This is a genomic window from Cellulomonas fimi (assembly GCF_012952065.1).
Classification (GTDB): Bacteria; Actinomycetota; Actinomycetes; order Actinomycetales; family Cellulomonadaceae; genus Pengzhenrongella; species Pengzhenrongella fimi_A.
In genome coordinates this window covers 1-57671 of record NZ_JABCJJ010000019.1, presented here as the reverse complement: position 1 = coordinate 57671, position 57671 = coordinate 1, and the positions used below count along the sequence as shown (strand labels likewise).

The following is a 57671-nucleotide window of genomic DNA, read 5'->3' as shown; positions in this document are numbered from 1 at the left end:
GCGCCGCGACGAGCGCCGTCCGGCCGCCGTCGTCGTCGACCGGGATCTGCCCCGCGCGGTGCAGCACCCAGCCCAGCGGGCCGACGAACATCGACTCCTTGACGAGGAAGTGGACCGGCCGGGGCGCCACGCCCAGCACCACGGGACCGTCCATGAGCCCGATGTGGTTGGCGGCGAGCAGGACCGGCCCCGTCGCGGGCACGTTCGCCGCACCGGTCACCTCCGTCGCCCAGACACCGCGCGCGAGGAAGCGGCCGACCCACCGGGACCACGCCGGCCCCGCCGGCGACGGAGCGGTGCTCCCCGGGCGAGGGGCTCGCGCCGCGTCGGGCACCCCGCTCGGGTCCGACGCCGGCCCGCCGCTCACACCGTCCGTCCTGCGACCTGCCCGATCACGTCGAGCACCGCCCGGACCGTCTGGTCGAGGTCGAGCTCCGACGAGTCCACGGTGACGACGCCGTCGGCCGCCACCTGGAACTCGACCACCGTCGAGTCGTCGGCGTCCCGTCGCAGCACCTCGTCGCGGGTCGCGTGGACGGCCGCGGCGTCGTCCGTGCCGTGGACGTCCCGTGCGCGGCGGGCCAGCCGGGCGTCCTCGCTCGCCGTGAGCAGCAGGCGTACGTCGGCGTCGGGCGCCACGACCGTGGTGATGTCCCGACCCTCGGCGACGATCCCCCGTCCACCGGAGAAGGAACCCGCGTCCGCCTCTGCAGCGATCGCCGCACGCTGCAGGCGCCCCAGCTCGGCCCGGACGGCCAGGTTCGTGGCGACCGCACTGACGGCCGCCGAGATCTCACTGCGACGGATCGCCTCGCCGACGTCCACCCCGCCCACGTGCACCGACGGCGAGACCGGGTCGACGCCCATGACGAGCGGCAGCGCCGCGACCTCCGCCGCGACCGCGGGCCCGGCCGTCAGAGGCACGCCCCGCTCGAGGCACCACCAGGTGGCAGCGCGGTACATCGCGCCCGTGTCGAGGTACGCGAGCCCGAGTGCCGCAGCGACCCGTCGGGACACGGTCGACTTGCCGGAGCCCGAAGGGCCGTCGATCGCGACGACGAAGGCCGTCCTGGGGGCGTTGCTCACTGTCTCCTCCATCAGCTCGCGAGCCGCCAACCACGGTCCGTGAGCGCTCGTTCCAGGACGTCCACGCGGTCGGGGAGGACCGAGATCGCGGCCATTCCCACCGGCTGCCGCGGCGCGTGCTCGAGGCGCAGGTCCTCGAGGTTCACGCCGGCGGCGCCGACGTCCGCCAGCAGTCGCGCCAGCTCGCCGGGCGCGTCCGGCACCAGCACCGTGACGACGCGGTAGTCGCGGGGGGCGCCGCCGTGCTTGCCGGGGATCCGCGCGACGCCGTGGTTGCCGCTCGTGATGGCACCGGCGATCGCGCCGAGCGCGCCGCGGGCGACACCCTCGGGTCCGAGCGCGTCGTGTGCCCGTCCGAGCGCCTCGATGACGCCGTCGAGGTCCGCCCGCAGTGCCACGAGCACGTCCCGTACCGGCCCGGCGTTGGCCGCGAGGATCGACGTCCACAGGCGCGGGTCGCTGCTCGCGATGCGCGTGACGTCACGCAGCCCCTGGCCGGCCAGTGCGAGCGCAGCGTCGGGCGCCTCGACGAGCCGCGCGGCGACGAGGCTCGCGGCCAGCTGGGGAAGGTGCGACACGACGGCGACCGCGGCGTCGTGCCCCGCGGCGTCCATGGTCACGGGGACCCCCCCCACGTCGGCCGCCAGCGAGCGGACAGCCAGCAGCGCCTCGCCCGAGGACGCCCCGGAGTCCGTGATCACCCACGGTCGACCGACGAACAGGTCCGGCACGGCGGAGGCGGGGCCCGAGGTCTCGCGTCCCGCCATCGGGTGGGAGCCGACGTACCGGGTGAGGTCCGCCCCGGCGGCGAGCACCTCGGCGAGCACGTGGTGCTTGATGCTCGCGACGTCGGTGACGACGGCCTCCGGGTTCGCCTCGAGCTCGCGGAGCACGACGTCGGCCGTCACGTCGGGCGGCGCCGCGACGACGACCAGCCGGACCGGCGCGTCGTCGGGCCGGGGCAGGCGACCGGCGCCGACGTCGCGCGCGAGCGCGAGAGCCGTGCGCGACGGGTCGTGCAGCACCACGTCGACGCCGCGCGTGCTCAGCGCGAGGCCGACGCTCGCGCCGAGCAGGCCCGTGCCGACCACCCGGACCGGGCCACGCGTCGCGACCGGTGCGGGTGCGTCGAGGCTCACGCGGCGCTCACATCCCCACCAGGCCCATCAGGCTGCCGACCTCGGCCTGGCTCAGCACGCGGGTCGTGCCCGTCCGCAGGGCACCGAGCCTGATCGGGCCGATCTGCGTGCGGACGAGGCGCGTGACGGGGTGTCCGATCTCCTCGAACATGCGGCGCACGATCCGGTTGCGCCCCTCGTGGAGCGTGACCTCGATGAGCGCGGCCTGCGGCGTCGAGTCGACGATGCGGTAGCTGTCGACCTTCGCCCGACCGTCCTCGAGCTCGATGCCGTGCAGCATCGTGTTGGCGACGTTGCCCGCGACCCGGCCCTCGACGTGCGCGAGGTACGTCTTGGGGACCTCGTACCTCGGGTGCGCGAGCCGGTTGGCGAGCTCGCCGTCGTTGGTCAGCAGCAGCAGGCCCTCGGTCTCGGCGTCGAGCCGGCCGACGTGGAACAGGCGCTCGTCGCGGTGCTGCACCAGCTGCGCGAGCGACGGCCGGCCCTCGGGGTCGTGCATCGTGGAGACGACGCCGAGCGGCTTGTTGAGCGCGATCGTCACCAACGAGGTGTCGAGCTGGATCCGCAGCCCGTCGACGTGCACGACGGCGCTCGCCGGGTCCACACGGACGCCCAGCTCGCGCACCACGACGCCGTCCACGCTCACGCGCCCGGACGCGATCAGGTCCTCGCAGGCCCGCCGGGACCCGAGGCCGGCGGTCGCCAGCACCTTCTGCAGCCGTACGCCACCCTCGACGTGCACGTCGCGCGTCTGGTCGACCACGGGCCGATGGGGACGCCCGAGGCTCGGCCGGGCGGGACCGCCCGCTCGTCCTGCCGTTCGGCCCGCTCCTCGCTGCCCGCGCTCGGGGCGCGGGGCGCCACGTCGTGTGCTCACGTCTGCTGCTCTCCTGCTGCGTCGTCCACGCCGTCGAAGGCGTCGAGGTCCGGAAGGTACGGGGCCAGGGGCGGCATCTCGTCGAGCGACCCGAGCCCCATCCGTTCCAGGAAGTATCCCGTGGTCCCGTACAGCACGGCACCGCTCGACGGGTCGGTGCCGACCTCGGCCACCAGCCCCCGCGAGGTCAGCGTGCGCACGACACCGTCGACGTTGACGCCGCGCACCGCGGAGACCTGGCCGCGGGTGACCGGCTGTCGGTAGGCGATCACGGCGAGGGTCTCGAGCGCGGCCTGCGTGAGCCGCGCCGTCTGGCCGTCGAGCACGAACCGGCCCACGACGTCGGCGTACGCCGGCGCCGAGTAGATGCGCCAGCCGTCACCGGCGCGCCGCAGGTCGAACCCGCGAGGGCGACCCCCTCGGGCCCCTCGGTACTCGGCCGCCAGCTCCTCGAGGAGGCCCAGGACGTTCTCGGTGGGGAGCGCCAGGACCGAGGCGAGCTGGACCACGGGGATCGGCTCGTCCGCGACCATGAGCACCGCCTCGAGCGCCGAGAGAGCACCGCCCGGGAGGTCCGCGACGTCGAACGCGAGCTCGCCCACGTCGGCGGGCTGCGCCGCGGAGGCGTTCGGAACCCCGGCGTCGTCCGGCACCGCTCCGACGTCGGGCGTCGGCACGGGGTCCGACGACGCAGCCACCTCGGTCTCGCTCACGCCTGCTCCTCCACCTGCTGGTCCCCCGCTGTCGTCGCCTCGGCGTCGTCGTCGAAGTCGTCGGAGACCACCACGTCTCCCGCGTCCGACCCCGTCCACCGTACGGTGAGCTCGCCGAGCGGAGTCACCTGGTCGAAGCCCACGGCGCCCTCACGGAACAGCTCGAGGAGCGCCAGGAACCGGACGACCACGACCAGGGGCGACCCGGCGTCGGCCACGAGCGTGCGGAACGAGCTGGCACCGCCGTGGCGCAGGCGGTCGACGAGGACGGCCGCCTGCTCGCGCACGGTGACCATGGGCGCGTGCAGGTGGCTGAGGTCGACCCCCGGCGGTGCAGCGCGCGGGGCCAGCGCCTTGGCCGCGAGGGCAGCCAGCTCGTCGGGGCCGACCTGCCACACCAGCTCGGGCAGCAGGGCCGCGAGCTGCGGTTCGAGCGAGACCGTGCGCGGGAACCGGCGTCCCTCCGAGGCGAGCCGGTCGGCGATCGCCGTGGCGACCTGCTTGTACGCGCGGTACTGGAGGAGGCGCGCGAACAGCAGGTCGCGGGCCTCGAGCAGCTCGAGGTCCTCCGCGTCCTCGACGTCGCCGGCGGGGAGCAGGCGCGCGGCCTTGAGGTCGAGGAGCGTCGCTGCCACGACCAGGAACTCGCTCGCCTGGCCGAGGTCCCACGAGGCGCCGCCCGCGGTGTCGGCCGCGCGCAGATAGGCGATGAACTCGTCGGTCACCTGCGCGAGCGCGACCTCGGTGATGTCGAGCTTGTGCCTCGAGATCAGCCCGAGCAGCAGGTCGAAGGGCCCCGAGAAGTTGGTGAGGTGGACCTCGAACCCCGTGGTCCCCGCCGGCCCCGCCTGTGGCAGCGCGCTCTCGGGCGGAGCCTCAGGCTGCGTCGCCACGGGCGACGAGCTCTCGCGCAAGCTGGCGGTACGCCGCCGCACCGGAGTGCGTCGGCGCGTACGTGGTGATGGGCTCGGCCGCGATCGACGAGTCGGGGAACTTCACGGTCCGCCCGATCACGGTGTGCAGCAGCGTGTCCCCGAACGCCTCGTGGACGCGGGTGATGACCTCGCGCGAGTGCAGGGTGCGGGGGTCGTACATCGTGGCGAGGATGCCGTCGACCTCGAGGCGCGGGTTGAGGCGGTCCCGGACCTTCTCGATCGTCTCGACCAGCAGCGCGACCCCGCGCAGCGCGAAGAACTCGCAGGCGAGCGGGATCATGACGCCGTGCGCCGCCGTGAGGGCGTTGACCGTGAGCAGCCCGAGCGACGGCTGGCAGTCGACGAGGATCACGTCGTAGTCGTCGACGACCGGGCGCAGCACGCGGCTGAGCACCGACTCCCGCGCGACCTCGCCCACGAGCTGCACCTCGGCCGCGGACAGGTCGATGTTCGCGGGCAGGAGGTCGAGGTTCTCGACGCGCGTCTTGCACAGCACGTCGGTCACGGACGCCGAACGCTCCATGAGCAGGTTGTAGACCGTGACGTCGAGCTCATGCGGGCTGACGCCGAGACCGACGGAGGCAGCGCCCTGGGGGTCGAAGTCGACGACGAGCACCTTGCGGCCGTACTCCGCCAGCGCGGCGCCCAGGTTGATCGTGGTGGTCGTCTTGCCGACTCCGCCCTTCTGGTTGCACATCGCGATGATGCGCCCGGGTCCGTGCGAGGTGAGCGGAGCGGGGACCGGGAAGTCCGGGATCGAGCGGCCGACCGGGTCCTGCGAGCCGACGCCCGACGTGCTGGACGGTTCGGTGGGGGCCTGGCTGCTCACGCCGTCAACCTACCGCAGGGCCGATCGCGAACCTGGCAGGAAACCCCGACCGTCGACGCGCCGGGCACTCGCCGGAACCTCCCCCGCGGCCGCCGCCACCACCGTCCCGTTAGCCCAGCGCGCGCGGGTGCGACGCCGCGTAGACCTCGCGGAGCGTGTCGGGCGTGACGAGCGTGTAGACCTGCGTGGTCGTGACCGACGCGTGGCCCAGGAGCTCCTGCACCACGCGGACGTCGGCGCCGCCGGCCAGGAGGTGCGTCGCGAACGAGTGCCGCAGCGTGTGCGGCGAGATGTGCTCGGCACCGGGGAGCTGCGCCCGCTCGGCGGCGGCGCGCAGGACGGACCACGCGCTCTGCCTGCTGAGCCGCGCACCGCGCAGGTTGAGGAAGAGCGCCGGCGTGCCGAGACCGCTCGCGGCGAGCGCGGGCCGGGCGCGGACCAGGTACGCGTCGACGGCTGCGACCGCGTACGAGCCCATCGGGACGACCCGCTCCTTGCGCCCCTTGCCGAGGAGCCGGACCGACGCGTGCCCCGGCGTGAGGTCCAGGTCGTCGACGTCGAGCCCCACGGCCTCGGAGATGCGGGCGCCGGTCGAGTACACGAGCTCGAGCAGCGCCCGGTCGCGCAGCGGTCCGGCTCCGTCACCGGCCCCGGCCGCCTCGAGCAGGCGCTCGACGTCGGCCGTCGAGATGGCCTTCGGCAGCCGCTTGGGCTGGGCCGGAGGTCGGACGGCGCTCGCGGCGTCGGCCCCGACGAGACCCTCCAGCGCGCAGAACCGGTGCCAGCCCCGGACGGCGGCCACAGCGCGCGCCGCCGACGACGCCGAGAGCGCGGCGCCGCCGTCGGACCCCGTGCGCAGGGCCGTGACGAAGTCCTCGACGTCCTCCGGGGTGATCTGCGCCGGCGTGCCGCGTCCCTGTGCGGCGAGGTGGCCGACATACCGCTCGAGGTCGCGCCGGTAGGCGGCCAGGGTGTTCGGTGACAGCCCGCGCTCCACGGTGAGGTGCGCGAGGTACCCCTGGACGACGCCGGCGAGCGCGTCCTGCCCGGCGGGCGCCGGTGCGGCGGGCGCCGGTGCGGCGGGCTGCGTCATCGGGTCGCGGTCGCGGTCGCGGGCTGTCGGCGGCTCAGACCGGCAGGAACGGGTCGACCGCGACGGCGAGGAACAGCAGCGTGAGGTACGTGATCGACAGGTGGAACAGCCGCATCTCGCGCAGCTTGGGCCCGCTCGGGTCCGTCGCACGCCGGTAGAGCGCGATGCACGCGGCCAGGAACCAGCCACCCAGCCCCAGCGCCGCGACCGTGTAGACCCAGGTCATGTCGGCCAGCGGGACCAGTGCGAGCGAGGAGGCCACCATGGCGACCGAGTAGCCGATCACCTCGGTCGCGACCTTCTTGTCACCCGCCACGACGGGCAGCATCGGCACCCCGGCGGCGGCGTAGTCCCGACGGAACTTCATCGACAGCGGCCAGTAGTGCGGCGGCGTCCAGAAGAAGATCACCCCGAACAGCGCGAGCGGGGCCCAGCCGAGCGAGCCGGTCACCGCGGACCAGCCGATCAGGACCGGCATGCACCCCGCGATGCCGCCCCACACGATGTTCTGCGGCGTCCGGCGCTTGAGGATCATCGTGTAGCCGACGACGTAGATCAGGATCGCCGCGGCCGTCAATACCGAGGAGACCGGGTTCACGACCGCCCACAGCCAGAGCAGCGAGACGACGCCGAGGACGAGCCCGAACACCAGCGCCGCCCGCGGCGTGACCTCGCCCGTCACGAGCGGACGCCGCTTGGTCCGGTTCATCACCTTGTCGATGTCCCGGTCGAGGTAGCAGTTGAGGACGTTCGCCGACCCGGCGGCGAGCGTGCCACCGACCAGGGTCGCGAGCACGAGGCCGAGCGCCGGGAACCCGCGGTCCGCGAGGATCATCGTCGGCAGCGTCGTCACCAGCAGGAGCTCGATGATGCGGGGCTTGGTCAGGGCGACGTACGCACCGACGCGGTCGCGGACCCGCGCCGCCACCGACGCCGGGGCGGCGGACGCCAGGCCCGCGACAGGGGCGGAGGCGGCGGAGGTCTCGTCGAGCGGGACCTGGCTCGTGGTGCGCACGCGCAAGGGCCTTCCGTTTCTTCAGGAGCTGAGCCGGTTCTTCACGAGTGAGCCGGGGCGGCGGGGCGTTCTCGGCCATGGTACGGCCCATGCGGTGCCCGGGGTGTCCACCCTGCGGGGCCGGACTGCCCGTGGCCGCCCGGGTCGGTAGTCTCGAACCAACGACCGCTCCCCGGCGCCGGTACCTCGCCACGGCGTCGCACCGCCCCGGGAGCTCGATCCTGGCGATGTCCGTCGGCCACCGCGCCCCGGACGGAGATGAGGCCCCTGTGAACGTGTCCGCACCGATCGACCAGCACGTCCGGTGGTCCGAGCTCGACCGCAAGGCCGTCGACACCGTGCGGGTGCTCGCGGCGGACGCGGTCGAGAAGGTCGGGAACGGTCACCCGGGCACGGCGATCAGCCTTGCCCCCGTCGCCTACCACCTGTACCAGGACCGGATGCGGCTCGACCCCGCGGACCCGCACTGGTTGGGCCGCGACCGGTTCGTGCTCTCCGCCGGCCACTCGAGCCTCACGCAGTACATCCAGCTGTACCTGGCGGGGTACGGGCTCGAGCTCGACGACCTCCAGGCGCTCCGGACCTGGGGCTCGAAGACGCCCGGCCACCCCGAGTTCCGGCACACGGACGGGGTCGAGATCACGACGGGGCCGCTGGGCCAGGGCATCGCGAGCTCCGTCGGCATGGCGATGGCTGCGCGGCGTGAGCGCGGGCTGTTCGACCCGGACGCGGCGCCGGGCACGAGCCCCTTCGACCACCAGATCTACGTGATCGCGTCCGACGGCGACCTCCAGGAGGGCGTCTCGAGCGAGGCGTCCTCGATCGCCGGCACCCAGGAGCTCGGCAACCTCACGGTGATCTGGGACGACAACCACATCTCGATCGAGGGCGACACCGACATCGCGTTCACCGAGGACGTCGTCGCCCGGTACGCGGCCTACGGCTGGCACGTGCAGCTCGTGGACTGGACGCGCGGCGAGGACGGGTACGTCGAGGACGTCGACGCGCTGGCCGCCGCCCTGGACGCCGCGGCCGCCCAGACCCGTCGCCCGTCGATCATCGGCCTCCGCACGATCATCGCGTGGCCCTCTCCGACGAAGCAGAACACCCACGGTGCCCACGGCTCGAAGCTCGGCGCCGACGAGGTCCGTGCCCTCAAGGAGGTGCTCGGCTTCGACCCCGGGGCGACGTTCGACGTCGACCCCGAGGTGCTGGCCCACACCCGGAAGGTGGGCGAGCGCGGCGCCGCTGCCCGCAAGGAGTGGGAGAAGTCCTTCGACGCGTGGCGCACCGCCAACCCCGACCGTGCCGCGCTGCTCGACCGGATGCAGGCGGGCAAGCTCCCCGACGGCTGGGCCGACGGGCTGCCGGTGTTCCCCGGCGGCAAGGCCGTCGCGACGCGGTCGGCCTCGGGCGAGACGCTCTCGGCGCTCGGGCCCGTGCTCCCCGAGCTGTGGGGCGGGTCGGCCGACCTCGCCGGGTCCAACAACACGACGATGAAGGGCGAGGCGTCCTTCCTCCCCGCGCACCGTTCCACGGCGGAGTTCGCGGGCGACGAGTACGGCCGCACGCTGCACTTCGGCATCCGTGAGCACGCGATGGGGGCCATCCTGTCCGGCATCGTGCTGCACGGCCCCACGCGGCCGTACGGCGGGACGTTCTTCACGTTCAGCGACTACATGCGGCCCGCGGTCCGGCTCGCCGCCCTCATGGGCATCCCGGTCACCTACGTCTGGACCCACGACTCGATCGGCCTCGGCGAGGACGGCCCGACGCACCAGCCCGTCGAGCACCTCGCAGCGGTCCGGGCGATCCCGGGCCTCGCGGTCGTCCGCCCGGCCGACGCGAACGAGACCGTCCAGGCGTGGAAGTCGATCCTCGAGCGGAACGAGGGGCCCGTCGGCCTCGTGCTCACTCGCCAGAACGTGCCCACGTTCCCCCGCGGCGAGGACGGGTTCGCGTCGGCCGACGGGCTCGACCGCGGCGCGTACGTCCTGCTGGAGGCGTCGGCAGGCAGGCCCGAGGTGATCCTCATCGGGACCGGCTCGGAGGTGCAGCTCGCCGTCGCCGCGCGCGAGACGCTCGAGGCCGAGGGCGTGCCGACCCGCGTGGTCTCGATGCCGAGCCACGAGTGGTTCGCCGAGCAGGACGACGCGTACCGCGAGCAGGTGCTTCCGGCCGCGGTGCGCGCCCGGGTCTCCGTCGAGGCCGGGATCGCGCTGTCGTGGCACAAGATCGTCGGCGACGCCGGCCGGTCGGTGTCGCTCGAGCACTACGGGGCGTCGGCCGCCTTCGAGACGATCTTCGAGGAGTTCGGGATCACCGCCGAGGCGGTCGTCACCGCGGCCCGCGAGTCGATCGCAGCCGCCCGCGGCGACGACGCGCCGTCGAGCAGCCCGTCGGCGCCGACGCAGAGCCGGTCCGGCGACCAGCTCTGATCTCACGCGCGCCGATCAGCACCCCACACGAGGAGGAGGACGTCATGACCGAGACCCACACCGGCACGACGAGCAGGACCCCGCTGGACGCGCTCACCGAGGCAGGCGTCGCCATCTGGCTCGACGACCTGTCGCGCGAGCGGTTGCGCACCGGCAACCTGGCGGAGCTCGCCCGCACGCGCCGGGTCGTCGGGGTCACCACGAACCCGACCATCTTCGCGAGCGCGCTCTCCCAGGGTGACGCCTACGACGCTCAGCTCGCGGAGCTCGCCGCGCAGGGCGTGAGCACCGACGACGCCGTCACCGTCATCACCACCGACGACGTCCGCGCGGCCGCCGACGTCCTCGTTCCCGTCGTCGAGGCGACGGGCGGGCTCGACGGTCGGGTCTCGATCGAGGTCGACCCGCGCCTCGCGCGCGACACCGACGGCACGATCGAGCAGGCCCGCGCGCTGTGGGCCCGGGTCGACCGGCCGAACGTGTTCGTGAAGATCCCGGCCACGCGCGAGGGGCTGCCCGCGATCTCCCAGGCGCTCGCGGACGGCATCAGCGTCAACATCACGCTCATCTTCTCGCTCCAGCGGTACCGGGAGGTGCTCGACGCCTTCCTGTCCGGGCTCGAGCGCGCGCACGCCGCCGGGCGCGACCTCGCGCCGATCAGCTCGGTCGCGTCCTTCTTCGTCTCGCGCGTCGACGCCGCCGTCGACGCGAAGCTCGACGCCCTCGGCAGCCCCGAGGCCGCTGCGCTCCGCGGCAAGGCCGCGATCGCGAACGCGCGGCTCGCCTACGGCGTCTACGAGGAGGTCATGGCGACCGAGCGCTGGCAGCGCCTCGCCGCCCTCGGGGCCCGCCCGCAACGGCCGCTCTGGGCGTCGACGGGCGTCAAGGACAAGGCCTATCCCGACACCCGGTACGTCGACGAGCTCGTCGTCCGCGGCGTCGTCAACACGATGCCCGAGTCGACCCTCGAGGCGGTCGCCGACCACGGGAGCATCCACGGTGACACCGTGACCGGCACCCAGCAGGAGGCCGCGCAGGTCCTCGACGGGCTGGCCCAGGTCGGCATCGACATCGACGACGTGACCGAGGCGCTCGAGGACGAGGGCCTCGTGAAGTTCGAGAAGAGCTGGCAGGAGCTCCTGACGACCGTGTCCGACGGGCTCGCCCGGGCGGCGCAGGCCGACAACGTCGAGGAGGCCGGTCGGTGAGCGCGGACGACGGCAGGATCACGCAGAGCGAGCCGGACGGGGCCGGCGCCGCCGCGCCGGGTGGTGGCAGCGGATGGGTCCTCGCCTGGGCGGGTGACGGAGACGAGGCCCTGCTCGAGGTGACGGCCGCCGGCGCGGCCGCCGCCGCCGTGGCCGCGCACGTCTCGACGCTGGTCGAGGACTCGGTCGCGTCGCGGATCGCCGCCAAGGACGCGTCGCTGTGGGGACCGGACGCGGAGGCGGAGGCGGCGATCCGGCTCGGCTGGACCGAGCTCCACACGACGACGCGTGCGCTCCTCCCCGAGCTCGAGGCACTGCGCGCAGCGCTCGACGCCGAGGGGGTCGACCGCGTGGTGCTCGCGGGCATGGGGGGCTCGTCGCTCGCGCCCGAGGTGATCACCCAGACCGCGGGCGTCCCGCTCGTGGTGCTGGACTCGACCCACCCGGACCAGGTCCGGTCTGCGCTCGAGGGTGACCTCGCCCGGACGGTGCTCGTCGTGTCGAGCAAGTCCGGGGGCACGGTCGAGACCGACTCTCAGCGCCGCGCCTTCGAGGCGGCGTTCACCGCGGCCGGCCTCGACGCGACGCGGCACATCGTCGTCGTGACCGATCCCGGGTCGCCCCTCGAGCAGACGGCACGCGACGCCGGCTACCGCGCCGTCTTCCTCGCCGACCCGGACGTCGGGGGGCGGTTCTCCGCCCTCTCGGCGTTCGGCGTCGTGCCGTCGGCGCTCGCCGGCGCGGACGTCGGGCAGCTGCTCGACGAGGCCGCCGCGGTCGCGGACCTGCTCACCGAGGACGCGGAGTCCAACCCGGCGCTCGTGCTGGGGGCAGCGCTCGCGGGCACGTCGCCCCTGCGTGACAAGCTCGTGTTCGTCGACGAGGGCTCCGGGATCGTCGGGCTCGGCGACTGGGCCGAGCAGCTCGTCGCGGAGTCCACGGGCAAGTCGGGTCTCGGCCTCCTGCCGGTCGTCACGTCCAGCCCCGCCGGTGCGCCGCCCGAGCTGGACTCCCCCGCCGCCGACGTGCTCGCGGTCCGTCTGGTCGCCCTCGGTGACGAGGCGGTCGACGCGGAGGCCGACCTCGCCCGGACCGACGACGACGTCGCGGCGCCGGGCGACGAGGTGACCGTCGCCGGCTCGCTCGGCGCCCAGCTGCTGCTCTGGGAGTACGCGACCGCCGTCGCGGGGCGGCTGCTCGGGATCAACCCGTTCGACCAGCCCGACGTCGAGAGCGCCAAGACCGCGGCGCGCGGTCTGCTCGACGCGACGCCCGAGCCCGAGGCGCCCGCGTTCGTCGACGGCAGCGTCGAGGTGCGGGTCACGCCCGGGCTCCTGGACGGGTCGGCCGCCGGCTCGGAATCCCTCGAGCACGCGCTCGGTGCCCTCCTCGAGGCGATACCCGCCGACGGCTACCTCGCCGTCATGGCCTACCTCGACCGCGAGGCGCACGCGGACCTCGCGGCGGTCCGGGACGCGCTCGCGGCGCGCACCGGACGACCGGTCACGTTCGGCTGGGGGCCGCGGTTCCTGCACTCGACGGGCCAGCTGCACAAGGGCGGTGCGCACGTCGGTGCGTATCTCCAGCTGACCGACGAGCCGCGCGAGGACCTGGACGTCCCGGGTCGCCCGTTCACGTTCGGTCGGCTGCTGTCGGCGCAGGCCGCCGGTGACGCGGCGGTGCTCGCCGACCACGGCCGCCCGGTGCTGCGGCTCCAGCTCCGGGGCGCGGCTGCGCTGGCACGGGTCACCGAGGTGCTCGGCACCAGGCAGGGCGCATGAGCGTCCAGCGGGTCGCGGCCGGCGACAACCCGCTGCGCGATCCCCGGGACCGCCGGCTGCCGCGGATCGCCGGGCCCTGCGGGCTCGTGATCTTCGGCGTCACCGGCGACCTGGCGCGCAAGAAGCTCCTCCCGGCGGTCTACGACCTCACCAACCGCGGGCTGCTGCCGCCGGGGTTCGCGCTGACCGGCTTCGCGCGGCGCGACTGGGCGTCGCAGGACTTCGCCGAGATCGTGCACGACGCCGTCAAGCAGCACGCGCGGACACCGTTCCGGGAGGACACCTGGCGTCAGATGGCCGAGGGCATCCGGTTCGTCCAGGGCGAGTTCGACGACGACGCGGCCTTCGACCGGCTGAGCACGACCGTGCGCGAGCTCGACGCCGAGCGTGGCACCGGAGGAAACCACGCGTTCTACCTCTCGGTCCCGCCCGGCGCGTTCCCGGTCGTGTGCCGACAGCTCGCCCGGTCCGGGCTCTCCCAGCCCCGGCAGGGGTCGTGGCGACGCGTCGTCATCGAGAAGCCGTTCGGTCACAACCTGCGCAGCGCCCAGGAGCTCGACGAGGTCGTCTCGGAGGTCTTCGCACCCGACGACGTGTTCCGCATCGACCACTATCTCGGCAAGGAGACGGTGCAGAACCTGCTCGTCCTGAGGTTCGCGAACCAGCTGTTCGAGCCGATCTGGAACGCGCACTACGTCGACCACGTGCAGATCACCATGGCCGAGGACATCGGCATCGGCGGTCGGGCCGGCTACTACGACGGGATCGGCGCGGCGCGTGACGTCATCCAGAACCACCTGATCCAGCTGCTCGCGCTCACCGCGATGGAGGAGCCGGTCACCTTCAACCCCCGGGACCTGCGCGCGGAGAAGATCAAGGTGCTCTCGGCGGTCCGGCTCCCCCGCGAGCTGGGCAAGCACACGGCCCGCGGCCAGTACGCGGCGGGCTGGCAGGGCGGCGAGAAGGTCGTCGGGTACCTCGAGGAGAAGGGCATCCCGGCGTCGTCGACCACCGAGACGTACGCCGCGGTCCGGGTGGACGTCGACACGCGACGGTGGGCGGGGGTGCCGTTCTACCTCCGCACCGGCAAGCGGCTCGGTCACCGCGTGACCGAGATCGCGATCGTCTTCAAGCGCGCACCGCACCTGCCGTTCGAGTCGACAGCAACGGAGGAGCTGGGCAGCAACGCGCTCGTCATCCGGGTCCAGCCCGACGAGGGCGTGACGCTGCGGTTCGGCGCGAAGGTGCCCGGGACCCAGATGGAGGTGCGGGACGTCACCATGGACTTCGGGTACGGCCACTCGTTCACCGAGTCGTCGCCCGAGGCCTACGAGCGACTGATCCTCGACGTGCTGCTCGGCGACCCGCCGCTCTTCCCGAGCCGCGAGGAGGTCGAGCTCTCCTGGCGGATCCTCGACCCGATCGAGGAGTACTGGGAGTCGAAGGGCGGCGCTCCCGAGCCGTACGGCTCGGGTACCTGGGGCCCGCGGTCCGCGGCCGAGATGCTCGCGCGTGACGGCCGTACATGGCGGGTCCCGTGAGCCGCGCGCGCAGCACTGGCCGCACCGACAGAAGGGCGTCGTCGTGATCATCGACATGCCGGGCACCACCACGAACGACGTCAACAAGCGCCTCGTGAAGCTCCGCGACGAGGGCGGCGCCGTCGCGCTCGGCCGTGTCCTCACGCTGGTGATCGACGTGGGCACGTCCGACGTCGAGGAGGCCGTCGCCGCCGCCAACGACGCGAGCCGTGAGCACCCGTGCCGCGTCATCGTCCTCGCAGAGGGCGGCGGGACCGAGGACGGGCTCGACGCCGAGATCCGGGTCGGGGGCGACGCCGGTGCGAGCGAGGTCGTCGTGCTGCGGCCGTCGGGCGCGCTGCGGCTGCACGGCGACACGCTCGTCATCCCGCTGCTGCTGCCGGACGCGCCGATCGTCGCCTGGTGGCCGTACGACGCCCCGGAGAACCCCGCCGAGCACCCGGTCGGGCGGATGGCGCAGCGCCGCATCACCGACTCGACCGAGTGCAGCAACCCGCTCGACACCCTCGAACGGCTGTCGACCGCGTACCAGCCGGGCGACACGGACCTTGCCTGGACGCGGATCACGCTGTGGCGCGGGCTGCTCGCGGCGGCCCTGGACCAGCCTCCCTACGAGAGCGTGACACGAGCCCTCGTGGCCGGCGAGAGCACCCACCCCTCGGTCGACCTCCTCGCGGCCTGGCTCGCGCAGCAGCTGCGCTGCCCTGTGGAGATCGAGCGCCAGCCCGACGCCCCGGCGATCACGCAGGTCCGCCTCGAGCGTCGGTCGGGCGAGATCGTCCTCGACCGCCCGGACGGCAAGACCGCCGCCCTGCGGCAGCCCGGCCAGCCGGAGCACCGCATCGCGCTGCCGATCCGGCAGCTGCGCGAGTGCCTCGCGGAGGAGCTGCGACGGCTCGACGCCGACGAGGTCTACGCGGACGTGCTCACGAAGGGGATGGCGCGGCTGCCGTGACCGCGCGGCTGCCGTGACCGCGCGGCTGCCGCGATCCTGCGCGGGCCGGGCGGTCGGCTGACCGGCCCGGGCCGGTCAGCCGCCGCGACGCGCCCGGAGCGCGGCGAGCGCCTCGTCGAGGATGGCCTCGCCGTCCTCGTCCGAACGCCGCTCCTTCACGTAGGCGAGGTGCGTCTTGTACGGCTCGTTCTTGACCGGCGCCGGGGGGTTCTCCTGGTCCTGGCCGGCCGGGAAGCCGCAACGCGGGCAGTCCCAGGTCACGGGTGCCTGAAGACCGGCCTCCTCGGCGAAGCTGGGTCGCGTCTCGTGCCCATTGGCGCACCAGTACGAGATCCAGATGCGCGGTGCGCTGTCGCCGCGCTCCGCCTCGCCCATGGGGCCGGCGCCCACGCGCGACCCGCGGATCGCACTCCCACTCGCCACTGTCGACCCTCCGTTGTCAGTTGCTCACGCGCTGGACGAGGCCCAGCAGCACGATGACGATCGCCCAGAGCACCGCGACGATGATCGTCAGCCGGTTGAGGTTGCGCTCGGCCACCCCGGAGCTGCCGATGCTGCTCGACACGCCACCGCCGAACATGTCCGAGAGCCCGCCGCCCTTGCCCTTGTGAAGGAGGACCAGGGGGATCAGGAGAGCGCTGGTCAGGACCAGCAGCACCTGGAGGGAGATACGCAGGACGTCCACGGGGTGGGTCGCTTCCTCACGGTCGGGGCGGTCGGGGCGGGCGGCACCGGGGGGCGCCGGGTCAAGGGTAGGTGACGAGCGGGCGATCGTGCGAACATCCCCCGCGCGCGGCGAGGCGGGCCGCTCCCCCGCGGTGGGCGGCCGGGTCAGAGACCGACCGCGTGCGACTGGTACCGCACGATCGCCGCGAACTCGTCGACGTCGAGGCTCGCGCCGCCCACGAGGGCGCCGTCCACGTCGGGCTGCGCCATGATCGACGCGACGTTGCCCGACTTCACCGACCCGCCGTAGAGCACGCGCACCGCTGCGGCGACGGAGGGCGAGAACAGCTCGCCCAGCCGCGTCCGGATGGCCGCACAGACCTCCTGGGCGTCCTCGGGGGTCGCGACCTCGCCGGTGCCGATGGCCCACACGGGCTCGTAGGCCACGACGACCTTCGACGCCTGGTCCTCGGTGAGCCCGGCGAGCGATCCGTCGAGCTGCGTGAGGGTGTAGGCGACGTGCTCGCCGGCCCTGCGCACGTCGAGCCCCTCGCCGACGCACACGATCGGCACGAGACCCTGTCCGAAGGCGGAGCCGGCCTTGGCGGCGACCACGGCGTCGTCCTCGTGGTGGTACTGACGACGCTCGGAGTGGCCGACCACCACGTAGGTCACGCCGAGCTTCGCGAGGAAGACCGGCGAGATCTCGCCGGTGTACGCGCCGCTCGTGTGGGCCGACACGTCCTGGGCGCCGTAGACGAGCTCGAGCTTGTCGGCGTCCACGAGGGTCTGCACGCTGCGCAGGTCGGTGAACGGCGGCAGGACGGCGACCTCGACCGACGTGAACTCGTGCCTCGCGTCCTTGAGCGTCCACGCGAGCTTCTGCACGAGGTGCGTGGCCTGGTGGTGGTCGAGGTTCATCTTCCAGTTCCCGGCCATGAGCGGGGTGCGGGTGGTCGCCACGGGGGCTCCTTCGTTCGTTCGGGGAGGGACGGGACGGCGCTCAGTCGCGCGCGCGGCCCGAGCTGAGGACGGCGACGCCGGGCAGGGTCTTGCCCTCGAGGAACTCGAGGCTCGCGCCACCGCCCGTGGAGATGTGCCCGAACGCCGCCTCGTCGAAGTCGAGAAGGCGCACGGCCGCGGCCGAGTCGCCGCCGCCGACGATCGAGAACGCGCCCTGCGCCCCGGCGTCGACGAGCGCCTGCGCGACCGCGCGCGTGCCGGCGGCGAACGCCGGGAACTCGAACACGCCCATGGGCCCGTTCCACACGATGGTCCTGGCGTCGAGGAGCTTGCTCCGGAACAGCTCGGCCGACTCGGGACCGATGTCGAGCCCGATCCGCCCCGCCGGGATCGAGTCGGCCGCGACGACGTCGTGCGGCGAGTCGGCGGCGAACGAGTCGGCCACGACGATGTCGGTCGGCAGGACGATCTCCACGCCCTTGGCCTGCGCGGCGGCGAGGTAGCCCTTGACCGTCTCGACCTGGTCCTCCTCGAGGAGGGACTTCCCGACGGGATGGCCCTGCGCCGCGAGGAAGGTGAACACCATGCCACCGCCGATGAGCAGGCGGTCGGCCTTGCCGAGGAGGTTGGAGATCACCCCGAGCTTGTCGGAGACCTTGGAGCCGCCGAGCACGACGGCGTACGGCCGCTCCGGCTTCTCGGTCGCCCGGCGCAGCGCCTCCACCTCGGACAGCACCAGGCCCCCGACGGCGCTCGGCAGCTTCTTGGCGATGTCGTACACCGAGGCCTGCTTGCGGTGCACGACGCCGAAGCCGTCGGACACGTACGCGTCCGCGAGCTGGGCGAGGTCGTCCGCGAGCGACGACCGCTCGGCGTCGACCTTCGACGTCTCGCGCGGGTCGAACCGGATGTTCTCGAGGAGCGCGACCTCGCCGTCCGTGAGCCCGGCGACGGTCTCGCGAGCCGACGTCCCCACGACGTCCTCGGCCAGCCGGACCGGCGTCCCCAGGAGCTCGCCGAGCCGCGCCGCGACGGGGGCGAGCGAGTACTTGCCCTCCGGGGCCCCCTTCGGGCGCCCGAGGTGCGCGATCACGACCACCCGGGCGCCGGCGTCGACCAGGCGACGGATCGTCGGCACCGCGGCGCGCACGCGACCGTCGTCCGTGATGGTGGTGCCGTCCAGCGGGACGTTGAGGTCGGACCGGACGAGCACGCGCTTGCCGCGCAGGTCCCCGAGGTCGTCGATGGTCTTCATGCTGCGCTCCAGGGGTCGGGTGTCGGGCGGGGCGGCACGCGACAGCGTCCGCGTGCTCCGGCGACCGGGAGGTCGCGCGGCGCACGCGGACGCATGTCTACGCCGGTGCGACGACTCGTCAGAGCCGCTCGCCGACGTACGTGGTGAGCTTGACGAGGCTGTTCGAGTAGCCCCACTCGTTGTCGTACCAGGCGACGACCTTGACCTGGTCGCCGATCACCTTGGTGAGGCCCGAGTCGAAGATGCTCGACGCCGGGTCCGTGACGATGTCGGAGGAGACGATCGGGTCGTCCGTGTACGTGAGGATGCCCTTGAGCCCCTCGGACTCCGAGGCCGCACGGACGATCTCGTTGATCTCCTCGACGGTCGTCTCGCGGGACGCCGTGAACGTGAGGTCGGTCGCCGAGCCGGTGGGCAGCGGCACGCGCATCGCGTAGCCGTCGAGCTTGCCCTTGAGCTGAGGGAGCACGAGCGAGACCGCCTTGGCCGCACCGGTCGAGGTGGGGACCATGTTGACGGCGGCGGCGCGGGCGCGGCGCAGGTCCTTGTGGGGACCGTCCTGGAGGTTCTGGTCGGCGGTGTACGCGTGGATCGTCGTCATGAGCCCCCGGACGATCCCCACGGACTCGTCGAGCACCTTGGCGAGCGGCGCGAGACAGTTCGTCGTGCAGGACGCGTTCGAGATGATGTGGTGCGCCGCGGCGTCGTACTCGGTGTGGTTCACCCCGACGACGAACGTGGCGTCCTCGTTCTTGGCCGGGGCCGAGATGATGACCTTCTTGGCGCCGGCGTCGATGTGGGCCTTCGCCTTCGACGCGTCCGTGAAGATGCCGGTGGACTCGATGACGATGTCCGCGCCGAGCTCGCCCCACGGCAGCGCGGACGGGTCCCTCTCCTCGAGCACCTTGAACGTGTGGTTGCCGGCGGTGATCGAGTCCTCGCTGTAGGTCACCTCGCGGTCGAGGCGGCCCAGGATCGAGTCGTACTTCAGCAGGTGTGCCAGCGTCTTGTTGTCCGTCAGGTCGTTGACCGCGACGATCTCGATGTCGGCACCCGACGCGAGAACGGCCCGGTAGAAGTTACGCCCGATGCGGCCGAAGCCGTTGATACCGACGCGGATGGTCACGTTGCCTCCTCAGCGCCGGCTCTCTCCGGCGCACACAGTTGCCATGGCATTCGATCACGCACGCCGCTGTGCGTCTCCGGCGGTGCCCTGGCGCGTCGTCGACCCGCTCAGGACTGCCGGATGGTTCGAGCCTATACCCCGCTCGGAGGGGTCGCAGGGGACGTTCGTCATGCGGGAAGGCCCCTGGCGACGCGCTAGAGGTCGAGCAGATCGGGGCTCAGCCCGGCCTCCGTGTCGGGGATGCCGAGCTCGGTGGCGCGCTTGTCGGCGGTGGCGAGCAGCCGCCGGATCCGGCCCGCGACGGCATCCTTCGTGAGCACCGGGTCGGCCAGCTTGCCGAGCTCCTCGAGCGACGCCTGCTTGTGCGCGAGCCGGAGCTCGCCCGCGACGCGCAGGTGCTCGGGGAGGTCCGGCCCGAGGATCTCGAACGCGCGTTCGACGCGCGCCCCCGCAGCCACCGCGGCGCGCGCGGACCGCCGCAGGTTCGCGTCGTCGAAGTTGGCGAGCCGGTTCGCCGTACCGCGCACCTCGCGACGCAGGCGGCGCTCCTCCCAGACCATCATCGCGTCGTGCGCGCCGAGGCGCGTGAGCATGGCGCTGATCGCGTCACCGTCGCGGATCACCACGCGATCGACCCCGCGCACCTCCCGGGCCTTCGCCGTGATCGAGAGCCGCCGCGCGGCGCCCACCAGCGCGAGGGCCGCCTCAGGTCCCGGACAGGTGATCTCGAGCGACGACGCACGGCCCGGCTCGGTGAGCGAGCCGTGCGCGAGGAACGCTCCGCGCCACGCCGCCTCCGCCTCGCCGACCCCGCCCGAGACGACCTGGGGCGGCAACCCGCGCACCGGCCTGCCGCGGTTGTCGAGCAGGCCCGTCTGACGAGCGAGCGACTCGCCGTCCTTGACGACGCGGACGACGTACCGGCTGCTGCGCCGGATCCCGCCGGCCGACACGACGATGACCTCGCTCTGGTGCCCGTACACCTCCGCGATGGCCTGGCGCAGCCGTCGCGCTGCGATCCCTGTGTCGAGCTCGGCCTCGATGACGATGCGTCCCGAGATGATGTGCAGCCCGCCCGCGAACCTCAGGGTCGCCGCGACCTCGGCCTTGCGGCACGAGGTCTTGTCGACATGGAGCCGAGCCAGCTCGTCCTTCACCTGTGCCGTCAACGCCATGGCGTCATCCTGCCACCTACCGCGCGGCCGTCCCGACGTCCCCGAGGAAGTCGTCGAACACGTCCCGGTACGCCGCGGCGAGCCGCAGCGGGTCGTGCCGAGCGCTCCCGTCGCCACGCCGGACCTGGCGCAGGAGCAGGCGTGCCCCGAGGTCCCGCGCGGCCCTGACCAGCGGTTCGACCTCCTCGACGGACCCCGGGTCGGCGACGACGGCGTCGATCCGCAGGTCGGGCGCGTGCCGGTGCAGCACCTCGAGGTGCTCGGCCGCAGACATCCCGTCCGTCTCGCCGTGCTCCTCGGGCGACAGGTTCATGGTCACGCACCGCCGGGCCGGGGTCCGGTGGAGCGCCGCCGCCAGCTCGGGGACCAGGAGGTGCGGCAGCACCGAGGTGTACCAGGAGCCCGGCCCGAGGATCACCCAGTCGGCCGACTCGACGGCCGCCACCGCCTCCGGGCAGGCGGGCGGGTCGGGCGGCAGCAGCCGGATCTGCGTGATCCGTCCGTCCGCGACGGCGACCGAGCTCTGCCCGCGGACGACGCGCTCGCGCCCACCCTCCGCCCCGACCGTCGTGACGACGTCGGCCTCGATCTCGAGCGGGACCGCCGCCATCGGGAGCACGCGGCCGCGAGCCCCGAGCAGGCGGCCCACCCAGTCCAGCCCGGTGACCGTGTCGCCGAGCTGCTCCCAGAGCGCGACGATCAGCAGGTTGCCCACCGCATGCTGGTCGAGGTCGCCGCTCGAGCGGAAGCGGTGCTGGAGGAGGTCGCGCCACGTGCGGCCCCACTCGGAGTCGTCGCACAGCGCCGCGAGGGCCATCCGCAGGTCGCCCGGCGGCAGCACCCCGAGCTCGCTGCGGAGCCGGCCCGAGGACCCGCCGTCGTCGGCCACCGTGACGACGGCCGTCAGGCGCTCCGACATCAGCCGCAGGGCCGAGAGGGTCGCGGAGAGTCCGTGCCCGCCGCCCAGCGCGACGACCGCGGGCCCGAGGCCCTGGCTGCCGGGCACGCGCTACTCCTTGCCGAGGTCGCGCGCGCCGACGATCACGTGCTGACCACGCGCACGGAGCTCGGCGCCGATCACCTCGCTGACGGCCACCGACCGGTGCTTGCCGCCCGTGCACCCGACGGCGATGGTGACGTACCGCTTCTCCTCCTGCAGGTAGCCGGCGAGCACGGGCTCGAGCGCGGCGACGTACCGCTCGATGAAGACCTGCGCGCCGGGCAGGTTGAGCACGTAGTCGCGCACCGGGGCGTCGCGGCCCGAGAGGTGCCGCAGCTCCGAGACCCAGTACGGGTTGGCGAGGAACCGGACGTCGACGACGTGGTCGGCGTCGAGCGGGATGCCGTACTTGAACCCGAAGGAGATGACGTTGATGCGCAGGGCGGTGTCGGCGGCGCCCGCGACGACGGCGCGCACCTCCCGCGCGAGGTCGTGGACGTTGAGCTCCGACGTGTCGATCAGCACGTCGGCCTGTTCCTTGATGTGCTCGAGGAGCATGCGCTCGGCGCCGATGCCGTCGAGGATCCGGCCGTCCCCCTGGAGGGGGTGCGGTCGGCGGACGCTCTCGTACCGGCGGACCAGCACCTCGTCCGAGGCGTCGAGGAAGAGGATCCGGTAGTCGGTCCCCGCCTGCCGCAGCGACGTCAGGACCTGCGCGAGGTCCGCGAAGAACTCGCCCCCGCGCGCGTCCACGACCGCCGCGAGCCGCTGCACGCCACCGCCGGGGGCGCCACGCTGCATCATCCCGACGAGCGGCGTGAGCATCTGCGCAGGCAGGTTGTCGACGACGTACCAGTCGAGGTCCTCGAGCACCGCGGCGGCGCGCGTGCGGCCCGCGCCGGACATGCCGGTGATGATGAGGACCTGGGCCGCGCTGAGCCGCGGCGCCGGGGTGGTCGCCTCGAGCGCGGGGATGCCTTGGGGAACGGTGATCGGGTCGGGTTCTCCGGTCATGCCTCCAGCATGCCAGGCACCTCGCGCCGATCGGCGTCCGGACCCGTCGCCGCCGGTGTCCCGCCCAGCGCGGCGACCACGGCCGCCGCGGTGCGCTCCCCCATCCCCGGTACGGAGGCGATCTCCTCGACCGACGCCGCCCGGAGCCGCTTGAGCGACCCGAAGTGGGTCAGCAGCGCCCGGGACCGGGCGGGCCCGAGCCCCGGGACGTCGTCGAGCGCCGACACCGTCATGGCCTTGCTCCGGCGCCTGCGGTGCGCCGTGATCGCGAACCGGTGCGCCTCGTCGCGCACGCGCTGGAGCAGGTACAGGCCCTCCGAGCTGCGCTCGAGGATCACCGGGTAGTCCTCGCCCGGCAGCCAGACCTCCTCGAGCCGTTTCGCGAGACCGCACAGCGCGACGTCGTCCACCCCCAGCTCCGCGAGCGCGCGCGCCGCCGCGGCCACCTGGGGCGGGCCGCCGTCGACGACGACGAGGTGGGGCGGGTACGCGAACCTCGACGGGCGGCCACCGACCTCGGGCGGCACCGCACCGCTCGTCCCGGGGCTCCGCGCCTCTCCCGGCCCGCCGTCGAGCTCCAGGTCCCCCGACTCGGACTGCTCGGCGAGGTAGCGGCGGAAGCGGCGGGTGATGACCTCGTGCATCGCGGCCGTGTCGTCGCGCGCGCCGGTCCCGTCGGCCCCGCGGACGGCGAACGTGCGGTACTCGCTCTTGCGCGGCAGGCCGTCCTCGAAGACGACCATCGAGGCCATCTGGTGGGTGCCCTGCGTCGTCGAGATGTCGTAGCACTCGATCCGCAGCGGCGCGCTCGTCAGGCCGAGCGCCTCCTGGATCTCGCGGAGCGCCTGGCTCCGCGTGGTGAGGTCGCCGGCACGCTTGGTGCGGTGCAGCGCGAGCGCGTGCTCGGCGTTGCGTCGCACCGTCTCCGCGAGCTCACGCTTGTCGCCGCGCTGCGGCACCCGGATGTCGACGCGGCTCCCGCGTAGCCCCGCGAGCCACTCACCCAGCTGCGCGACGTCCGGCGGCAGCACCGGGACCAGCACCTCGCGCGGAACGGCACCCGAGCCTGCGAGCGACCGGGCAGCCGGCTCACCGCGCGAGCGGGAGCCCGCCCGCCCGAGCGCGGCCTCCTCCGCGCCGTAGACCTGCTGGAGGAGGTGCTCGACGAGCTCGCCGTCGGTCACGTCCTCGACCTTCTCGACGACCCAGCCGCGCTGGCCGCGGATCCGTCCGTCACGCACGTGGAAGACCTGCACGGCGGCCTCGAGGTCGTCGCCCACGAGCGCGAAGATGTCGGCGTCGGTGCCGTCCTTGAGCACGACGGCGTTCTTCTCGGTCGCGCGCTCGAGCGCACCGATGTCGTCGCGCAGGCGGGCGGCCTGCTCGTAGTCGAGGCTCGCGGCGGCCTCGCGCATGCGCTCGGTGAGCCGCCGGGTGAAGCGGGCGGTGTCGCCCGCCATGAACGCGCAGAAGTCCTCGGCGAGCGCGTGGTGGTCCTCGGGCGAGATGCGGCCCACGCACGGCGCCGAGCACTTGTCGATGTACCCGAGCAGGCACGGCCGGCCCTGCTGGTGGGCCCGCTTGAACACGCCCGCCGAGCACGTGCGCACCGGGAAGACCCGCAGCAGCAGGTCGACCGTCTCGCGGATCGCCCACGCGTGCGCGTACGGGCCGAAGTACCGGGTGCCCGGACGCTTGGCCCCGCGCATGACCTGGACGCGGGGGAACGTGTCGGCCAGCGTCACGGCCAGGTAGGGGTACGACTTGTCGTCGCGGTACTTGACGTTGAACCGGGGGTCGAACTCCTTGATCCACGAGTACTCGAGCGCGAGCGCCTCGACCTCTGTGCCCACGACCGTCCACTCGACCGACGCCGCCGACGTGACCATCGACTGGGTGCGCGGGTGCAGCGCCGCGAGGTCCTGGAAGTAGCTGCCGAGACGCGAGCGCAGGTTCTTCGCCTTGCCGACGTAGAGGACACGGCCGTGCTCGTCGCGGAACCGGTAGACCCCCGGCGAGTCCGGCACCTGCCCCGGCGCGGGGCGGTACGTCGCGGGATCAGCCATGGGGACGAGCCTAGTTCGGGTTGCCGAGGGGTTCCGCCGACGCGTCGGACCAGCGACCCGGCCGGTCAGCCACCCAACCCGGTACGGTGCACGGATGGGCGCCCTGCACTCGTACGCCGTCGGGGTCGAGTGGACCGGTGCCGGTGCCACCGGCACCGTGAGCTACACGGCGTACAGCCGCGACCACGACGTGCTGGTCGAGGGACGGCCGCCCCTGGCCGCCTCGTCCGACCCGGTCTTCCGGGGCGACCCGACGCGGCACAGCCCCGAGCAGCTGTTCGTCGCGTCGCTCGCGCAGTGCCACATGCTGTGGTTCCTGCACCTCGCCGCGCAGGACGGTGTCGTGGTGGTCGGGTACACCGACGAGGCCGTCGGCACGATGCGCGTCGAGTCCGCCGGCGCCGGTCAGTTCACCGAGGTCGTGCTCCACCCCCGCGTCCTGGTCCGGCAGCCGGCGTCGTCCGAGGCACCGGTGACCGATGCGCGCCTGCGCACGCTCCACGAGCGGGCGCACGACCACTGCTTCATCGCGCGGTCGGTGAACTTCCCGGTGCTGCTCGAGCCGACGCCGGTGACGCCCACCGCCTGAGCCCGTCAGCTGGCCTTGGCGGCCGCCCGCGCCTTCGCGCTCCGCGCGGGAGCCTTCGGAGCAGCGGACCGCACGCCGTCGCCCTGCGAGGCGCCGTTCGACGCCGCCTTCCCGGTCCGCCTCGGCTGCGCCACGGCAGGTCCCGCCTGGAGCGCCTCCGCGAGGAACCGCCCGGTGTGGCTGCCCTCGGCGGCCGCGACCCGCTCCGGGGTGCCCTCCGCGACGACCCGACCGCCGCCGCTGCCGCCCTCGGGCCCCATGTCGATCACCCAGTCGGCGTTCTTGATGACGTCGAGGTTGTGCTCGATGACGAGCACCGTGTTGCCCTTGTCGACGAGCGACTGGAGCACGCCGAGCAGCTTGCGGATGTCCTCGAAGTGGAGCCCGGTGGTCGGCTCGTCGAGGACGTACGCGGTGCGGCCGAAGGAGCGCCGCTGCAGCTCCGCGGCGAGCTTGACACGCTGCGCCTCGCCCCCGGAGAGCGTGGGCGCCGGCTGGCCGAGCCGTACGTAGCCCAGCCCGACGTCGACCAGGGTGTGGAGGTAGCGCGAGATCTTCGGGACGGCCGCGAAGAACTGCGCCGCCTCCTCGATCGGCATGTCGAGCACCTCGGCGACCGTCTTGCCCTTGAAGTGCACCTCGAGCGTCTCGCGGTTGTACCGCGCGCCGTGGCACACCTCGCACGGGACGTAGACGTCGGGGAGGAAGTTCATCTCGATCTTGAGCGTGCCGTCCCCCGAGCACGCCTCGCAGCGACCGCCCTTGACGTTGAACGAGAACCGTCCCGGGGTGTACCCGCGGACCTTGGCCTCGGTCGTCTCGGCGAAGAGCTTGCGGACGTGGTCCCACACCCCGGTGTACGTGGCGGGGTTGGACCGCGGGGTGCGGCCGATCGGGCCCTGGTCGACGTGCACGACCTTGTCCAGGTGCTCCGTGCCGGTGACCCGCTTGTGCCGGCCGGCAACCTGACGTGCACCGTTGAGCTCGTTGGCGAGCACCGTGTACAGGATCGAGTTCACGAGCGTGGACTTCCCGGAGCCGGAGACCCCGGTGACCGCGGTCAGCACCCCGAGCGGGAACGACACGTCGATCCCGGTGAGGTTGTGCTCCTTCGCGCCGATGACCTTGAGCTGCCGGCTCGGGTCCACGGGACGCCGGACCGCGGGCATCGGGATCGAGCGCCGACCCGAGAGGTAGGCGCCGGTGACCGACTCCTTCGACGCGAGCAGGCCGGCGAGGTCGCCCGAGTGGACGACCCGCCCCCCGTGCTCCCCCGCGCCCGGACCGATGTCGACGATCCAGTCCGCCGCCGTGATCGTGTCCTCGTCGTGCTCGACGACGATGAGGGTGTTCCCCAGGTCGCGGAGCCGGGTGAGGGTGTCGATCAGTCGTCGGTTGTCCCGCTGGTGCAGCCCGATGCTCGGCTCGTCGAGCACGTAGAGCACCCCGACCAGTCCGGAGCCGATCTGCGTGGCGAGCCGGATCCGCTGCGCCTCACCGCCCGAGAGGGTGCCGGCGGGACGCTCGAGCGAGAGGTAGTCGAGCCCGACGTCGAGGAGGAAGCCCAGGCGCGCCTGGATCTCCTTGAGCACCTGCTGCGCGATCGCACGCTCGCGCTCGCCGAGGTCGAGCCGGTCGAGGAAGGCGCGTGCCTCGCGGATCGGGAGCGCACACACCTCGGCGATCGAGGACCCGCCGACCTTGACCGCCAGCACCTCGGGCTTCAGCCGCGCGCCCCTGCACACGGGGCACGGGACCTCCCGCATGAAGCCCTCGTACCGCTCCTTGCTCCAGTCGGACTCGGTCTCCTTGTGACGGCGCTCCACGAACGTGATGGCGCCCTCGAACCCGGTCGAGTACTGCCGCTCGCGGCCCCACCGGTTCTTGTACCGGACCTTGACCTCGTGGTCCTGGCCGAAGAGCACCGCCTCCTGCGCCCGCTGCGGGAGCGCGCGCCAGGGCACGTCCATCGAGAAGCCCAGGTCCTTCGCGAGCGCGGACAGGACGCGGGTGAAGTACTCGGCCGAGGTCTGGGCCCACGGGGCGACGGCGCCCTCGGCGAGGGAGAGGTCGTGATCGGGGACGATCAGATCGGGGTCCACCTCGAGCCGGCTCCCGATCCCTGTGCACTCCGGGCACGCCCCGTACGGCGCGTTGAACGAGAACGTGCGCGGCTCGATCTCCTCCAGCGTGAGCTGGTGGTCGTTCGGGCACGCGCGGTGCTCGGAGAAGCGGCGTTCCCGCTGCGGGTCGTCGGCGTCGGCGTCGACCAGCTCGACCACCACCAGACCCCCGGCCAGCCCGAGCGCGGTCTCGACCGAGTCGGTGAGCCGGCGGCGCACCCCCTCGCGGGCCACGAGCCGGTCGACCACCACCTCGATGTCGTGCTTGAGCTTCTTCTCGAGCGTCGGCGGCTCGGTCAGCTGCGCCACCTCGCCGTCGACCCGGACGCGGGCGAAGCCCTTGCTCTGGAGCTCCCGGAACATGTCCGCGTACTCTCCCTTGCGGCCGCGGACCACGGGCGCGAGCACCTGGTACCGGGTGCCCTCGGGCAGCTCGAGCAGCCGGTCGACGATCTGCTGCGGAGTCTGCGCGGTCACCCGCTCGCCGCACACCGGGCAGTGCTGGGTCCCGGCCCGCGCGAAGAGCAGGCGCAGGTAGTCGTAGACCTCGGTGATCGTGCCGACGGTCGAGCGCGGGTTGCGGTTCGTCGACTTCTGGTCGATCGACACCGCGGGCGAGAGCCCCTCGATGAAGTCGACGTCCGGCTTGTCCATCTGGCCGAGGAACTGTCGGGCGTACGACGAGAGCGACTCGACGTAGCGCCGCTGGCCCTCCGCGAAGATGGTGTCGAAGGCGAGGGAGGACTTCCCGGAGCCGGAGAGGCCGGTGAAGACGATCAGCCCGTCCCGGGGGAGATCGAGATCCACGTTGCGTAGGTTGTGCTCTCGGGCACCCTGGACCACCAGTCGATCATTCACTGGTTCATGGTACGGCGGATCGCCCGGAACGTACATCTGTTCGAACGCGAGGTGCGTCACGTGACCTACACCGGGACCGTCGTCGGCGGCGCCACCGCGGTCCGCGAGCTCGACGAGGTCGTGGTCCGCAAGCTCTCCGTCGGGCCGATGGACAACAACGCCTACCTCGTCACCTGCCGTGCGAGCGGCGCCCAGCTCCTGGTCGACGCGGCGGCCGAGCCCGACCGCCTGCTCGACCTCGTCCGCGCCGGATCGCGCTCGGCCCGGCTCGACGCAGTCGTCACGACGCACCGCCATCCGGACCACCACGGCGCCCTCGCCGCCGTCGTGGCGGTCACCGGCGCTCGCACCGCGGCCGGGGCGGACGACGTGGCGGGGATCCCGGTGCCCACGTCACGTCCGCTCGCGCACGGCGACGTGCTGACCGTCGGGCACGTCACGCTCGACGTCGTCGGCCTGCGGGGGCACACGCCAGGCTCCGTCGCGCTCGTCTACCGCGAGCCCGAGCGGCGGCCGACCGGGGGGCCGGGGACCCCGGACGCGGTCCCCGGGCGCGCGCACGTGTTCACCGGCGACTCGCTCTTCCCCGGCGGCGTCGGCAGCACGCAGGGTGACTCGAGCCGCTTCGCGACGCTGCTCGCCGACGTCCGGAGCCGACTGTTCGCGCGGTTCGACGACGCGACGTGGGTCTACCCCGGGCACGGTGCGGACACCACGCTCGGCGCGGAGCGGGCGCACCTCGACGAGTGGGAGGCGCGCGGCTGGTGAGGGCCCGAGCCGCCGCCGGCCACGGCCCGCGGCTCAGCGCTCGAGCGGGCCCAGGTAGGCGTTCGCGACGGTGGCGTGCGCCGACTCCTCGTCGGACGGGTGGAAGATCCCGGCGAGCACGTCGCGGTACAGCCGGCCGAGCTCGCCCGAGGACCCGTACGACGCCCCGCCCGAGACCCGTAGCGCCTGGTCGACGACGTAGCGGGCGCCCTCGACCGCGCGCACCTTGATGCCGACGAGCTTGGGGAACCAGAGCGGACCGTGGTCGACGAGCTCGTCGACGTCGCGCGCCAGGCTCTCGACCTGGATCTCGACGCCGTCCTGCACGATCGCCGCCTCCGCGACCTTCCACCGGATGTCCGGGTCCTGGGCGTACGTCCGGCCGCCGTTCTTCATGGACGTGCGCCGGTGCGACGCCGCGACGCCCAGCTCGACGGCGCGCCTACCGATACCGGTGTAGACGGCCGCGAGCAGGATCTCGAAGGCGGCGAACAGCGAGAACATGAAGAGGTCGCCGCTCGGTCCCGCCGGCAGCCGCCGGTGCACACGGTCCGCGGGAGCACGGACCCCCGTGAGCACCGTGGTGCAGCTCTGCGTGGCGCGCATGCCGAGCACGTCCCAGTCGTCCAGCACCTCGATCCCCTCGGCGTCGCGCGCCACGACCGCGTGGACCAGGAGGGGCGCGTCCGGGTCCGTGTCGTCGCGGCCGAACGTCGCGAGCCGCGTCCACACCGGTGAGAGCGACGTGAAGATCTTGGTGCCCGTGTACCGGTAGGAGCCGTCCGCCTGCGGCTCGGCCCGCGTCCGCGAGTCGAACATGACCAGGTCGTTGCCCGCCTCGGAGTTCCCGAAGGCGTAGACCTCGCCGCGGGCGGCGTCGTCGAGCACGAAGTCCAGGGCGGTCTCGCCGCGGTCGGCCTGGATCGCCGCGAGGCCCGTGACGACGAGGTGCATGTTGACGGCGAGGGCCGTCGCCGGCGCCGCGGCCGCGAGCCGCATCTGCTCGCGCGCGACCTCCCGCAGCGTCAGCCCGGCCCCACCGCGCTCCACGGGCACGAAGGCGCGCAGGTAACCCGCGGCCGTCAGGTCGGCGAGGTCCTCGTGCGGGAACGTGTTCGACGCGTCGTACCCGCCTGCGCGGGACCGGATCGTGTCGAGCAGCGCCTCGCTGAGGAGTGGCCGCCTCACCTGCTCGGAGCCCGCCCGGGGGCCCGACGGCGGGGACGACGACGAGGTGGTAGAGCGATCACGCACGGGGACCTCCGGTGGGTCGACGACGCCCCGACGCTATCCCGACGACCGCTGCAGCGCCGAGGCCCGCGGCATTGCTGAGAACTGAATCGCCTATCAGGTTCCGCTTGTGGGGGACATCACGGCGGTTTACGGTGGTCGACGATTCGGACACCGTCGTCCGGATGGTCCGGACGGTGCAGTCCGGGCGCGGTCCACCGAAAGGCCTGGTGACGATGTCCAGAGCACGTGCACGCGCCACCACCCGCTCGTCGTCCGCACGCGCCTCGTCCGCACGCGCCTCGTCCTCACGCGCCCTGTCCGCACGCGCCTTGTCGGCGCTCGGGGCCGCGCTGGCGCTCGCGCTGGTTCCGGCAGCGCTGGCGCCCGCGGCGGCGCTCGCGTGTCCCCCAGGGTTCGAGACGCTTCCCGGGTGCGGCGGCGCAGGCGGAGGAAGCGCCGCGGGCTGGAGCTCGGAGAGCACCGCCGGGATGAACGTGAAGCTCTACGTCCCGCGCTCGGCGCCGGTCCTCGACGGCCAGCGGGCGCTCATGATCACGCTGCACGGCTGCATCCAGACCGCGTCGGCCCTGGCGACGAGCGGCAACTGGACCGCGACGGCGGACGCGTACGGCATGGTCGTCGCCGCCCCGGACGCGCCCAACGGTGGTGTGATCGCCGGCTGCTGGGACTACTACGACACGAACCACAGCAGCTCGAACCCGTCGCGTCACGACGACAACCTGATCCAGCTCGCCGAGACGCTCATCGGGCGCTCCGAGCTCACCATCGACCCCGACCAGGTCTACGTCTCGGGCCTGTCGTCCGGCGGCGGGCAGGCCATGGTCATGGGGTGCCTGCGGCCTGACCTCTTCGCCGGCATGGGCCTCAACGCTGGGCCCACGGTGGGGACGACGTCGGGCCAGATCGGGTCGGTCGCCTCGGACCTCGCGAAGGGCAGGCGCACCTGCACCACGTTCGCGGGCTCGAACGCGTCGGACTTCAGCACGCAGCTCACGTCGGTCGTCTACGGCGACAACGACACGGTCGTCGCGCCCGGGTACAACCGCCTGAACGCGGAGATCATGGCGAGCATCTACGGCGCGAGCTCGAAGTCGAGCTTCTCGCTCTCGTCCCTCGCCGGCAACAACACCGCCGGCTCGGGAACGCTCTACGAGGACGCGCTGGGGTCGCGCGTGTCGCTCATCCAGAACACGGGGCTCGGCCACAACTGGCCCGCCGGCGCAGGCACGGGCGGCTCGTACATCTCGGCCGACAGCATCGACTACCCGGCGTACCTCACCGACTTCTTCTTCGACAACAACCGCCGCGTCGACGGTGACCGCCCCGAGGACAAGGAGGCCCCGACGGTCTCGGTCACGTCACCGGCCGACGGCGCCACGGTCACGGGCGACGTCGACGTGACCGCCACGGCGTCCGACGACGTCGGCGTGACCCGGGTCGAGCTCCTCGTCGACGGCGTCGTGCGCGCGACCGACTCGACCGCGCCGTACGCCTTCACGTGGGACACCGCCGGCAACGGCGGCACCCGCACCGTCGCCGCCCGCGCGTACGACGCCGCCGGGAAGTCCGCGACCAGCACCGTGACGGTCACCGTCGACGGGCCCGTCACACCGCAGAGCTACTGCGGCACGGCCACCAACGCCGAGCACAAGGCCGCAGGGCGCGCGATCAGCTACGGCGTCCACCCGTACAACCCCTACTACGCCGTGGGGTCGCAGGCCTACCTGGGTCAGGGCGACGCCACGAGGTCGACGCTCAAGGAGACCACGGAGGGCTCGTACTCGGTCGTCACCGCCTGCTGAGGGTGCTGGAGGGCATCGACGCCCCGGCAGTGACCGACGTCCGTCGAGCGCGTTCACGCAGTGGCGGCCTGCATCTGCCTGAGCTCGCGCTTGAGCCCCGAGATCTCGTCGCGCAGCCGCGCGGCCAGCTCGAACTGGAGCTCCGCTGCGGCCGCGTGCATCTGGTCGCTGAGCTCCTGGATGAGGTCGGCGAGCTCACCTGCCGCGGCACCCGCCAGACGGCTGCGCGCGTCCGCCGGAGCACCCTTCTGCCCGGGCACCGGCGCCTTGCCCCGGGTCGACCTGCGGTACCCGCCGGCGAGGAGCTCGGCCGTGTCGACGTCCTCACGTGCCAGCATGTCGGTGATGTCACCGATCTTCTTGCGCAACGGCGTCGGGTCGATGCCGTTCGCGCGGTTGTACGCGACCTGCTTCTCGCGCCGCCGCGCGGTCTCGTCGATCGCCTGAGCCATCGCCGGCGTGATCTTGTCCGCGTACATGTGGACCTGCCCCGACACGTTGCGCGCGGCACGGCCGATCGTCTGGATCAACGACGTGCCGGAGCGCAGGAAGCCTTCCTTGTCCGCGTCCAGGATGCTGACCAGGGAGACCTCCGGCAGGTCGAGGCCCTCCCGCAGGAGGTTGATGCCGACCAGCACGTCGAACTGCCCGAGCCGGAGCTCGCGCAGCAGCTCGACCCGGCGCAGCGTGTCGACCTCCGAGTGCAGGTACCTGACCCGGACGTCCTTCTCGAGCAGGTAGTCCGTCAGGTCCTCGGACATCTTCTTGGTGAGGGTCGTGACGAGCACGCGCTCGTTCCGCTCGACCCGCACGCGGATCTCCTCGAGCAGGTCGTCGATCTGCCCGGTCGTCGGCTTGACGACGACCTCGGGGTCGACCAGGCCGGTGGGTCGGATGATCTGCTCGACGGTGCCGTCGGCCATCGACAGCTCGTAGCTCCCGGGCGTCGCCGAGAGGTACACCGTCTGGCCGATGCGGTCCACGAACTCCTCCCAGCGCAGCGGGCGGTTGTCCATGGCGCTCGGGAGTCGGAAGCCGAAGTCGACCAGGTTGCGCTTGCGCGACATGTCGCCCTCGTACATCGCCCCGATCTGCGGCACCGTGACGTGGGACTCGTCGATCACCAGGAGGAAGTCCTCCGGGAAGTAGTCGAGCAGCGTGTGCGGCGCCGTCCCGGGCGCGCGCCCGTCGATGTGCCGGGAGTAGTTCTCGATGCCCGAGCACGAGCCGATCTGGCGCATCATCTCGATGTCGTAGGTCGTCCGCATGCGCAGCCGCTGGGCCTCGAGCAGCTTGTTCTGGCGCTCGAGCTCGTCCAGCCGCCCGGCCAGCTCGAGCTCGATCCCGCCGATCGCGCGTTCCATGCGCTCGGGACCGGCGACGTAGTGGGTGGCAGGGAAGAGGTACACGTCCTTCTCGGAGCGCACGACCTCGCCCGTGAGCGGGTGGAGCGTCTGGATCGCCTCGATCTCGTCGCCGAAGAACTCGATCCGGATCGCGAGCTCCTCGTAGACCGGGATGATCTCGACCGTGTCCCCACGCACGCGGAAGGTCCCCCGGGTGAACGCGATGTCGTTGCGCGTGTACTGCATCCCGACGAACCGGCGGAGCAGCTGGTCACGCTCGACCTGGTCCCCCACCGCGAGCCGGACCATCCGGTCGACGTACTCCTGCGGCGTGCCCAGGCCGTAGATGCACGAGACCGACGCGACCACGACGACGTCGCGCCGGGTCAGCAGCGAGCTCGTCGCCGAGTGACGGAGCCGCTCGACCTCGTCGTTGATCGACGAGTCCTTCTCGATGTAGGTGTCCGTCTGCGCGATGTACGCCTCGGGCTGGTAGTAGTCGTAGTACGAGACGAAGTACTCGACGGCGTTGTGGGGCAGCAGCTCCCGGAACTCGGTCGCGAGCTGCGCTGCGAGCGTCTTGTTGGGCGCCATGACGAGGGTCGGGCGCTGGAGCTTCTCGATGAGCCACGCCGTCGTCGCCGACTTCCCGGTGCCCGTCGCTCCCAGCAGGACCACGTCCTTCTCGCCCGCGGTCACGCGCTGCGTCAGCTCGGCGATGGCCGTCGGCTGGTCACCGGACGGGGTGTACTCGGAGACGACCTCGAACGGCGCGACGGTCCGTTGCAGGTCGGTGACGGGACGCATGCCTCAACCGTACGTCCCGCCACGGACACGCGTCCTCGGACGCAGAGCGGTGCTCACGCTCCGGCGTCCACCTCGGCGACCCGCTCCTCCTGGATCCGACCCCAGAGCTCGTCGACCTGGGCGCGCAGCGCCTCGACCGAGCCCGTGCCGTCGAGCACGACGTCGGCGACCGCGAGCCGCTGGTCCTCCCCCGCCTGCGCGTCGACCCGTTGACGCGCCTCGTCCTCGGTGAGGCCGCGCTCCGCGACGAGGCGCCGGATCCGGATCCCCGGCGGCGCCTGCACCACCACGCGCAGGTGGAAGGAGTCCGCGAGGCCCGACTCGACCAGCAGGGGGACGTCGTGCACGACGACCGCCCCCGCGGCGCCCGCGGCCGCGGCCGCCTCGCGCTCGGCGGCCAGCCGTCTGACCTCCGGGTGCACGACGGCGTTGAGCCTCGCCAGCGCGTCCGGGTCGGCGAAGACGACCTGGGCGAGCGCCGGTCGGTCGAGCGAGCCGTCCGCGGCGAGCACCTCGGGCCCGAAGGCCTCGACGACCTCCTCGAGGCCCACCGACCCCGGCCGCACCGCCGCGCGCGCGAGCTCGTCGTAGTCGATCACCACCGCACCGAGCTCGGCGAGGTGGCTCGCGACCACCGACTTGCCTGCTGCGATCCCGCCGGTCAGTCCGATGCGTTGCATCGGCCCATCCTGGTCCACCCGCCACGACGGGCGCATCTGGGGGCCCGGACGCGCACCCGCCCGACCCGGCATGAACGGGCAGACGGGGGCCGCCGGGCACCCGGGGTCGGTCAGTCGCCGTCGGACGGGTCCAGCGGGGCGTGGTGGTCGAAGTCCGCGGTCCCCCGGCGCCAGTACCCCTGCACCTGGACCTGGTGCGGCGCCAGCTCGAGGACACGGCGCAGGTGGCGCCGCACGCCGACGAGCGAGCCCGCCTCGCCGCCCGCCCAGACGAACGTGCGAGCCCCGATGGGCCCGTGCGCGCGGATCGCCTCGTCGAGCACGCGGGACGTGCCGGGAGCGCCGTCCCGGACCAGCCAGTCCACCTGGGCGTCGTGGGTGACGTCGTCGAGGTACGCGGAGTCCTCCGCGGAGCCCACCTCCGCGAGCACGCGCGCCCTCGCGCCCTGCGGCAGCCGCTCGAGCCACCGCGCGATCGAGGGCAGCGCCGTCTCGTCGCCCAGGAGGAGGAAGGTGTCGAAGCCCGCGGGGACGGGCTTGGTGCTCTTGGGGCCGAACGTCACGAGCCGGTCACCCGGTGCGGCGCGCTCGGCCCAGGTGGACGCAGGACCGCCGTCGTCGTGGACGACGAGGTCGAGGTCCAGCTCGGGGCCGCCCGAGGCACCGTCGGGACGGAACGCGCGCGGCGTGTAGTCACGTGCCAGCGGGCGGCCCTCGCTCGGGGGCCGCAGCGCGCCGTCGGCCAGCGTGGGTGCGACCAGCGCGCCGCTCGCAGGGTCGGGGAAGAAGACCTTGAGGTGGTCGGTCGGCCCGATCGCGGCGTACCCGGCGAGCTCCTCCCCCGTGAGCGTCACGCGGACCATCCGCGGCGTGACGCGGCGCACGCCGACGACGGTCAGGTGCCGCACGGCCGGCGGCAACGGCACCTTCGTCCGCGCTGGTCGCCCGGAGGCATCGGCCGATGTGGCGGGTGCGGACGGGAGCATCGGAGCAGGGTGCGACATGCCAGGCAGCCTAACGCCGGCGGGGCCGGGCCCCCGAAGGTGCCCGGCCCCGCCGGCGTGCTGCTGTGCGGGCGAGCCGACTCTCAGTTCCCGGTGAGCTTCTCGCGGAGCGCTGCGAGCGCCTCGTCCGAGGCGAGCGTGCCCGCGACGTCCTCGACCGGGGCCGACGACGAGTACGACGACGCCGCGCCGCCGCTGTCGGACGCTCCGCCACCGGAGGCCGCCTCGAGGTCCGCCTTCGCGGCCTCGAGCACCTGCTTGCGGTGCGCCTCCCAGCGCTCGTGCGCCTTGGCGTACTGCGCCTCCCAGACCTCACGCTGCGCGTCGAAGCCCTCGAGCCACTCGTTCGTCTCCGGGTCGAAGCCCTCGGGGTACTTGTAGTTGCCCTGCTCGTCGTACTCGGCCGACATCCCGTACAGCGCGGGGTCGAAGTCCTCGCTGCCCGCGTCGATGCCCTCGTTCGCCTGCTTGAGCGACAGCGAGATGCGGCGACGCTCGAGGTCGATGTCGATGACCTTGACGAACACGTCGTCGCCGACCTGGACGACCTGCTCGGGCAGCTCGACGTGCCGCACGGCCAGCTCCGAGATGTGCACGAGGCCCTCGATGCCGTCCTCGACGCGCACGAACGCGCCGAACGGGACGAGCTTGGTGACCTTGCCCGGGACGACCTGACCGATCGCGTGGGTGCGGGCGAACGCCTGCCACGGGTCCTCCTGCGTCGCCTTGAGCGACAGGGAGACACGCTCACGGTCGAAGTCGACGTCGAGCACCTCGACCGTGACCTCCTGGCCGACCTCGACGACCTCGGACGGGTGGTCGATGTGCTTCCAGGAGAGCTCGGAGACGTGCACGAGCCCGTCGACGCCGCCCAGGTCCACGAAGGCACCGAAGTTGACGATCGACGAGACGACGCCGGGCCGGACCTGACCCTTCTGCAGCGTCTGGAGGAAGGTCGAGCGCACCTCCGACTGCGTCTGCTCGAGCCACGCGCGGCGCGACAGGACCACGTTGTTGCGGTTCTTGTCGAGCTCGATGATCTTCGCCTCGATCTCCTTGCCGACGTACGGCTGGAGGTCGCGCACGCGTCGCATCTCCACGAGGGAGGCGGGCAGGAAGCCACGCAGACCGATGTCGAGGATGAGACCACCCTTGACGACCTCGATGACGGTGCCGGTGACGACGCCGTCCTCCTCCTTGATCTTCTCGATCGTGCCCCAGGCGCGCTCGTACTGGGCGCGCTTCTTGGACAGGATGAGCCGGCCCTCCTTGTCCTCCTTCTGGAGGACAAGGGCCTCGACCGCGTCGCCGACCTTGACGACCTCACCAGGGTCCACGTCGTGCTTGATGGACAGCTCGCGGGAGGGGATGACGCCCTCGGTCTTGTACCCGATGTCGAGCAGGACCTCGTCGCGGTCGACCTTGACGATGGTGCCCTCGACGATGTCGCCGTCGTTGAAGTACTTGATCGTGGCGTCGACGGCGGCGAGGAAGTCCTCGGCCGAGCCGATGTCGTTGACGGCGACCTGCGGGGTGGCGGACTTCGCCGGGGTGGAGATGGTCATTGAGTGGTGTGCTCCGATGCGGACAGGGCCTAGTGCGGACAGGGAGTGTGCTGAGTGGTTTCCGGTGCGCGAACCCTCATGAGGACGTGCGACACCGGCGACCACCCTATCCGCGTCGGGCAGGAGGGGTCAAAGCGCGCGCCACCGCCGCCGCGTCAGCTCGCGACGCCGAGCTCGAGGCCCGCGCCGGGGATCGCGTCGAGCAGCATCTGCGTGTACGGCGTCTGCGGCTGGTCGAAGACGTCGTCCGCCGTGCCCTGCTCGACGATCCGGCCGTCCTGCATGACGCAGACGTGGTCGGCGATCTGGCGCACGACGGCGAGGTCGTGGCTGATGAACAGGTAGCTGAGGCCGAGCCGCGACTGCAGGTCGGCGAGCAGGCGCAGGATCTGCGACTGCACGATGACGTCCAGCGCCGAGACCGCCTCGTCGCACACGACGAGGTCCGGGTTGAGCGCGAGGGCCCGGGCGATCGCGACCCGCTGCCGCTGCCCGCCCGAGAGCTCCGCAGGGTAGCGACGCAGGAGCGTCGGCGAGAGGGCGACGTCGTCCATGAGCTCGTGCACGCGTTCGCGGCGCTGGGCGGCCGTGCCGAAGTCGTGCGCCCGCAGCGGCTCCTCGATCGTCCGGTAGATCGAGTACAGCGGGTCGAGCGACGCGTAGGGGTCCTGGAAGATCGGCTGGACCTGCCGACGGAACCGGACCTCCGCCGCGCGGTTCGCGCCCCCGACGCGCTCGCCGTTGAAGGTGATGGAGCCCGACGTCGGCGGGATCAGGTCGAGCATCATCCGGGCGACCGTGGACTTGCCCGAGCCGGACTCGCCCACGATGGCGACGGTCCGCCCGCGCGGGATCACGAAGCTCACGTCGTCCACCGCGGTGAACGCCTCGGTCCGGGAGAACAGGCCCTTGCCCCGCAGCTGGAAGACCTTCGAGACGCCCGAGACCTCGATGATGCTGTCGGTCCGGGTGCCGCCTGCCCCCTCGGTCGCGGCGTCGACCCCGTCCCCGTGGGAGACCGACAGCAGGTCCCGCGCGGCGACCGCCGCGAGACCGGTCACCTTCGCCAGCTGGATCCGGCGCGAGGCGAGCGACGGCGCGGCCGCGAGCAGACGCTGCGTGTACTCGTGCTGCGGGTCGCGCAGCAGCTCGAGCGCCGGGCCCGTCTCGACGACCTCACCCCCGTACATCACCACGATCCGGCTCGCACGCTCGGCTGCGAGGCCGAGGTCGTGCGTGATCAGCAGGACCGCCGTCCCGAGCTCCGCGGTCAGCTCGTCGAGGCGGTCGAGGATCACGCGCTGCACGGTCACGTCGAGCGCCGAGGTCGGCTCGTCGGCGATCAGCAGGCGCGGCCGGCACGAGAGCCCCATCGCGATGAGCGCGCGCTGGCGCATCCCGCCGGAGAACTCGTGCGGGTACTGGCGCGCGCGCCGCTCGGCGTCGGGCAGGCCGGCCTCCTCGAGCAGCTCGACCGCGCGACGGCGGGCGGCGGCCCCCCGGGCGACGCCGTTGTCCTCGAGCGCCTCGACGATCTGGTCGCCGACGCGCATGACGGGGTTGAGGTTCGACATCGGGTCCTGGGGCACCATCCCGATGTCGCTGCCGCGCAGGCGGGACGTCGCCGAGTGGGGCAGCGCCGCGAGATCCTGGCCGTCGAAGAGGATCTGCCCGCGGGTGACTGCGCCGTTCTCGGCCAGCAGGCCGATCACCGCCGCGGCGGTGGTCGACTTCCCCGACCCGGACTCCCCCACGATGGCGACCGTCTCGCCCGGGTGCACGTCGAACGACACGCCGCGCGCGGCCGGCAGCGAGCCCGCCTCGGTCGTGAACGTCACCTCGACGTCGCGCAGGCTGAGCAGCGGGGAACCCGTCACGAGCGTCACCTCTTCCTGGTCTTGGGGTCGAGCGCCTCGCGCAGCGCCTCGCCGAACAGCGTGAAGCCGAGCGCGGTGATCGCGATGCACGCGCCTGGCAGGAAGGCGAGCCGCGGCGCCACCTCGAGCTCGTTCTGGGCCTGAGCGAGCATGCGGCCCCACTCCGCCGTCGTCGGCGCCCCTCCGCCGAGCCCGAGGAACGACAGGCCGGCCGCCTCGATCACGGCGGTCGCGAGCATGAGCGTGGCCTGGACGATGACGGGGCCGAGGCTGTTCGGCAGCACGTGGCTCATCGTGACCGTGCGCCGGCTGAGCCCGAGCGAGCTCGCGGCGAGCACGTAGTCGAGGCCGCGCTGCGCCAGCATCGAGCCACGCAGGAGCCGGGCGAAGATCGGGATCTGCACGACGCCGATCGCGATGACGATCGCGCGCGGCGACTGTCCGATGACCGCAGCGATCGACACGGCGAGCAGCAGCGACGGCACCGAGAGCATGAGGTCGACCAGTCGCATCACCGCGGTGTCGATCCACCCGCCGAACGCGCCGGCCAGCAGACCGAGGAGCATGCCGCCGAGCAGCCCGATGACGGTCGAGAGGACGCCGATCAGCAACGAGGCGCGCGCTCCCCAGATCAGCTTGCTCAGCAGGTCGCCGCCGTACCGGTCGAGACCGAGCGGGTAGGCGTCGGACGGCCCGGGGATGAAGGTCGGGCGGATCTCGGCGCGGCCGGGCAGCGCCTCGGCGGGGAACGGCGCCAGGACCGGCGCGAGCAGGGCGACGAGGACGAACACCAGCACGATGACGGCGCCGATGATCGCGCCCGGGTTGCGACGCAGCCGCCGCATGGCGACGCGCCACTGGCTCGCACCGACGTCGTCGGCCTTGTTCGTCCGGCCCGACGGGACGACGGTGTCGGTCAGGGCGCTCTGCGCGCTCGGGTCGCCGGTCATCGCACACGCATCCGGGGATCGATGAGGCCGTACGAGACGTCCACCGCGAGGTTCACCAGCGTGTACGCGATCGCGATGAAGAGGATGAAGGCCTGCAGCACGGCGTAGTCCAGGTTGAAGATGGCGTTGGCGAGGTAGCTCCCGATGCCGTTGAACGCGAACACCGTCTCGGTGAGGACCGCTCCGGAGAGCAGCAGACCGACCTGCAGACCGATCGTGGTCGCGACCGGCAGCATCGCGTTGCGCAGCACCACCCGACGGCGCAGGCGGGGTGGTCGCAGCCCCTTGGCCCGCGCCGTCCGCACGTAGTCGGCGCCCTGCACCTCGATCACCGAGGCGCGCGTGATGCGCGCGATGATGGCGAGCGGGATGGAGCCCAGGGCGATGGCCGGGAGCACGAGGTGCGTGAGCGCGTTCCACGCGGCGTCCCACTCGCGCGTCAGGATGCCGTCGAGCACGTAGAAGCCGGTCGGGTGGGTGGCCACCATCGACGGGTCCAGGCGGCCCGCCGAGGGGAACCAGCCGAGCTGCACCGCGAACACGTACTTGAGCAGGAACGCGAGCGCGAACACCGGGATCGTGACCCCGATCAGGGAGGCGACCACGGTCGTCTGGTCGAGGAACCGACCCTGGTGCCGGGCCGCGACGTACCCGAGCGGGATGCCGATCCCCACCGCGATGACGAGCGCCACGACCGTGAGCTCGATGGTGGCCGGGAACCGGGCGAAGAACTCCTCCAGGACCGGCTGCTGCGTGCGGGTCGAGGCACCGAAATTCCCCTGGAGGAGCTGTCCCATCCACGCGAGGTACTGCTCGTGGAGGGGGCGGCTGAAGCCGTAGAGCTCGTTGATCCGCTCGACGGCCTCGGGTGTCGCCCGCTCCCCCAGGAGGGCCGTTGCCGGCCCCCCCGGGAGAGCGCGCACCCACAGGAACAGCAGGATCGACAGACCGAGCAGTGTCGGGATCAGCAGCCCGAGGCGCTGCAGGATGAGTCGCGTCATGGAGCTAGCTGCTGCTCACTCTTCGATCGTGATGACGTTGTAGACCTCGTCCTGGACGGGTGAGGCCGGGTAGTTCTTGATCTCCGGCTTGAAGGCCAGCGACGGTACGGGGTGCGCGAGCGGGACGCCCGGGACCATCTCGAGGATCGCCTCGTTCGCCGCCTCGTAGGCCGCGACCTGCTCGTCCTTGCTCGTCTTGTACCGCGCGTCGTTGATCATCTTCGAGAGAGCGGGGTCGATCGGGCCCCACTCGTTCGACGGACCACCGAAGAAGACACCGATGAAGTTGTAGGTGTCGTTGTAGTCCCCCGTCCAGCCGAGCAGGTGCAGACCGTGGTCCGGCGTGCCCTGCATGCGGTCGAGGTACTCCGGGCTCCAGGGCTCGGGTACCGGGTTGACCGTGATGCCGACCTCCTGCAGGTCCGCGCTGATCGCCTGGAACGTCTGCTCGGGCGTCGGCATGTACGGCCGCGAGACGTTGGTCGGGTAGTTGAAGTCGATCGTGAGGTTCGACTTGCCGGCCTCGGCGAGCAGGGCGCGCGCCTTGTCGGGGTCGTACTCGTAGGTCGCGACCTCGTCGCTCCAGCCCTCGACCGACGGCGGCACGAAGTTGGTCGCGACCTCGGTGCCCTCGGGCAACGTCTGAGCGACGAGCGCCTCCTTGTTGATCGCGTACGCGATGGCCTGCCGCACCCGCACGTCCGCGAGGTCGGGGTTCGCTTGGTTCATGCCCAGGTAGAGGATGTTGAACGGCTCACGGTTCACGATCTGGAAGCCGGCCTCCTCGAGCGCCGCGACGTCCGCAGGCCCGACGAGGTCGTAGCCGTCGATGTCGCCGGCCTGCAGCGCCTGGCGCCTGGCGTTCGCGTCCGAGATCACCTGGAACACGATCCGCCGGACCTGGCCCTGGTCGCCCCAGTAGTCCTCGTTCGCGGTGAGGGTGACCTCCTGGTCGCGCGTCCACTTCTCGAAGACGTACGGACCGGTCCCCGTCGGGCGCGCCGTGGCGTACTCCGGCAGCACCGGCGCGGACTCCTCGCCACCGACGGCGTCGGCGTCGTACTTCTCGAGCGCCGTGGGCGACTGGATCGAGAACGCGGGGAGCGAGAGCGCCGAGATGAACTCAGGCAGCGGGCTCTGCATCGTGATGACGGCGGTGTTCTCGTCCTGGGCCTCGCAGCTCTTGTACTTGCCGGTGCCGTCGAGGCTCGCGACGTCGCTGGTGGCGAAGCCGCCGTTCACCTTCTGCCAGTAGTACGAGAGGCTCTCGGACTGCAGCACGCCGGTGAAGTTGTTCCAGCGCTCGAAGTTGAAGCAGACCGCCTCCGCGTTGAAGGGCGTCCCGTCCTGGAAGGTCACGTCCTGCTTGAGGTCGAACGTGTAGGTGAGGCCGTCCTCGCTGACCTCCCACGCCTCGGCGAGCAGCGGAGCCGGATCGGCCGTCCCCGGGACCGTCCCGACCAGGCCCTCGAAGATCTGTCGGGCGACACGGAAGGACTCGCCGTCGTTGGCGAACGCGGGGTCGAGCGACGCCGGGTCTGCAGACGCGGCGAAGATGAACGTGTCCCGCCCCTCGCTCGTGGCGCCGTCGGTCGAGCCGCCGCCGCTGTCGCGTTCGCTCGCGGCGCAGGCGGTCAGGGCCAGCCCCGCCGCGGCGCCGGCCGCGGCCAGCCTGAAGGAACTTCTCACGCGATCACTCCTCATTGTGGGCTTCACCGTGCGACGTCATGACGAGCCGCAGAGGTTCAGACGCTAGACGGGCCAGATCACGGAGATGTTACGACCCAGTACCGACCCGGCTCGGGAGAAACTACCCGTATGTCGTCCCGTGGCGCATCTGCCGGCTACTTCCCCGTTCCGCCCGACGCCGGCGGCCGCGCCGGCCGTCGGTGGTGGGACTCCCACGCCACCGAGTACCTCGCCGAGCACGGCGACTTCCTGGGGCCGACCGACTTCTGCTGGTGCCCCGAGGGCCTGCGGGAGGCCGAGGCCGGGCTGCTCGGCCCGGTGGCCGACCGCGACGTGCTGGAGGTCGGCGCGGGCGCGGCCCAGTGCTCACGGTGGCTCCGTCAGCAGGAGGCTCGTGTCGTGGCGACCGACGTCGCGGGCGGCATGCTCGCGGCCGGCCGGGTGCTCGACGCGCAGACCGGCGTCACGGTGCCGATGGTCCAGGCGGACGCGCGGACGCTGCCGTTCGCCGCCGAGAGCTTCGACATCGCCTTCACCGCCTACGGCGCCGTGCCGTTCGTGCCCGACGCCGAGCGGATCCACGCCGAGGCGGCGCGTGTGCTTCGGCCGGGCGGCCGATGGGTGTTCGCGGTCACGCACCCGACCCGGTGGGCGTTCCCCGACGACCCGAGCGAGCGTGGACTCACCGCGACCCGGTCGTACTTCGACCGCACCCCCTACGTCGAGACGGACGACGACGGCCGGGTCACCTATGCGGAGTACCACCGCACGCTCGGTGACCACGTGGCCGACGTCGTCGCGGCCGGGCTCGTGCTCGACCGCCTGGTCGAGCCCGAGTGGCCGGCGGGGCACGACCGCACGTGGGGCGGCTGGAGCGCGGTCCGCGGCGCGCGGCTGCCCGGGACGGCGATCCTGGTGACGCACCGGCCGTGACGTCCGTCCGCGCCGACCAGGCACCCGCGCCGGATTCAGTGACCCGCTTCGTGCCAGCTCGCGCCCGCCCCGACGGAGACGTCGAGCGGGACGTCGAGCACGGCCGCCGCACCCATCTGCGCACGCACGAGCGCCTCGACCTCGTCGCGCTCCCCCGCGGCGACCTCGAGCACGAGCTCGTCGTGCACCTGGAGCAGCAGCCGCGAGCGGAGGCCACGCGAGACCAGCTCGCGGTCGACGCCGAGCATCGCGACCTTGATCAGGTCGGCCGCGCTGCCCTGGATGGGGGCGTTGAGCGCCATCCGCTCGGCCATCTCCCGGCGCTGCCGGTTGTCACTCGTGAGGTCAGGCAGGTACCGGCGACGGCCGAGGATGGTGGCCGTGTACCCGGTCGCGCGCGCCTCGTCGACGACCCCGGTGAGGTAGTCCCGCACCCCGCCGAACCGGGAGAAGTAGTCCTCCATCAGCTTCGCGGCCTCACCGACCTCGATCCCCAGCTGCTTGGACAGCCCGAACGAGGACAGCCCGTAGGCCAGTCCGTAGGACATCGCCTTGATCTTCGAGCGCATCTCGGGCGTGACCTCGCCGACACCGACGCCGAACACGCGCGACCCGACGTACCTGTGCAGGTCCTCGCCCGTGCGGAACGCGTCGATCAGCCCTGCGTCGCCCGAGAGGTGCGCCATGATCCGCATCTCGATCTGGCTGTAGTCCGCCGTCAGCAGCGTCCCGTACCCGTCGCCGACGACGAACGCGCGCCGGATCCGACGCCCGTCCTCCGTCCGGATCGGGATGTTCTGCAGGTTCGGATCGGTCGACGACAGCCGACCCGTCGCCGCGATGGTCTGCTGGAAGCTGGTGTGGATCCTCCCGTCGGCGGCCACGGAGCGCAGCAGGCCCTCGACCGTCTGTCGCAGGCGGATCGAGTCGCGGTGGGCGAGCAGGTGCTGGAGGAAGGGATGCCCGGTCCGCTCGAAGAGGTCGGTGAGCGCGGCGGCATCGGTGGTGTAGCCGGTCTTGATCTTCTTGGTCTTCGGCATGCCGAGCTGGTCGAAGAGCACCTCCTGGAGCTGCTTCGGGGAGCCCAGGTTGACCTCGCGGCCGATGACGTCGAAGGCCTCGCCCGCGGCCTGCGTCACCATCGCGTCGAAGTGCTTCTCGAGGCCCGTCAGGTAGTCGGTGTCGGCCGCGATCCCCGTGCGCTCCATCCGTGCGAGCACGTCGACGAGCGGCAGCTCGAGCGAGCCGAGCAGCGTCGCGGCGCCCCGCTCGGTGAGCTCCTGCGTGAGCACGCCGGAGAGCTCGAGCACGGCGGCGGCGCGGACCGCGGCGCGCCGCCCCTCGTCCGACCCGTCGAGCTCGAGGTCCAGCGCGCCCTGGCCCGTCGTGGCCGCCTCGTCCGTACGCAGCTCACGTCGCAGGTAGCCGATCGCGAGGTCGCCGAGCTCGTAGCCGCGCCGGTCGGGCTGGCACAGGTACGCGGCGAGCTCCGTGTCGAACCGGACTCCCAAGAGCTCGAACCCGCGCCCGGCCAGGGCGTGCCACGCGTCCTTCGAGGCGTGCACCACCTTGGGGGCGGCGGGGTCGGCCAGCCAGCGTCCGAGCGCCGCCTCGTCCGTCGGGGTGATCGTGGTGAGGTCGAACGCGACCGCCTGCCCGGCGTCGTCGGCGATCGCCACGCCCCAGGCGTCCCCGCCGGCCGAGGCGCCGGACCCGCGCACGTCGAGACCGAGCCGTGCCCCCGCACGGTCGTCGAGCCACGCGGCCAGCTCGCCGTCCTCCAGGGTGGCGACCGCGAGGGCCGGCTGCTCGCCCCCGAGGTCCGTCTCGGTCTGATCGGGCGTGACCATGGCGAACATCCGCTCGCGCAGCACGCGGAACTGGAGCGAGTCGAACACCGTCTGCATGGCCTCGCGGTCCCACGGGCGCGCGGCCAGGTCCTCCGGACCGAGCGGCAGCTCGAGGTCGGTCAGGAGCCGGTTGAGCCGTCGGTTCAGCAGCACCTGGTCGAGGTTCGAGCGCAGCCCGTCCCCCGCCTTCCCGGGCACCTTGTCGGCGTGCGCGACGACGCCCTCGAGTCCGCCGTACGTCTCGATCCACTTCGCGGCCGTCTTGGGACCGACGCCAGGGATCCCCGGCAGGTTGTCGCTCGTCTCCCCGACCAGGGCCGCGAGGTCGGGGTACTGCTCGGGCGGGACGCCGTACTTCGCCCGGACCGCCTCGGGCGTCATCCGGGCGAGGTCCGAGACGCCCTTGACCGGGTAGAGCACGGTGACGTCGTCGTTGATCAGCTGGAAGGCGTCGCGGTCGCCCGTGCAGACGAGCACCTGCATCCCCGCGCCCCGCGCCTGGACCGCGAGCGTGGCCAGGATGTCGTCGGCCTCGTAGTGCACCTTCTCGAGCACGGGGACGTGCATCGTCGCGAGGATCTCCTGGATCAGCGCGACCTGGCCGCGGAAGGGCTCGGGGGTCGCGTCGCGGTTCCCCTTGTACCCGGCGTACTCCTCGGTCCGGAACGTCGTCCGCCCCGCGTCGAACGCGACCGCGACGTGGGTCGGCGCCTCGTCGCGCAGCAGGTTCGCGAGCATCGACGTGAAGCCGTACACCGCGTTGGTGGGCTGTCCGGTGGAGGTGTTGAACTTGTCGACCGGCAGCGCGAAGAACGCACGGAACGCCATCGAGTGCCCGTCGATCAGGAGCAGGCGGGGCGGGGTCGTCGCGACAGCCGCGGCCGGCTCGACGCGCGCGGCGGCTGGTGGGTTCTCGCTCACGGGTGCCAACCTATCCGCCATGACCGACACCGACTTCGTCGAGGCTCTCCGCGCGGGCGCGGCAGGCACCCTGCTCGAGAGGATGGGGATCGAGCTGCTCGAGGTGGCCCCCGACCGCGCTGTCGGCACGATGCCGGTGCAGGGGAACACCCAGCCCTACGGGCTCCTCCACGGCGGCGCGTCGGTCGTGCTCGCCGAGACGCTGGGGTCCTGCGCCGCGATGGCGCACGCCGGGGAGGGTCGGATCGCGGTCGGGATCGAGGTCAGCGCCACGCACCACCGCGGCGTGCGCTCGGGGCTCGTCACCGGGACGGCCACCGCGCTGCACCTCGGCCGGACGACGGCGACCTACGAGGTCGTGCTCGAGGACTCCGCGTCGCGCCGTGTCGCGACGGCACGCCTGACCTGCATGCTGATGGACGCCCGCGCGGGCGACTGAGACTCCGCGTCCGCGGTCGCGGAGGACGAACGGACGTCGTCGCGCTTCTCCACCACGGTGCTGTGCTCGCGCGGCGCGCGCTGGTCGACCACCGCCGCGCGGGACACCGAACGCACCTGTCGGCGCCGCGCGATGATCTCCTCGAGACCGCGGCTGCCCCGCCGCCCGGGCACCGCGCCGACGGCGTCGCCCGCAAGACGGCGCTGCAGCGCGTGCGTCGTCACGACTCGATGGGCCGCCGCGGGCGCGAAGCCGAGCCGCGCGAAGAACCGCTGGACCCCGCGCGCCCCGGGCAGCGGGACGGCGTAGACCTGCGTCGCGCCGGCCTCCTCGGCGACGGCGAGCGCCCGCGCCAGGAGCGCGTGCCCGAGCCCACGACGACGCGCGCGCGAGCCGACGTAGAGCGCCTCGACGTGGAAGCTCACGTCGAGGGTGAACAGCCCGGGTCCCACGACCCGGCCGAGCAGGAGCCCCAGCAGCTCGCCGTCGACGAGTCCTACGAGAGCCTGGCCGCCCGGGGTCGCGAGCAGCGTCCCGAGCTGGTCACGGAGCCGGTCCCGGTCGGCGCTGCAGATCTGCGGTCCGACCGTGGACTCGGCGCGCGCCTCCAGGCACAGGCTGACGAGTCCCTCGAGATCCGCCGGTGCCGCCGCCCTCACCTGGAACCCTGGACGCACGACTGCGACCTCCTTCGAGCGGGGAAGGCTCCGGGCGGCGCAGCAGCGCCGCGGAGCAACACTGTGCCGATCATGACAAAGGCTCGGTCGGTCTGCCTAGGGAAGCCCGACGCCCCCGCGCGAGACTTCACCCGATGATCACCCATACGGTGACGATCCGATCACCCACCATGTCGTCGTTCGCGTGTCAGGACACGTTCGCGACACAATTCCTCCTCTAGGGTCCTTCCCACACGGCGGATGGTGCCTTCGGCAAGGACGCCAGGAACATGCCAGCCCGACCACCTCGAACATGACCGGACGGAGGTCCCAGGTGCGCCGAGCCACGTCCATGGACCGCTCCCCCCTGACCCGCGCCACCGTGCTCGCCGCCCTCGCAGCGATGCTCGGTCTCGTCCTCGCGACCGTCGGCCCGGGCGGTACGGCTGCCGCGCAGACCGTCGCGTGCGCCCCCGACTCAGGCACCGCCTGCATCACCGGGACGTTGCGGACCAGCGCGGGACAACCCGCCGTCGGCGTCGCCCTCGAGGTCGCCGGACCTGGCGGCGAGCAGCAGGTGACCTCCGGTCCCGACGGGCGGTGGTCGCTCCCCGTCACCGAGGCCGGCCAGTACACCGTCACGCTCGACGAGGCGACGCTGCCCGCGGGTGAGACGCTCCGGGACCCGGCGAACAACCCCCGGACCGTGACCGTCTCGCTCGGCGGTGTCGCTGCGGCGCTGTTCCCGCTGGGCACCCCGACCGGACCCGCCGCCCCGAGCGGCGGCGCGACGGGGGACGGCGACGCGCCGCCGCCCGCGACCGGCGGCGAGCCCGGGCTCGACAACACCGTGCCGGGCACCGCGAGCGGCGGGGGCGTGAACTGGGACCGGGTCGCGCAGCAGGCCTCGGCCGGCCTCGTGTTCGGCACGCTCCTCGCACTCGCGTCGGTCGGCCTCTCCCTGATCTTCGGCACGACGGGTCTCAGCAACTTCGCGCACGGCGAGCAGGTCTCGCTCGGCGGGATCCTCGCCTACGTCTTCACCCAGCTCGTGGGTCTGCCGCTCCTCGTGTCGGGTGCGATCGCGGTGGCGCTCGCCGCCGCGTCGGGCTACCTGCAGGACGCCGCGATCTGGGGCCCGCTGCGCAAGCGTCGGGTCGGCATGACGCAGCAGCTCATCGTGACGATCGGGCTCGCCGTGACGCTGCAGTACGTCTTCCAGTTCTTCTTCGGCGCAGGGTCGCTGCGGATCGTGCGCTCCAACCCGGAGACCGTCGCGCTCGGACCGATCCTCATCACGCAGCAGTCCCTGATCTCGCTCGGGATCGCGGCCGCGGCGCTCGGCGGGGTCTCATACTTCCTCGTCGCCACCCGGGTCGGCCGGGCCACCCGTGCGGTCTCCGACAACCCCGCCCTCGCCGCAGCATCGGGGATCGGGGTCGACGGCATCGTGCGCATGGTCTGGACGATCGGTGCAGGTCTCGCGGGTCTCGGGGGCGTGCTCATGGGCCTCTACCTCAACGCCACCGCCTGGAACATGGGCTCGACCCTGCTGCTCCTGATGTTCGCCGCCGTGACGCTCGGCGGCCTCGGGACGGCGTTCGGCGCCCTGGCGGGCTCCATCGTCATCGGGTTGGTCGTGGAGCTGTCCAACCTCGTCATCCCCTCGGACATGCGGTATGCGGGAGCGCTGGTGATCCTCATCCTCGTCCTGCTGTTCCGCCCTCAAGGCATCCTCGGCCGCGCCGAGCGCGTCGGATAACGGAGGAATCATGGACTGGGAACGCATCCTCACCCTGGTCGCGGGCGAGCTCTTCGCGCCGACCACCGCCGCCTACGCCCTGGCCGCGATCGGCCTCAACATCCACTTCGGGCTCACCGGTCTGCTGAACTTCGGGCAAGCGGGCTTCATGCTGCTCGGGGCGTACGGGTTCGCGGTCTCGACCATCGCCGGCTACCCGATCTGGCTGGCCGTGCTCGTGGCCGTCGCCTGCTCGGTGATCTTCGCGCTCATCCTCGGGATCCCGACGCTCAAGCTGCGAGGGGACTACCTCGCGATCGTGACGATCGCGGCGGCCGAGATCGTGCGCATCGTCGGCCGGTCGACGGCGCTGACGGACGTGACGGGGGCGTCGTCGGGCCTGCGGGGCGACAGCTACAAGGCGACCTTCCAGGCCCTGTCGCCGCTCGGGGACGGATCGACGGCCCTCGGCCCGTTCTCCTACTCCAACAGCTCGTCGAACAGCTGGTGGCTGCGCATCGTCGGCTGGCTCCTCGTCGCGCTCGCGTGCGTGCTCGTGTGGCGACTCCTGCGCAGCCCGTGGGGGCGCGTGCTCAAGGGCATCCGCGAGGACGAGGACGCCGTCCGCTCGCTCGGCAAGAACGTCTACAGCTACAAGATGCAGGCCCTGGTCCTGGGCGGGGTGATCGGGTCGATCGCCGGGATCATCTACGTGCTCCCCCGAGCCGTCCAACCCGACTCGATGGGGCGCCCGATGACCTTCTGGGTCTGGACGATCCTGCTGCTCGGGGGTGCAGCCACGGTCTTCGGCCCGGTCATCGGCTCGATGGTGTTCTGGGCCGTGCTCATGCTCATCAAGACGGTGATGCGCGAGGTGGTCCCCTCGACCGTCCTGCGCGCGGAGCAGATCGAGCAGTTCGGCTGGATCATCGTGGGCGTCACGCTCATGCTGCTGGTGATCTTCCGACCACAAGGGATGCTCGGCGACAAGAAGGAGCTGGCCATCAATGTCCGCTGAGACCCTCGCCGCCCTCCAGGGGGTCGAGCGCGTCCCGGGATCGCTCAAGCCTGACGCCATCCTGGTGGCCGACGACGTCACCCGGCACTTCGGGGGCATGACGGCCGTCGACGTCAAGCACCTGGAGATCCAGCGCGGCACGATCACGGCGCTCATCGGCCCGAACGGTGCGGGCAAGACGACGCTGTTCAACCTCCTCACCGGCTTCGACAAGCCGAACAGCGGCACATGGTCGTTCGAAGGTCGTCCGCTCGCCGGGGTCCCTGCGGCCAAGGTGTCCCGTTCCGGGATGGTCCGCACCTTCCAGCTGACCAAGGCACTCAGCCGGATGACCGTGATGGAGAACATGCGGCTCGGTGCCACGGAGCAGCCGGGCGAGAACCTCGCCCGCGCGCTCGTCCCACCGATCTGGCGACCCCGCGAACGAGAGATCACCGCGCAGGCCGAGGAGCTGCTCGACCGGTTCAGGCTGCTCGACAAGAAGGACGACTTCGCCGGCAGCCTCTCGGGAGGTCAGCGCAAGCTGCTCGAGATGGCGCGCGCACTCATGAGCAAGCCGACGATGGTCATGCTCGACGAGCCGATGGCAGGCGTGAACCCCGCGCTCACGCAGTCGCTGCTGAGCCACATCCAGGCGCTCCGCGACCAGGGCACGACGGTCCTGTTCGTGGAGCACGACATGCACATGGTCCGGCACATCTCCGACTGGGTCGCAGTGATGGCCGAGGGCAGGCTGGTGGCCGAGGGGCCGCCGTCGACCGTCATGACCGACCCGGCTGTCGTCGACGCCTACCTGGGCGCCCACCACGACACCGACCTCGGTGACGACTCCGTGCTGTCGGACGAGGTCGCCACCCGGCTCGAGGCGGAGGTCGCAGCGGAGGACGAGCAGGCGGAGCGCGCAGCCCGTCTGGAGGAGAAGCCATGACGACCGCCACCCAGAACACTCCGACGGCCGGTCAGCCGACCCGCGACCCCCTGCTCCGTGCGAGCGGCCTCGTCGCCGGGTATCTGCCCGGTGTCAACATCCTGAACGGGTGCGACCTCGACGTGTACCCCGGCGAGCTCATCGGGATCATCGGTCCCAACGGTGCGGGCAAGTCGACCCTGCTCAAGGCGCTGTTCGGCCTGGTGTCGGTCCGTTCCGGAACCGTGACGCTCAAGGGCGAGGACATCACCAACCACCGCGCGGACTCGTTGGTCCACCGGGGTGTCGGCTTCGTGCCGCAGAACGACAACGTGTTCCCCTCGCTGACCATCGAGGAGAACCTCCAGATGGGCAGCTACCAGGCGCCCAAGCGGTTCGCCGAGCGGTTCGAGGCCATCGTCGACCTGTTCCCCACGCTCGGTGACCGGCGCAAGCAGCGCGCCGGGTCGCTCTCAGGAGGTGAGCGTCAGATGGTCGCCATGGCGCGTGCGCTCATGATGGAGCCGTCGGTCCTGCTGCTCGACGAACCCTCCGCCGGCCTGTCACCCGTCCGGCAGGACGAGACGTTCATCCGGACGCGCAAGATCAACAGGACCGGCGTCTCGATCATCATGGTGGAGCAGAACGCACGTCGGTGCCTGCAGATCTGCGACCGCGGGTACGTGCTGGACCAGGGCCGCAACGCGTACACCGCCACGGGGCGCGAGCTCATGCACGACCCCAAGGTCATCGAGCTCTACCTGGGCACGCTCGCGGCCGACGTCGAGTCCGCCGGCAAGGACGTGCCGCCGCTCGCGTAGCGCCGTGCCCGGCCCGGACGCGGCGCTGTCGTAGCCGCTGTCGCAGCCGCCAGACGCCGGAAGGCCCGGTCAGGATCTCCTGACCGGGCCTTCCGTGTACCAGACGACGACGGCGTCAGAGCTCGCCGAAGACCTCGCTCGTCCAGGTGTACTTGTTGTCCGGGCCGAAGGTGTAGATGCCGACCCAGGCCGAGGACGGGTCGTTGTCCTCGTTGAACGGGCCTGCCGCCGAGACGGCCTGGTAGGCGATGTCGTCGCCGGCCTCGAGCAGGTCGACGCACTCGGCGAACGACGCGCACTCCTCGCCGCCCTCGGCGCCCGAGACGGCCGCCATGTTCTCCTGGATGGTCGGACCGTCCGTGCCCTCACCACGCACCGCGGCGAGCGCGGCGAGGATGACGGCGTCGTACGACTCGGCCGCGTACGAGAAGTCCGTCAGCCCCGAGTTGACCTCGAGCAGACGCTCGCGGAACGACTCGTCGGCAGCCTTGCCGGGCAGCGTGCCCTTGGCGCCCTCGAGCGTGCCCGGCTCGAAGTCGGCGCTGTAGTCGGCGAGGTTGCCGTCGACGAAGTACATCATCGAGCCCGGGACGCCCGCCGAAGCCAGCGCGGGGACGATGAGCTTCGTCTGGTCGAACGCGATGACGACGATCGCGTCAGGGTTGGTGGAGAGCGCCGCGGTGACGGCGGAGGCGACGACGTCGTCCGACGCCGGGTCGAACTCCTCGCCCTCGTTGCCGTAGACGACGGTCCCACCGGCCTCCTCGATGGTCCGCTTCGCCACGTCGCGGAGCGTGATCCCGTAGTCGTCGTTGAAGACGAGGAAGGCGACGTTCGCGCGGCCGTCCTGGAGGATGAGGTTGCCGAGCGCCGCGCCCTGGACGAGATCGGAGGGCGCGGTCCGGAAGTAGAACGGCGACGCACCGCTGAGCGCCGTGGCCGTGTTCGCGGGCGAGATCTGCACGATCTCGGCACCCGTGATGTCATCGAGCACGTTGAGAGTCACGGAGGACGACGCCGCACCGACGACGACCTGGACGTCCTGACTCATGAGGTCGGCGACCGACTGCGTGGCGACCTCGGCGTTGTCGGCGTCCGAGGAGTCCGCGTGAACGATCTCGACGTCCTGGCCGAGAACTCCGCCGGCCTCGTTGATCTCCTGGATGGCGAGGTCCACGCCGGCGATCTCGGGCGGGCCGAGGAAGGCCAGCGAACCCGTCTGCGGGAGGAGCGAGCCGACGATCAGCGGCTGCGCGTCGGTGCCCCCACCCGTGGTGTCGGTGCCGCTGCCATCCTCGTCGGCGCCGCCGGAGCATGCAGTCAGGACCAGGGCGGCGGCGCCGGCGAACGCCGCCGCGCGTACTGCGTGAGTCGATCGGTTCATTGCGTGGGTACCTCTCCACTGAGGACTGCTGCTCGGGTGGTGGCTCCACCGGTCGCAGGGTGTGCCGGAAAGGTACCCATGATGTGTGTCGCGCAGGTCACAACACGCATCCCGCGGCATGTCGTTGCACAGTTGTGACCATTGCCCGCGGCACGACCCACCCGGCGAGCGACCTCGGGGTGGCAGGGCCAGAGCCCCCGCCGACGAGCCTCGTCAGCCGGTGCCGCCGACCTGCTCGATGACGGCGTCGGCCACCTCGCGCATGGTCAGCCGACGGTCCATGGAGGTCTTCTGGATCCACCGGAACGACTCGGGCTCCGTGAGCCCCATCTTCGACATGAGCAGGCCCTTGGCACGGTCCACCCGCTTGCGGGTCTCGAACCGCTCGGCCAGGTCGGCGACCTCGGACTCGAGCGCCGAGATCTGCGAGTAGCGGGAGATCGCGATCTCGACCGCGGGCAACAGGTCCGCGGGGCTGAACGGCTTCACCACGTAGGCCATCGCACCGGCGTCCCGCGCACGCTCGACCAGCTCGCGCTGGGAGAAGGCCGTCAGTAGCACGACCGGCGCGAGGTGGGCCTTGCCGATGCGCTCGGCGGCGGAGATGCCGTCGAGCACCGGCATCTTGACGTCCATGACGACGACGTCGGGCCGCAGCTCGGTCGCGAGCTCGACCGCACGCTCGCCGTCGCCTGCCTCGCCGACGACGTCGAAGCCGGCCTCGCGCAACGTCTCGACGACGTCCATGCGGATGAGCGCCTCGTCCTCGGCGACGACGGCACGGCGGGCCGGTCGGGCCTCCGGCCGGCCCGCGTCGGCGGCGGGCTCGACGAGCGGGGGAAGGTCCAGGGGGGCAGCCGGAGTCGGCTCGCCCGCGGTCGCGTCCTGTGCAGTCACGAGGGACAGCGTAGTGGTCACGGAGCCGTGGGCATCGCGGCTCGGGCATCGCGTGCGCCACAGACGACCACCCTGTGGTCCGAGCCCGGTCCACGGTCGCCGTCCTGGCCCGCGGCCCCGACGATCCGGTGGGGGTGGTAGGACTCCGCCGGGTCGACAACTTTGACCCGCACCAACGCTACGGAGCGCCGCACAGGTCTCGCAGGGTCCCGCACGACGTCTCGCGTCGCACATGCGGGTCGCGACCGTCACCGGGTTAGTGTGAGGGCTCGAAGCAGGGCCCCTGTGGCGGAATGGCAGACGCGCTCGACTCAAAATCGAGTGCCGCGAGGCGTGAGGGTTCGAGTCCCTCCAGGGGCACGAGAGGTCGATGCCGAGCAGGGTGGACCACGTGTGGCCCACCGGGTCGAGTTCCGGGAGGACCCGGCAGCCGTCTCCGGTGAAGCGCGGCACGGCGGCACGGCAGCCCACGAAACCCCACCCGGTCCACGTGGGTGAGAGCTCGCCGCGGCACGAGAGGTGCCGCCTTCGCCCTGGTGGCTCTCCTGCCGCAGCCGCCGCCCGTCAGGACCTGGTCGCCACGTCCCAGTCCGGGCGCAGCGGCATCCCGCTCGAGCCGTGGTCCGGTCGCACAGCCAGGGTCTGGTGGATCTCGATCTCCCCTCTCTCGAAGCCCAGCGCCGAGCCGGCCAGGTACAGTCGCCAGACCTTCGCGCGACCAGGTCCCGCCAGGCGTACCGCCTCGTCGTAGTTGTCCTCCAGATTGCGGACCCATGCCCGCAGCGTCAGGGCGTAGTGCTCGCGCAGGTTCTCGGTGTGCCGGACCTCGAGCCCGGCGCTCTGCACGGCCGAGATCACCTGGCCGATCTCCTGCAGCTCCCCGTCGGGGAAGACGTAGCGCTGGATGAACCCCCCGACGGGCATGGGCCGCTGGCCCGCGGCACGACTGATGCCATGGTTCAGCAGTCGGCCGCCCGGCACCAGAAGCTGGCGCATGCGCGAGAAGTACCCACCCAGCTGGGCGGTGCCGACGTGCTCGAACATGCCGATGGAGCTGATCGCGTCGTATGGGCCGGCGGTCACATCGCGGTAGTCGGCCATCCGGATCTCCACCTGCTCGCTGAGCCCCGCGGCGGCCACGCGGCGCCTGGCCGTGATCGCCTGCTGCTGGGACAAGGTGACACCGACGGCTCGTACGCCGTGGTGACGCGCGGCGTGGATCGCCATCCCGCCCCACCCGCAGCCGACGTCGAGCAACCGCATACCGGCTCTGAGGCCCAGCTTGCGACAGATGAGCTCGTACTTGGCCTCCTGGGCGGAGTCGAGCCCGGCGTCCGGGCTCTCCCAGACGCCGCAGGAGTACGTCATGGTCGGACCGAGGAGCAGGCGGTAGAAGTCACCAGGCACGTCGTAGTGGTGCGAGATCGCTTCCGCGTCACGCGACCGGCTGTGGCGGCGCCCGCGCACGTGGGCCTCCTCCGGCGGCCTCGGGGGAGGTCGTCGGACACCGCCGGCCGCTCTCACGAGCCGTGCGACTTCCAGCAGCGCCCGTGGCCCGCCGAGGGTCGGGCGGAGCCTTTCGCGGAGCGCCAGCAGGGCGTAGATGTCCCCTTCCACCTCGATGTCGCCGGCGACATAGGCACGGACCAACCCGAGCTCGTTCGGTGCGGAGAGCACGCGGTGCACTGCCGATGGGGCGAGCACGACGAGGGTCGCCGGGGCGCTCTGAGGGCCCGCGCTGCTTCCGTCGTAGGCCCGAAGCCGCACCGGCAGGTCGTCCCCGAGCAGACCGGCGATGCTGCCCGCAAGCCCCTGGTCGGTCTCGCTCCCCCGACGCCTCATGAGACCACTCCCGTCTGGTGTGTCCGGAGCGCCGTGACCACGGCCGGCGCCAGGGTGTCGGCGATCCGTCCGTAGCCGGCTGCCGAGGGGTGGAAAAGGTCGGAACTCATGTAGGGGCCGCCACCGATGAACTCGCGGCCCACGGCACGACAGACGTCCACCAGGTGCACCAGGTCGTTCCGCTCGGCCGCACGGAGCTGCACCCTGCGCACGAGCCGCGCGTACGCCCACGCGGCTGCCCGCAACGGGTTGGGCAGCACCCGCATCGCACGGATCTCGGGAAGGCTCGAGACCACCGCCGGCGCACCCTCGCCGGTCAAGGCCGAGAAGAGCTCGGAGGTGGTACGTGCCAGGGCCGCCAGCGGTGTCAGGTGCGTGACGTCGTTGGTGCCCACGACGAGCACGGACACGTCGTGCCCCTGGCCCGCTCGCTGGACCTGGTGGACCAGCACGTCCCTGGTCGTCGCACCCGATACTCCGTAGCCGACGACATGCACCGGACGTCCCGACATGTCGGACACCCGCTGTGCCAGCTGAACCGGTAACGCCTCCTCGATGTCGTGCACACCCACCCCGGCCACCGACGAGTCGCCGAACACCGCAACCTCCACGGGGCGTCCGCCCTGCGCACCGACACCGGAAGGCTCGACGGTCACATCGATGTCGGGCACACCAGGCGGCGCCTCCCCGTAGCGACGGCGCACGTGTGCGGCCTGGCCGCCGGCGACGACGACGAGCGCGGCCAGCGCCGAGATCGTGCGCACGGTCGGCGAGCCGTCGATCCTACGGGGACGGGTTCGGGCCCAGAGGGCCGCCTTCGCGGTCATCTCACCGAAGCACGCGCTCTGCTGTGGTTCCCGGGGCATCGCAGCTCCTCCTCGGCGTTCATCCCCCCTACCGGGGTGGGGTATCAATCTCGTCTCCTGCCCGGCCGGTGACACATGACCTTGGACCTAGGAGCGTGGGTCAGTAACACGCCAGTGCGGGTCCGGTCGGGGTGAGCCTGTAGTGGAGTCCGCCAGAGTGGTGTACCGGTAGCCCGGTGAGCGCGTCGCGGTAGACGACGGCGCGGTCACCGCGTGACCCTTCGAGTGAACCTCTCACAGCACCCTCGAAGTGGAGACCCACGATGAC

48 protein-coding genes and 1 tRNA gene (1 of these 49 running past the window's edge) are annotated in these 57671 nt (G+C 72.2%); 15 read left to right on the top strand and 34 right to left on the bottom strand.

Annotation, left to right across the window (positions count from 1 at the left end):
• The 9 genes from HIR71_RS12030 to HIR71_RS11995 form a co-directional block, all read right to left on the bottom strand.
• A protein-coding gene (locus HIR71_RS12030) for a lysophospholipid acyltransferase family protein (protein WP_311836254.1) crosses the window boundary here: on the bottom strand, positions 1-367 show its 5' end (the start). It extends 383 nt beyond the left edge of the window; 367 of the gene's 750 nt are visible here — the first part of the coding sequence; it begins with the start codon at positions 365-367; the stop codon falls past the left edge of the window.
• Positions 364-1086 (bottom strand): (d)CMP kinase, encoded by a 723-nt coding sequence (gene cmk, locus HIR71_RS12025; protein ID WP_311836253.1) that lies wholly within the window; start codon positions 1084-1086, stop codon positions 364-366. The genes HIR71_RS12030 and cmk overlap by 4 nt, the downstream gene beginning before the upstream one ends.
• An 11-nt stretch (positions 1087-1097) precedes the next feature.
• Entirely contained in the window at positions 1098-2225 is a 1128-nt protein-coding gene (locus HIR71_RS12020) for a prephenate dehydrogenase (RefSeq protein ID WP_169325309.1), read from the bottom strand.
• Between the two features lie 7 nt (positions 2226-2232).
• Positions 2233-2988, bottom strand: a complete 756-nt coding sequence (locus HIR71_RS16930; RefSeq protein ID WP_396031577.1) for a pseudouridine synthase — start codon at positions 2986-2988, stop codon at positions 2233-2235.
• 110 nt (positions 2989-3098) lie between these two features.
• Positions 3099-3815 carry an SMC-Scp complex subunit ScpB gene (scpB, locus tag HIR71_RS16925; RefSeq protein ID WP_396031574.1) on the bottom strand — a complete coding sequence of 239 codons (717 nt, stop codon included), beginning with the start codon at positions 3813-3815 and terminating at the stop codon, positions 3099-3101.
• Complete coding sequence (locus HIR71_RS12010) at positions 3812-4708, bottom strand: segregation and condensation protein A (protein ID WP_169325308.1); 897 nt, start codon at positions 4706-4708, stop codon at positions 3812-3814. Before HIR71_RS12010 ends, scpB begins: the two co-directional genes overlap by 4 nt.
• On the bottom strand, positions 4692-5579 hold the full coding sequence (locus tag HIR71_RS12005) for a ParA family protein (RefSeq protein WP_169325307.1): 888 nt from the start codon (positions 5577-5579) through the stop codon (positions 4692-4694). The genes HIR71_RS12010 and HIR71_RS12005 overlap by 17 nt, the downstream gene beginning before the upstream one ends.
• 109 nt (positions 5580-5688) lie before the next feature.
• Positions 5689-6672 carry a site-specific tyrosine recombinase XerD gene (locus tag HIR71_RS12000; protein WP_169325306.1) on the bottom strand — a complete coding sequence of 328 codons (984 nt, stop codon included), beginning with the start codon at positions 6670-6672 and terminating at the stop codon, positions 5689-5691.
• Between the two features lie 34 nt (positions 6673-6706).
• Positions 6707-7624 (bottom strand): heme o synthase, encoded by a 918-nt coding sequence (locus tag HIR71_RS11995; protein WP_169325316.1) that lies wholly within the window; start codon positions 7622-7624, stop codon positions 6707-6709.
• Positions 7625-7956: 332 nt separating this feature from the next.
• Here HIR71_RS11995 and tkt point away from each other — a divergent pair, with 332 nt between their 5' ends.
• The 5 genes from tkt to opcA all read left to right on the top strand — a co-directional run bounded on the left by tkt (position 7957) and on the right by opcA (position 15610).
• Positions 7957-10125 (top strand): transketolase, encoded by a 2169-nt coding sequence (gene tkt, locus HIR71_RS11990; protein ID WP_311836251.1) that lies wholly within the window; start codon positions 7957-7959, stop codon positions 10123-10125.
• 44 nt (positions 10126-10169) lie between these two features.
• The gene (gene tal / locus HIR71_RS11985; protein ID WP_169325304.1) at positions 10170-11333 is read left to right on the top strand and encodes a transaldolase; all 1164 of its coding nucleotides are present in this window, start codon (positions 10170-10172) and stop codon (positions 11331-11333) included.
• A gap of 110 nt (positions 11334-11443) precedes the next feature.
• Complete coding sequence (locus HIR71_RS11980; RefSeq protein ID WP_169325315.1) at positions 11444-13114, top strand: glucose-6-phosphate isomerase; 1671 nt, start codon at positions 11444-11446, stop codon at positions 13112-13114.
• Positions 13111-14655, top strand: coding sequence for a glucose-6-phosphate dehydrogenase (gene zwf / locus HIR71_RS11975; RefSeq protein WP_169325303.1), 1545 nt, complete (start codon positions 13111-13113; stop codon positions 14653-14655). The genes HIR71_RS11980 and zwf overlap by 4 nt, the downstream gene beginning before the upstream one ends.
• A gap of 43 nt (positions 14656-14698) precedes the next feature.
• On the top strand, positions 14699-15610 hold the full coding sequence (gene opcA / locus HIR71_RS11970; protein ID WP_169325314.1) for a glucose-6-phosphate dehydrogenase assembly protein OpcA: 912 nt from the start codon (positions 14699-14701) through the stop codon (positions 15608-15610).
• 75 nt (positions 15611-15685) lie between these two features.
• Here opcA and HIR71_RS11965 read toward each other — a convergent pair whose 3' ends face one another.
• The 9 genes from HIR71_RS11965 to uvrC form a co-directional block, all read right to left on the bottom strand.
• Positions 15686-16033 carry an RNA polymerase-binding protein RbpA gene (locus HIR71_RS11965; RefSeq protein ID WP_169325302.1) on the bottom strand — a complete coding sequence of 116 codons (348 nt, stop codon included), beginning with the start codon at positions 16031-16033 and terminating at the stop codon, positions 15686-15688.
• A 16-nt stretch (positions 16034-16049) separates the two neighbouring features.
• The gene (gene secG / locus HIR71_RS11960; protein WP_169325301.1) at positions 16050-16295 is read right to left on the bottom strand and encodes a preprotein translocase subunit SecG; all 246 of its coding nucleotides are present in this window, start codon (positions 16293-16295) and stop codon (positions 16050-16052) included.
• Between the two features lie 146 nt (positions 16296-16441).
• A complete protein-coding gene (tpiA, locus tag HIR71_RS11955) occupies positions 16442-17239 on the bottom strand; it encodes a triose-phosphate isomerase (protein WP_169325300.1) in 798 nt (265 codons plus the stop codon).
• Positions 17240-17279: 40 nt separating this feature from the next.
• Positions 17280-18494: a phosphoglycerate kinase gene (locus tag HIR71_RS11950; protein ID WP_169325299.1), complete on the bottom strand. Its 1215-nt coding sequence runs from the start codon at positions 18492-18494 to the stop codon at positions 17280-17282.
• A 118-nt stretch (positions 18495-18612) separates the two neighbouring features.
• Positions 18613-19620 carry a type I glyceraldehyde-3-phosphate dehydrogenase gene (gap, locus tag HIR71_RS11945; protein ID WP_169325298.1) on the bottom strand — a complete coding sequence of 336 codons (1008 nt, stop codon included), beginning with the start codon at positions 19618-19620 and terminating at the stop codon, positions 18613-18615.
• A gap of 194 nt (positions 19621-19814) precedes the next feature.
• Positions 19815-20795 carry a DNA-binding protein WhiA gene (gene whiA, locus HIR71_RS11940; protein ID WP_169325297.1) on the bottom strand — a complete coding sequence of 327 codons (981 nt, stop codon included), beginning with the start codon at positions 20793-20795 and terminating at the stop codon, positions 19815-19817.
• Positions 20796-20811: 16 nt separating this feature from the next.
• Positions 20812-21801, bottom strand: a complete 990-nt coding sequence (locus tag HIR71_RS11935; protein ID WP_169325296.1) for a gluconeogenesis factor YvcK family protein — start codon at positions 21799-21801, stop codon at positions 20812-20814.
• Positions 21802-21804: 3 nt separating this feature from the next.
• The gene (gene rapZ / locus HIR71_RS11930) at positions 21805-22749 is read right to left on the bottom strand and encodes an RNase adapter RapZ (protein ID WP_169325295.1); all 945 of its coding nucleotides are present in this window, start codon (positions 22747-22749) and stop codon (positions 21805-21807) included.
• Positions 22746-24815 carry an excinuclease ABC subunit UvrC gene (uvrC, locus tag HIR71_RS11925; RefSeq protein ID WP_169325294.1) on the bottom strand — a complete coding sequence of 690 codons (2070 nt, stop codon included), beginning with the start codon at positions 24813-24815 and terminating at the stop codon, positions 22746-22748. The genes rapZ and uvrC overlap by 4 nt, the downstream gene beginning before the upstream one ends.
• 94 nt (positions 24816-24909) lie before the next feature.
• Between uvrC and HIR71_RS11920 the strand changes: the two genes are divergently transcribed.
• Positions 24910-25404: an OsmC family protein gene (locus HIR71_RS11920; RefSeq protein ID WP_169325293.1), complete on the top strand. Its 495-nt coding sequence runs from the start codon at positions 24910-24912 to the stop codon at positions 25402-25404.
• 5 nt (positions 25405-25409) lie between these two features.
• On the opposite strand, the gene uvrA is transcribed toward HIR71_RS11920, so the two are convergent.
• Positions 25410-28421 carry an excinuclease ABC subunit UvrA gene (gene uvrA / locus HIR71_RS11915; RefSeq protein ID WP_169325313.1) on the bottom strand — a complete coding sequence of 1004 codons (3012 nt, stop codon included), beginning with the start codon at positions 28419-28421 and terminating at the stop codon, positions 25410-25412.
• Between the two features lie 24 nt (positions 28422-28445).
• Between uvrA and HIR71_RS11910 the strand changes: the two genes are divergently transcribed.
• Positions 28446-29153, top strand: coding sequence for an MBL fold metallo-hydrolase (locus HIR71_RS11910; RefSeq protein WP_169325292.1), 708 nt, complete (start codon positions 28446-28448; stop codon positions 29151-29153).
• 33 nt (positions 29154-29186) lie between these two features.
• Here HIR71_RS11910 and HIR71_RS11905 read toward each other — a convergent pair whose 3' ends face one another.
• Positions 29187-30341, bottom strand: a complete 1155-nt coding sequence (locus HIR71_RS11905) for an acyl-CoA dehydrogenase family protein (RefSeq protein WP_169325291.1) — start codon at positions 30339-30341, stop codon at positions 29187-29189.
• Positions 30342-30874: 533 nt separating this feature from the next.
• Here HIR71_RS11905 and HIR71_RS11900 point away from each other — a divergent pair.
• Positions 30875-32209, top strand: coding sequence for an extracellular catalytic domain type 1 short-chain-length polyhydroxyalkanoate depolymerase (locus HIR71_RS11900; RefSeq protein ID WP_249051820.1), 1335 nt, complete (start codon positions 30875-30877; stop codon positions 32207-32209).
• Positions 32210-32262: 53 nt separating this feature from the next.
• Here the strand turns inward: HIR71_RS11900 and uvrB are convergent, their stop codons facing one another.
• The 8 genes from uvrB to HIR71_RS11860 form a co-directional block, all read right to left on the bottom strand.
• Positions 32263-34362 carry an excinuclease ABC subunit UvrB gene (uvrB, locus tag HIR71_RS11895; protein WP_169325289.1) on the bottom strand — a complete coding sequence of 700 codons (2100 nt, stop codon included), beginning with the start codon at positions 34360-34362 and terminating at the stop codon, positions 32263-32265.
• Positions 34363-34415: 53 nt separating this feature from the next.
• Positions 34416-35042: a dephospho-CoA kinase gene (coaE, locus tag HIR71_RS11890; RefSeq protein ID WP_169325288.1), complete on the bottom strand. Its 627-nt coding sequence runs from the start codon at positions 35040-35042 to the stop codon at positions 34416-34418.
• 110 nt (positions 35043-35152) lie between these two features.
• A complete protein-coding gene (locus HIR71_RS11885; protein ID WP_169325287.1) occupies positions 35153-36046 on the bottom strand; it encodes a siderophore-interacting protein in 894 nt (297 codons plus the stop codon).
• An 83-nt stretch (positions 36047-36129) separates the two neighbouring features.
• Complete coding sequence (gene rpsA / locus HIR71_RS11880) at positions 36130-37611, bottom strand: 30S ribosomal protein S1 (RefSeq protein WP_169325286.1); 1482 nt, start codon at positions 37609-37611, stop codon at positions 36130-36132.
• 155 nt (positions 37612-37766) lie between these two features.
• Positions 37767-39488, bottom strand: coding sequence for a dipeptide ABC transporter ATP-binding protein (locus tag HIR71_RS11875; protein ID WP_311836249.1), 1722 nt, complete (start codon positions 39486-39488; stop codon positions 37767-37769).
• Between the two features lie 5 nt (positions 39489-39493).
• Positions 39494-40438: an ABC transporter permease gene (locus tag HIR71_RS16920; RefSeq protein ID WP_169325284.1), complete on the bottom strand. Its 945-nt coding sequence runs from the start codon at positions 40436-40438 to the stop codon at positions 39494-39496.
• Entirely contained in the window at positions 40435-41439 is a 1005-nt protein-coding gene (locus tag HIR71_RS11865) for an ABC transporter permease (protein ID WP_169325283.1), read from the bottom strand. Before HIR71_RS11865 ends, HIR71_RS16920 begins: the two co-directional genes overlap by 4 nt.
• Positions 41440-41454: 15 nt before the next feature.
• On the bottom strand, positions 41455-43143 hold the full coding sequence (locus HIR71_RS11860) for an ABC transporter substrate-binding protein (RefSeq protein ID WP_169325282.1): 1689 nt from the start codon (positions 43141-43143) through the stop codon (positions 41455-41457).
• Between the two features lie 114 nt (positions 43144-43257).
• Here HIR71_RS11860 and HIR71_RS11855 point away from each other — a divergent pair, with 114 nt between their 5' ends.
• Positions 43258-44061 carry a class I SAM-dependent methyltransferase gene (locus HIR71_RS11855; protein ID WP_169325281.1) on the top strand — a complete coding sequence of 268 codons (804 nt, stop codon included), beginning with the start codon at positions 43258-43260 and terminating at the stop codon, positions 44059-44061.
• A 35-nt stretch (positions 44062-44096) separates the two neighbouring features.
• On the opposite strand, the gene polA is transcribed toward HIR71_RS11855, so the two are convergent.
• Positions 44097-46739: a DNA polymerase I gene (gene polA, locus HIR71_RS11850; RefSeq protein WP_249051822.1), complete on the bottom strand. Its 2643-nt coding sequence runs from the start codon at positions 46737-46739 to the stop codon at positions 44097-44099.
• 112 nt (positions 46740-46851) lie between these two features.
• Here polA and HIR71_RS11845 point away from each other — a divergent pair, with 112 nt between their 5' ends.
• On the top strand, positions 46852-47271 hold the full coding sequence (locus tag HIR71_RS11845) for a PaaI family thioesterase (RefSeq protein ID WP_169325279.1): 420 nt from the start codon (positions 46852-46854) through the stop codon (positions 47269-47271).
• Here the strand turns inward: HIR71_RS11845 and HIR71_RS11840 are convergent.
• Positions 47181-47948 carry a GNAT family N-acetyltransferase gene (locus tag HIR71_RS11840; RefSeq protein WP_169325278.1) on the bottom strand — a complete coding sequence of 256 codons (768 nt, stop codon included), beginning with the start codon at positions 47946-47948 and terminating at the stop codon, positions 47181-47183. The two genes, HIR71_RS11845 and HIR71_RS11840, sit on opposite strands and share 91 nt — an antisense overlap.
• Positions 47949-48279: 331 nt before the next feature.
• Between HIR71_RS11840 and HIR71_RS11835 the strand changes: the two genes are divergently transcribed.
• From HIR71_RS11835 to HIR71_RS11820, 4 genes are read left to right on the top strand one after another with little or no spacing between them, the layout of a single operon-like run.
• On the top strand, positions 48280-49689 hold the full coding sequence (locus tag HIR71_RS11835) for a branched-chain amino acid ABC transporter permease (protein WP_249051819.1): 1410 nt from the start codon (positions 48280-48282) through the stop codon (positions 49687-49689).
• A gap of 10 nt (positions 49690-49699) precedes the next feature.
• Entirely contained in the window at positions 49700-50686 is a 987-nt protein-coding gene (locus HIR71_RS11830) for a branched-chain amino acid ABC transporter permease (protein WP_169325276.1), read from the top strand.
• Positions 50676-51614, top strand: a complete 939-nt coding sequence (locus HIR71_RS11825; protein ID WP_169325275.1) for an ABC transporter ATP-binding protein — start codon at positions 50676-50678, stop codon at positions 51612-51614. The genes HIR71_RS11830 and HIR71_RS11825 overlap by 11 nt, the downstream gene beginning before the upstream one ends.
• Positions 51611-52414 carry an ABC transporter ATP-binding protein gene (locus HIR71_RS11820; RefSeq protein WP_169325274.1) on the top strand — a complete coding sequence of 268 codons (804 nt, stop codon included), beginning with the start codon at positions 51611-51613 and terminating at the stop codon, positions 52412-52414. The genes HIR71_RS11825 and HIR71_RS11820 overlap by 4 nt, the downstream gene beginning before the upstream one ends.
• A 115-nt stretch (positions 52415-52529) precedes the next feature.
• On the opposite strand, the gene HIR71_RS11815 is transcribed toward HIR71_RS11820, so the two are convergent.
• Together HIR71_RS11815 and HIR71_RS11810 are read right to left on the bottom strand one after the other, a co-directional pair.
• Positions 52530-53798: an ABC transporter substrate-binding protein gene (locus tag HIR71_RS11815; RefSeq protein WP_169325273.1), complete on the bottom strand. Its 1269-nt coding sequence runs from the start codon at positions 53796-53798 to the stop codon at positions 52530-52532.
• A 213-nt stretch (positions 53799-54011) separates the two neighbouring features.
• On the bottom strand, positions 54012-54695 hold the full coding sequence (locus HIR71_RS11810) for an ANTAR domain-containing response regulator (RefSeq protein WP_169325272.1): 684 nt from the start codon (positions 54693-54695) through the stop codon (positions 54012-54014).
• 279 nt (positions 54696-54974) lie between these two features.
• Between HIR71_RS11810 and HIR71_RS11805 the strand changes: the two genes are divergently transcribed.
• A tRNA-Leu gene (locus HIR71_RS11805) sits at positions 54975-55055 on the top strand.
• Positions 55056-55259: 204 nt separating this feature from the next.
• Here the strand turns inward: HIR71_RS11805 and HIR71_RS11800 are convergent.
• Positions 55260-56537 carry an SAM-dependent methyltransferase gene (locus tag HIR71_RS11800; protein WP_169325271.1) on the bottom strand — a complete coding sequence of 426 codons (1278 nt, stop codon included), beginning with the start codon at positions 56535-56537 and terminating at the stop codon, positions 55260-55262.
• A complete protein-coding gene (locus HIR71_RS11795; RefSeq protein WP_169325270.1) occupies positions 56534-57403 on the bottom strand; it encodes an SGNH/GDSL hydrolase family protein in 870 nt (289 codons plus the stop codon). The genes HIR71_RS11800 and HIR71_RS11795 overlap by 4 nt, the downstream gene beginning before the upstream one ends.
• Between the last annotated feature and the right edge of the window lie 268 nt (positions 57404-57671).

Coding starts and splice junctions, on each gene's coding strand:
- uvrC (WP_169325294.1), bottom strand. CDS start 24,815: ATGGCTGATCCCGCGACGTACCGCCCCGCGCCGGGGCAGGTGCCGGAC.
- rapZ (WP_169325295.1), bottom strand. CDS start 22,749: ATGACCGGAGAACCCGACCCGATCACCGTTCCCCAAGGCATCCCCGCG.
- HIR71_RS12000 (WP_169325306.1), bottom strand. CDS start 6,672: ATGACGCAGCCCGCCGCACCGGCGCCCGCCGCACCGGCGCCCGCCGGG.
- HIR71_RS11860 (WP_169325282.1), bottom strand. CDS start 43,143: ATGAGGAGTGATCGCGTGAGAAGTTCCTTCAGGCTGGCCGCGGCCGGC.
- uvrA (WP_169325313.1), bottom strand. CDS start 28,421: ATGTACGTTCCGGGCGATCCGCCGTACCATGAACCAGTGAATGATCGA.
- HIR71_RS11920 (WP_169325293.1), top strand. CDS start 24,910: ATGGGCGCCCTGCACTCGTACGCCGTCGGGGTCGAGTGGACCGGTGCC.
- HIR71_RS11900 (WP_249051820.1), top strand. CDS start 30,875: ATGAACGTGAAGCTCTACGTCCCGCGCTCGGCGCCGGTCCTCGACGGC.
- polA (WP_249051822.1), bottom strand. CDS start 46,739: ATGGCGTTCCGTGCGTTCTTCGCGCTGCCGGTCGACAAGTTCAACACC.
- HIR71_RS11845 (WP_169325279.1), top strand. CDS start 46,852: ATGACCGACACCGACTTCGTCGAGGCTCTCCGCGCGGGCGCGGCAGGC.
- HIR71_RS16920 (WP_169325284.1), bottom strand. CDS start 40,438: ATGACCGGCGACCCGAGCGCGCAGAGCGCCCTGACCGACACCGTCGTC.
- HIR71_RS11800 (WP_169325271.1), bottom strand. CDS start 56,537: ATGAGGCGTCGGGGGAGCGAGACCGACCAGGGGCTTGCGGGCAGCATC.
- whiA (WP_169325297.1), bottom strand. CDS start 20,795: ATGGCGTTGACGGCACAGGTGAAGGACGAGCTGGCTCGGCTCCATGTC.
- HIR71_RS11825 (WP_169325275.1), top strand. CDS start 50,676: ATGTCCGCTGAGACCCTCGCCGCCCTCCAGGGGGTCGAGCGCGTCCCG.
- HIR71_RS11795 (WP_169325270.1), bottom strand. CDS start 57,403: ATGCCCCGGGAACCACAGCAGAGCGCGTGCTTCGGTGAGATGACCGCG.
- rpsA (WP_169325286.1), bottom strand. CDS start 37,611: ATGACCATCTCCACCCCGGCGAAGTCCGCCACCCCGCAGGTCGCCGTC.
- HIR71_RS11820 (WP_169325274.1), top strand. CDS start 51,611: ATGACGACCGCCACCCAGAACACTCCGACGGCCGGTCAGCCGACCCGC.
- HIR71_RS11815 (WP_169325273.1), bottom strand. CDS start 53,798: ATGAACCGATCGACTCACGCAGTACGCGCGGCGGCGTTCGCCGGCGCC.
- coaE (WP_169325288.1), bottom strand. CDS start 35,042: ATGCAACGCATCGGACTGACCGGCGGGATCGCAGCAGGCAAGTCGGTG.
- zwf (WP_169325303.1), top strand. CDS start 13,111: ATGAGCGTCCAGCGGGTCGCGGCCGGCGACAACCCGCTGCGCGATCCC.
- HIR71_RS11835 (WP_249051819.1), top strand. CDS start 48,280: ATGGACCGCTCCCCCCTGACCCGCGCCACCGTGCTCGCCGCCCTCGCA.
- HIR71_RS11950 (WP_169325299.1), bottom strand. CDS start 18,494: ATGAAGACCATCGACGACCTCGGGGACCTGCGCGGCAAGCGCGTGCTC.
- HIR71_RS11855 (WP_169325281.1), top strand. CDS start 43,258: ATGTCGTCCCGTGGCGCATCTGCCGGCTACTTCCCCGTTCCGCCCGAC.
- tal (WP_169325304.1), top strand. CDS start 10,170: ATGACCGAGACCCACACCGGCACGACGAGCAGGACCCCGCTGGACGCG.
- HIR71_RS11885 (WP_169325287.1), bottom strand. CDS start 36,046: ATGTCGCACCCTGCTCCGATGCTCCCGTCCGCACCCGCCACATCGGCC.
- HIR71_RS11830 (WP_169325276.1), top strand. CDS start 49,700: ATGGACTGGGAACGCATCCTCACCCTGGTCGCGGGCGAGCTCTTCGCG.
- uvrB (WP_169325289.1), bottom strand. CDS start 34,362: ATGCGTCCCGTCACCGACCTGCAACGGACCGTCGCGCCGTTCGAGGTC.
- HIR71_RS11865 (WP_169325283.1), bottom strand. CDS start 41,439: ATGACGCGACTCATCCTGCAGCGCCTCGGGCTGCTGATCCCGACACTG.